Genomic DNA, 48,574 nt, shown 5'->3' with positions numbered 1-48,574 from the left:
CACCGGCCCGGGCCCTCAGGGGCCCGCGGGTCGTGCGCAGCGTGGGTGCGGAGCCCGCCAGGATCACCCCACAGCCGCGCGGGCAGCGGCATTACCGTGCGCATCGGGAAGGGCGGAGCGGGAGTGACATGCGACACACTGGGGTTTGAGCGCGGCGAGGACGGGCATAGCTGGCAGCTTTCCCTCGCATGCCCGCTCGCAGAAACGACCCTTCGTATCAAACGGGGAGTGCACCGTGACCAGTCGGGACAGCCGGACCAGCCGCAGCGCGATCGTGGACCCGCTCGGTCCGCTGCGCGACCCCCAGGAACCGGGGTGCGACGTCTTCCTGACCGGCACGGTCTTCCTCGACATCATTTTCACCGGCCTCGACTCGGCCCCCGTGCGCGGAACGGAGTCCTGGGCGCGCGGCATGGGCTCCAGCCCCGGGGGAGTGGCCAACATGGCCACCGCGCTGGCCCGGCTCGGCCTGCGCACCTCGCTGGCCGCGGCGTTCGGCGATGACCACTACGGCGAGTACTGCTGGGACGCGCTCGAACAGGGCGAGGGCATCGACCTGTCGATGTCGCGGACCATCCCGGGCTGGCACAGCCCGGTCACGGTCTCCATGGCGTACGAGGGCGAGCGCACGATGGTCTCGCACGGCCACGAGGCTCCCCCCGCCTTCGGCGCGGCGACCCCCACGGCCCCGGCGGGCGCCGCCCCCTTCCCACAGTGCCCGCCGCTCACCCGCGCGGCCGTCGCCTCGCTGGGGCCGGGGCGGACGGACGGTTGGATCGCGGAGGCGGCCCGGCGCGGGGCGCGGATCTTCGCGGACGTGGGGTGGGACGAGAGCGGGCGGTGGGACCTGGGGGCACTGGCCGACCTGGAGCACTGTGAGGCATTCCTGCCGAATGCGGGGGAGGCCATGCGCTACGCGCGGACCGACTGCCCGAGAGCGGCGGCGCGGGCGCTCGCGGAGCGGGTGCCGGTCGCGGTGGTGACGATGGGCGCGGAGGGCTCGTACGCGGTGGACGGGCGGACCGGTGAGACGGCGGAGGTCCAGGGCATCGCGGTGGACGCGCTGGACCCGACGGGGGCGGGGGACGTCTTCGTGGCGGGCTTCGTCACCGGGACGCTGGCCGGGTGGCCGCTGGCGGACCGGCTGGCCTTCGCCGGTCTGACGGCTGCCCTGTCGGTCCAGGAGTTCGGCGGCTCCCTGTCGGCTCCCGGGTGGCCGGAGGTGGCCCACTGGTGGCGGACGGCTCCCGAGGCCCTGCGACCGCGCTACGGCTTCCTGGACGCGCTGGTCCCGCCGGGCGCTGCGCCGGCGGCCCGCCGCAGGGCGGTCCCGACGATCGGCTTCCGCCACTCCGCCTAGTGCTGTGACCGGAGGGTTTGCCGGGAGGCCCGTGGCGTCCGGTGCGATGGATCGCGAGGCGGAGGGCTATGACTCGTACGGGACGTATGTGCGTGGTGCGGCAACGCGGCGAGGTGCCGTGCCGGGCGTCGCTGGCCGATGAACCTTCCCGGTCACAGCACTGGCTCCGGCCGGGCACGGTGGTCGTGCCGGGCCGGCGGGCGCCGGCTGGCCGGTCGGGGGCCGGAAAACCCCTCGGGGATGGCGCGGCGCCGACGTACCCTTGGTACTCCGGAGGTCGTCGATCGGCGCGGCCCCTCAGCGGGAGGTATGCGCAGGCCACAGTGCCGGCCCATGACTCAGACACCCACAGCCCAGACACCGGCGCAGGGGCAGGCGCGAGCCCACTTCACCGTTCCGGCCAGGCACCCGATGGTGACGGTGCTCGGCTCGGGTGACGCCCTGTTGCGCGTGATCGAGAGGGCCTTCCCGAAGGCCGACATCCATGTTCGGGGCAATCAGGTCAGTGCGATCGGGGAAGCGGCGGAAGTCGCCCTGATCCAGCGCCTGTTCGACGAGATGATGCTGGTGCTCCGCACCGGGCAGCCGATGACGGAGGACGCAGTGGAACGCTCGATCGCCATGCTCCGGGCGGGTGACAACGGCAACGGGCCGGACGAGACGCCCGCAGAGGTGCTCACCCAGAACATCCTCTCCAGCCGCGGTCGCACCATCCGCCCCAAGACCCTCAACCAGAAGCGGTACGTCGACGCGATCGACAAGAACACGATCGTGTTCGGCATCGGCCCCGCCGGTACCGGCAAGACCTACCTCGCCATGGCCAAGGCGGTCCAGGCCCTGCAGTCCAAGCAGGTCAGCCGGATCATCCTGACCCGCCCCGCCGTCGAGGCCGGAGAGCGGCTCGGCTTCCTGCCCGGCACGCTCTTCGACAAGATCGACCCGTACCTGCGCCCGCTGTACGACGCACTGCACGACATGATCGACCCGGATTCGATCCCGCGGCTCATGGCGGCCGGGACCATCGAGGTGGCCCCCCTGGCGTACATGCGTGGTCGTGCTCAACCCGTCTTCACGAAGGTCCTGACGCCCGACGGCTGGCGTCCCATCGGCGACCTTCAGGTGGGTGACCTGGTTGTCGGATCGAACGGCGAGCCGACCCCGGTTCTCGGCGTCTACCCGCAGGGCGAGAAGGACATCTACCGCGTCACGGCTCAGGACGGCTCCTGGACCCTGTGCTGCGGCGAGCATTTGTGGACGGTCCGTACGGCCTCGGACAAGCGGCGTGACAAGCCGTGGCGGGTCCTGGAGACCAAGGAGATGATCGGCAATCTCCGCGCCGCGCACGCCCGCCGCTACGAGCTGCCGCTGCTCACCGCTCCCGTCGAGTTCCCGGAGCGCGAGGTCCCCATGGACCCGTACGCGCTGGGTCTGCTACTCGGTGATGGTTGCCTGACAGGTTCCACCACACCGTCCTACTCCACGGAGGACGAGGAACTCGTCCAGGCGCTGGAGACGGCACTCGTCGGAGTCTCCGTACGCCACAAGGGCGGTCCCGACTATGTGCTGAACAGGGTGAAGGCGCCGGGGGACCTGGTCACTCTGGAGAATCCCGTCACTCGGGTCATGCGTGAACTCGACCTGCTCGGCAGCCGGTCGCACTCTAAGTTCGTCCCGGACGACTACCTGTTCAACACGGCGGAGATCCGTCTCGCGGTACTCCAGGGCCTGCTGGACTCCGATGGAGGTCCGGTAATCCAGCGGGACCGCACCTGCCGTGTCCAGTACTCCACGACGTCGATCGTCCTGCGCGATGACGTGATCGCGCTCGTCCAGTCCCTCGGCGGTGTGGCCTACACGCGTCGCCGCACGGCGGAAGGCCGTAAGCAGGGCACCGCCCTGGCAGCCCACCGACATGACTCGCACGTCCTCGACATCCGCCTGCCCGAGGCCATCGAGCCGTTCCGCCTCACCCGCAAGCGGGACGCGTACCACGCGGTCGGCGGCGGACGCCCGATGCGGTTCATCGACTCCATCGAGCCCGCGGGTCGGGAGGAGGCGGTGTGCATCCAGGTCGCCGCAGAGGACTCGCTGTACGTCACGCAGGACTACCTGCTGACGCACAACACGCTCAATGACGCCTTCGTCGTCCTCGACGAGGCGCAGAACACGACCGCCGAGCAGATGAAGATGTTCCTGACCCGCCTCGGGTTCGACTCGAAGATCGTCGTCACCGGTGACGTCACGCAGGTCGACCTGCCCGGTGGGGCCAAGAGCGGTCTGCGGCAGGTGCAGGAGATCCTCGAAGGGGTCCCGGACATCCACTTCTCGCGGCTCACGTCCGAGGATGTCATCCGGCACAAGCTGGTCGGCCGTATCGTCGATGCGTACGAGAAGTACGACGACAGCCAGGACGCCCTGCCGTCCCGGAACGGCTACCAGCGGAAGTAGAACCCAGCGCACCATGTCGATCGACGTCAACAACGAGTCCGGAACCGAGGTCGACGAGCGGGCGATCCTCGACATCGCCCGCTACGCGCTCACCCGGATGCGGATCCACCCGCTGTCCGAGCTCTCCGTCATCGTCGTCGACGAGGACGCCATGGAGCAGCTCCACATCCAGTGGATGGACCTGCCGGGTCCCACCGACGTCATGTCCTTCCCGATGGACGAGCTCCGTCCGCCGGCGAAGGACGACGAGGAGCCCCCGCAGGGGCTCCTCGGCGACATCGTGCTCTGCCCCGAGGTGGCCAAGAAGCAGGGCGAGGACGCCCCGACCCAGCACTCCATGGACGAGGAGCTCCAGCTCCTCACCGTCCACGGGGTGCTGCACCTGCTCGGGTACGACCACGAGGAGCCGGACGAGAAGGCCGAGATGTTCGGTCTCCAAGCGGCCATCGTCGACGGGTGGCGCGGTGAGCGCGGCATGACCGGTCCGTCCCCGGCCCCGACCGTCTCGTGACCGCCCCGCAGTTGATCACCGGCGCGGTGCTGCTGGTGGTGGTGGCCTGGTTCGCGGCGTGCGCCGAGTCCGGGATCGCCCGGGTCTCCATCTTCCGCGCCGAGCAGGCCGTACGGGAGGGCCGGCGCGGCAGCGAAAAGCTCGCCCAGGTCGCCGGCGACCCCACCCGCTACCTGAACGTGGCACTCCTGGTCCGGGTCACCTGCGAGATGGCGGCGGGGGTGCTCGTCACGTACGTCTGCCTCGACGAGTTCGGCGAGAACTGGACGGCGCTGCTCGTCGCGATCGCGGTGATGGTGCTCGTGTCCTTCGTCGCCGTCGGCGTGTCCCCCCGCACCATCGGCCGCCAGCACCCCCTCAACACGGCGACGGCGGCCGCGTACGTCCTGGTCCCGCTCGCCCGCGTCATGGGGCCCGTCCCGCAGCTGCTGATCCTCATCGGCAACGCGCTCACGCCCGGAAAGGGCTTCCGTAAGGGGCCGTTCGCCTCCGAGGCCGAGCTGCGCGCGATGGTGGACCTTGCGGAGAAGGAGTCGCTGATCGAGGACGAGGAGCGCCGGATGGTGCACCAGGTCTTCGAGCTGGGAGACACCCTGGTGCGCGAGGTGATGGTGCCGCGCACGGACCTGGTCTGCATAGAGCGGTACAAGACGATCCGTCAGGCGACCACGTTGGCGCTGCGCTCCGGCTTCTCGCGCATCCCGGTGACCGGGGAGAACGAGGACGACATCGTCGGCATCGTCTACCTGAAGGACCTGGTCCGCAAGACGCACATCAGCCGGGAGGCGGAAACCGACCTGGTCACGACGGCGATGCGGCCGGCGGTGTTCGTCCCCGACACCAAGAACGCCGGCGACCTGCTGCGGGAGATGCAGCAGGTGCGCAACCACGTGGCCGTGGTCATCGACGAGTACGGCGGCACGGCGGGCATCGTCACCATCGAGGACATCCTCGAAGAGATCGTCGGCGAGATCACCGACGAGTACGACCGGGAGCTCGCGCCCGTCGAGGACCTGGGGCAGGACCGCTACCGGGTCACGGCGCGCCTCGACATCACCGACCTCGGCGAGCTGTTCAAGGTCGAGGACTTCGACGACGAGGACGTGGAGACGGTCGGCGGGCTGCTGGCCAAGGCGCTCGGACGGGTGCCGATCGCGGGTGCTTCGGCGCTCGTGGAACTGCCGGACGGACGGCCGCTGCGCCTGACGGCCGAGTCCCCGGCCGGACGGCGGAACAAGATCGTGACGGTGCTCGTGGAGCCGGTGGTTCCGGGGTCGGGCGAGGGCGAGGAGGGCGAATGACGCCGACGGAGCTGCGCGCCTTCTGCCTCGGTTTCAACGCCGCGGTGGAGGAGTTCCCCTTCAATGCCGAGACCTCGGTGTTCAAGGTGCTGGGCAAGGTGTTCGCACTCTGCGCACTGGACGGGGAGCCGCTGACCGTGAACCTGAAGTGCGAGCCGGAGCTGGCGGTGCGGCTGCGGGAAGAGCACGAGGCGATCGTGCCGGGCTGGCACATGAACAAGCGGCACTGGAACACGGTGACGGTGGGCGGGCTGCCGGACGCGCTCGTGCGGGAGCTGATCGAGGACTCGTACGACCTGGTGGTCGCGGGCCTGCCGAAGGCGGAACGGCTGCGGCTCGACCGCCCCTGACGGGAGGCCGCACCCCGGCGGGGTCGTCGTGCGGCCCCGTCGCGGCGCTCCCTATGCTTTCGCCCATGACCGACAGCACCGGGATCAACCCCGAAGACAGCAAGATCATCACGCTGGCGCGCAGCGCCCGGGCCCGCAACGGGGTGCCCGAGGGGGCGGCGGTGCGGGACGAGACGGGCCGCACCTACGTCGCCGGGACCGTGGAGCTGGAGTCGCTGAAGCTGAGCGCGTTGCAGACGGCGGTCGCGATGGCGGTGGCGAGCGGGGCCGAATCCCTGGAGGCCGCGGCCGTGGTCAGCTCGGTGGAGGCGGTGGCCGACGCCGACCGGGCCGCCGTCCGCGACCTCGGCGGCCCGGCCACCCCGGTCCTCCTGGCCGCCCCGGACGGCACCCTCAGGTCGACCACCCCGGCAGGCGCCTGACCCGGCCGCGCCGCGAGCCCTCGTACCGGCCCTCACACAAGGGCGGTGTTCCGCGCCGTCGCGGCGGCGCGGGGCAGCCGGCCGTCCGGGGTCCGTGCCTGCGGGAGGCCGGCGACCGCGGCGTCGAACCGGCCGACCCTTCGACGGTGCGGCGCCGCACTCCTACAGCGCCGTCACACCGCTGGTTGAACCGCCGAGCGGCGGCGGATCACCATCGCCATGAGTGCGGCCATCGCGCACAGGGCACCGGACGCGTACCAGACGATGTCGTACGAGCCGAAGGCGTCCCGGGCCATGCCGCCCAGGAAGGCCACCACGGCCGCTCCCACCTGGTGCGAGGCCAGGACCCAGCCGAAGACGATCGCGCTGTCCTCTCCGTAGTGCTCGCGGCACAGGGCGATGGTCGGCGGAACGGTCGCGACCCAGTCCAGCCCGTAGAAGATGATGAAGAAGACCATCGGCGGGTGTACGGACGGCGCCAGCAGCATCGGCAGGAACATCAGCGAGATCCCGCGCAGGGCGTAGTAGACCGCCAGCAGGCGGCGTGCCTCGAAGCGGTCCGTGAACCAGCCGGAGGCGATGGTTCCGACGACGTCGAAGACACCGACCACCGCCAGCAGGCCCGCAGCCGCCGTCACCGGCATGCCGTGGTCGTGGGCCGCCGGTACGAAGTGGGTCCGCACCAGGCCGTTGGTCGAGGCCCCACAGATCGCGAAGGTGCCCGCCAGCAGCCAGAACGGGCCGGTCCGAGCCGCGTTGAGCAGGACCGTCACCGCCCGGCGCGCTGCGCCCGGGACCGGCGCGGGCTTCGGCGTGCGGGTGCCCCCGTACGGCGCGAGTCCCACGTCCGCCGGGTGGTCGCGCAGCAGCAGCCAGACGAACGGGACGACCACCAGGGCCGCCAGCGACACCGTCACCGCCGCCGGCCGCCACCCGTGGTGCTCCACCAGCCAGGACAGTAGCGGTAGGAAGATCAGCTGACCGGAGGCCCCGGCCGCGGTCAGGATGCCGGTGACGAGCCCGCGCCGGGCGGTGAACCAGCGGTTGGTCACCGTCGCCGCGAAGGCCAGCGCCATCGAACCGCTGCCCAGGCCCACCAGTACGCCCCAGAACAGCACCAGCTGCCAGGACGCGGTCATCCAGAGCGTGGCCACCGTGCCGCCGGATATCACCAGCAGGGCGAGGGCGACCACCTTGCGGATGCCGAAGCGGTCCATCAGAGCGGCGGCGAAGGGGGCGGTGAGCCCGTACAGCGCGAGGTTCACCGAGACGGCGAGCCCGATCGTGCCCCGCGACCAGTCGAACTCCTCGTGCAGCGGTTCGATGAGCAGCCCGGGCAGGGAGGCGAAGGCGGCGGCGCCGATGATCGTCACGAAGGCGACGGCCGCGACGAACCAGGCGCGGTGGATGCCTCCGGTCGGAGGAACCGTCGGTGCGGGTGCGGGTGCGGGTGCGGGTGCGGGTGCGGGTGCGGAGGCGGAGGCGGGCGGGGAGGCGGGGGCTGTCTGCGTCACACGGACAGCTTCCGACGTGGCGCCCTGCGAAGACAGTGGCCTGACTGACACCCTTCGATATGATTGGGCCATGGCCGCCCCTCACCGCGTCGTCGTCCTCGCCCTGGCCGGGCTGCTGCCCTTCGAGCTCGGCATCCCGCACCGGATCTTCGGCCGTGCCAAGGGCCCCGCGGGTGAGCCGCTGTACGAGATCCTGACCTGCGGGTTGGCTCCAGGGCCGGTGTACACCGACGCCGACTTCGCGGTCCAGGTCGAGCACGGCCCCGAACTGCTCGCCACGGCCGACACCGTGGTGGTGCCCGCCTCGCACGAGCTGGGCCCGGTGTACGAGGAGGGCCGGCTAGGCGAGGAGCTCGCCGCGGCGCTCGCGCACATCCGGCCCGGGACGCGGCTCGTCTCCATCTGTACGGGCGGGTACGTACTGGCCGCGGCGGGGTTCCTGGACGGCCGGGCGGCCACCACCCACTGGGCCCACGCCGAGCACTTCCAGCAGCTCTTCCCGGCCGTACGGGTGGACGCCGGCGTGCTCTACACCGACGACGGGGACGTGCTGACCTCGGCCGGGGTCGCCGCCGGCATCGACCTGTGCCTGCACATCGTGCGCCGCGACCACGGCGCTGCCGTCGCGAACGACGTGGCCAGGCGTACCGTCGTGCCGCCGCACCGGGACGGCGGGCAGGCCCAGTTCATCGACCGCCCGGTGCCGCAGCCGCAGCTGGCCAGCACCGCGGCGGCGCGCGCGTACGTGTTGGACCGGCTGCACGAGCCGGTGCGACTGGTGGACCTGGCCCGTCAGGAGTCCATGTCGGTACGGACGTTCACGCGCCGGTTCCGGGAGGAGTCCGGGCTCAGCCCCGGCGAGTGGATCGTGGGGCAGCGGGTGGAACGGGCCCGGCGGCTGCTGGAGCGGACGGACCTGCCGATGGAGCAGGTGGCGCGCGAGGCGGGGTTCGGGACGGCGCAGTCGCTGCGCAAGCACGTGCAGGCGGCGCTGGGGGTGAGTCCGACCGCGTACCGGCGCACGTTCCGTGCGACGGGCACGGGGGTCGCCGGGTGATCTGGCGGGGCCCGGGAGGGGGATCGTCATGCCACCTCCTGATGGGCCATCAGTTGATGTCGGACCCGTGCATTGACTTCTCCCGCCGCCCGCTCGTCAATGGCCCCCTGTCGGCGCGAGGGAACCCAGGGGGCGGGCGGTGCGAACACGGGCGGGCAGCAGGAGGTGGTCGGCGGTCTTCGGCGCGGCCGTGCTCGTGGCCGCGGCCGGTGCGGCACTGAGCGCACCTGCCGCCGCGGGAGGGGAGGAGCCCCAGGGGCGGGTGGAGTTCCCGACGTACTGCCTGCCGCCGCAGGAGGCCGGGCTCCCGCCCGCCGACGGGCCGACCACGGCCCGGCTGACCGTGGACGACCCCGCGCCGAAGGTCGGGGACACGGTCACGGTGACCTACCAGGTGACCGGGACCCCGGCGGTGAACCCGATCGGCACCGAACTGCCGGCCGATGTGCTGACCCCGACCGGGCGGATCCTGCTGGGGGGCGCGCAGAGCGGTGAGGTGACCGTCGTGGGGGCGAAGCGGAACGACCCGGTTCAGCCGGGTGCGGGGCTGCCGGCCGTCACCATGACCGGCACCTTCACGGTGACCTCGCCCGGCGAGATCACGCTGGCCCCGGGCAGTTACACCTTGCACACCAGTCACCTGCTGGACCTGGACACCACGTGCAGCGCCACGGGTACGCCGGTGTCCGCACGGCTCACCGCGACCCCCCTGCCCCGGGCCAACCTGCGTTCGGTCTCGCTCGGCGCGGCGTACGGGAAGCCGGGCGCCGAGGTCAGGATCACCGGCGTCGGATTCGCCCCCGGCTCGGCCGTGACGGTGGCCGGCCGGGCGGGCGCCGCCGAAACCACGGACCGGGTGGCGGCCACCGCGGACGAGCGGGGCGCGGTCCTGGCGGAGCTACCGGTCACGGACAGGGCGACGACGGCGGTGGTGGCGTACGAGGGCCGGGCGTGGTCGGCGCAACAGGGCTCGGGCCCGGCTGCCTACACGGTGGTCGATGCGGCGCCCCTGCCGCAGGGAACGCAGAAGGTGACGGCGGTCGTGGAGCAGGGAGCACTGTCGATGACCCAGGCGGGCGAGGCGATCGCGCTCGCCGCCGTCCCGTACGGGGAGGGCGGAGCGGCCTCCGGCCGGATCGGAGCCGTCACGGTCAAGGACGCGCGGGGCGGGCCCGCGGGGTGGACGCTGATCGGCAAGGTCACGGACTTCACAGGCCCGGGCGGAGGTCCCCCCGGCAGTGGCCGGGAGCCGGTCCGCATCCCGGGCGCCTCGCTGAGCTGGACCCCGTCGTGCACGGCCGCCGACGGCAGCCCGAGCCGGTGCACGGCGGGCAGCGCGGGGCCGGTCGGGCCGGAGGGGGCGGTGCTGGCTTCCGTCGCGGACGCGGCGTTGGTCGGCGGAACCTTCACGGTCGATGCGACGGTCACCCTGCGGGTCCCGCCCTACACGCCGCCGGGAGCGTACACGGCGGTCCTGACGCTGACCCTCTCGTGAAGCCGGCCCTCCCGTGAGCCCGCGTCCCCCGCAGACGCCGGTTGCGCCGCGCGGCGCGCGCCGGCGCTCGCCCTGCCGCGGGCTGGTGGTCGGCGGGGTGGTCGGCGTGCTGCTGCTGGGGGGTACCGGGATGGCCGAGGGTGCGGACAACGGGCAGTGGTCCGTCCTCCCCGCCGCCAACGCCCTCGCCCAGCGGCCCTACTTCTACCTCGCCGCCGCCCCCGGCGGGACGGTCGTCGACGCCGTCACCGTCACCAACCGCACCGACCGCCCCCGTACCTTCCGGCTCTATGCCGCCGACGCCTACAACACCCCTCGCGACGGCGGCTTCGCGCTCCGCGGCCCCGACGAGCCGCGTCGCGCCGCCGCCGCGTGGGCGAAGCTCGCTCAGGAGCGGGTCACCGTCCCGGCCGGGGGGTCGGTGAGCATCGGCTTCGCGCTCACCGTGCCCGACCGGGCCGAACCGGGCGACCACCCCGGCGCCATCGTGGCCCTCGACGAAGGGGCCGTCGTCCCCGCCCGGGGGCTCGGCGTCCAGCAGGCCGTCGCCGCCCGGCTGTACCTGCGCGTGGCCGGCCCCACCGCCCCGGCGCTGGCCGTCGAGGACCTCCGGGTCTCCGGGACCGAGATTTCGTACACGCTCCACAACCTCGGCAACGTCACCCTGCACCCCCGCGCCGCCCTCGCCGTCTCCGGCGTCCTCGGCCGCCGCCTGCTCGGCCGCGAGCTCACCGGCCTGCCCGCCGATCTGCTCCCCGGCCAGGAGGCCCGGCTCAGCACCAGGTGGGAGCACCCGCCCGCGGTCGAGTGGGCCGAGGTCGAGGTGCGGGCCGAGGCCGCGGGAGTCACCGCCCGGGCCACCACCGACTACGCCGCTCGGCCCCCGCTGGCGGCCCTGCTCGCGGGTGCCCTCGCCCTCGTCGCGGCAGCCTGGTCGGCGGTGGGAGCCGCATCGGGGAGAATGGCCCGCATGAGCGATCGTTCCCCCGAGTCCACCGCCCCGCACCGTGCGGGCTTCGCCTGCTTCGTCGGCCGCCCCAACGCGGGGAAGTCGACCCTGACCAACGCACTCGTGGGCACCAAGGTCGCGATCACCTCCAACCGGCCGCAGACCACCCGCCACACCGTCCGCGGCATCGTGCACCGCCCCGACGCCCAGCTCGTGCTGGTCGACACACCCGGTCTGCACAAGCCGCGCACCCTGCTCGGCGAGCGGCTGAACGACGTCGTGCGGACCACCTGGGCCGAGGTCGACGTCATCGGCTTCTGCCTGCCGGCCGACCAGAAGCTCGGTCCCGGCGACAAGTTCATCGCCAAGGAGCTCGCGGGGATCAAGAAGACCCCCAAGATCGCCATCGTGACGAAGACCGACCTCGTCGACTCCAAGGCCCTGGCCGAGCAGCTCCTCGCGATCCATCAGCTCGGCGAGGAGCTCGGCATCGAGTGGGCGGAGATCGTCCCCGTCTCGGCGGTCGGCGACACGCAGGTCCAGCTGCTGGCGGACCTGATCGCGCCGCTGCTGCCGGAGAGCCCGCCGCTGTACCCGGAGGGCGACCTCACTGACGAGCCCGAGATGGTGATGGTCGCGGAGCTGATCCGGGAGGCCGCGCTGGAGGGCGTACGGGACGAGCTCCCGCACTCCATCGCCGTGGTCGTCGAGGAGATGATCCCGCGGGAGAACCGCCCGGCGGACCGGCCGCTGCTCGACATCCACGCCAACGTGTACATCGAACGGCCGAGCCAGAAGGGCATCATCATCGGCCCCAAGGGCTCCCGCCTGAAGGAGGTCGGGATGAAGTCGCGCAAGCACATCGAGGCGCTGCTCGGCACCCCGGTCTTCCTCGACCTGCACGTCAAGGTCGCGAAGGACTGGCAGCGCGACCCCAAGCAGCTGCGCAAGCTCGGCTTCTAACGGAGCCTGCGCGCCTTCACCGCGTTGTCCGTACGGGTCCCGGGCCGGCCGTCAGGCAGGCTCTGGACCCGTACGTGCTCTTCCGCGAGCAGGACCTCCCAGGCGCCGTCGGGCAGCTCCAACTGCGCGACGACCTCGTCCGGTGTGGGGAAGTCGACCTCGGGCCGCGTGCCCTCCTGCCACGTGGGCCATCCGGCGTGCCCGGCGATCAGCAGGATCCCGCCGGGGGCCACGGCCGCGGCGGCGCGGCGCAGGATCCGGTCGCGGGGGAAGTCCCCGAACGAATGCAGGAAGCAGGCGGAGACGAGGTCGAACTCCCCGGCGGGGAAGGACTCGGCCAGGTCGTGCCGCTGCCAGTCGACCCGGTCGGCGACGCCGGCCTCGGCGGCGTGTCCGGCGGCCCGCTCCAGGGCCACGGCCGAGATGTCGGTCCCGGTGACCCGCCACCCCCGGTGAGCCAGCCAGACGGCGTCCGCGCCCTCGCCGCAGCCGAGGTCGAGGGCGCGTCCCGGGGAGAGGTCCGCGACCTCCCGGACCAGGACGGCATTGGGTTCCCCGCTCCAGATCCGATCGCTCTCGCGGTAGCGGGAGTCCCAGAACTCCTCGCCCACGAACTCGGACGGGGGCTCGGACGCGGCGGCGTGGTGCGGGGGCTGGTGCTCGTGCGACATGGGGACCTCTTCCGGTACGGGTGCCTGTCCCCCGGATGCTCCGCCCGAGCAGCTCCGGGGGCAAACACCGTTGCCGTTTCGGCAAAGCGGCCGGACCCCGCCGGTGTGTCGGCCGAGCCCGGTCCTCAGGCCGCGGGCTCCGCGATGAGAGCCGTGGCCACGCGGCGGAAACCGAGCCGGGAGTAGATCCGGGCCACGTCGTCGTCATCGGCCGACAGGAAGACCGTACTGGTCCCGCGGGACAGGGCGTCCGCGACCAGGGCCGAGGTGACCCCGAGGCCCAGGCCCTGGCGGCGGGCGGCGGGGAGGGTGCCGACGCCGACCACCTCGGCGGTGTCCCCGACCGGGTTGTACTGGCCCGAGGCGAGGACGACGCCCTCGCACACCGCCGCGGCCAGAGCCGTACGGCCCGACGCGAGCCGCTCGGACACCTGCGCCCGACGGGCTTCGGTCAAGGGATCGGCGATCGCCGTCGCCAGCTCCGCCGGGCCCGCCTCGCCCGTCGCCGTGCCGGGGGTCGCGAAGGCGAGCCCGGCGACCGCCACTGCCGCGCGCAGCAAGGGGTCGTCCGCTCCGAGCAGCCGGACGTCCGGATGGAGGGGTGGCCGTACCGCCGAGGGCTCCAGCACCATCAGCGGGTGCGTGTGGACGTGCAGTCCCGCCGCTTCCACCGTGGCCTGGAGCCAGGGGCTGGTTTCGGCCACCCATTCGAAGGACTGGGGGACGTCCAGTTCCCGCTGGCGGGCCAGGACGCGCTGCACGTCGCCGACGGACGCCGCTCGGGCACCGAGCGCGGGCCGTGCGTAGTACGGCCAGCCCGCTCCCTCCCGGACGAACAGCGTCAGCGGGCCGAAGTCCTCGGCCCGTGCGCCTCCCACCCGTGGGGCGGCGTCGTAATACTGCTCAAGTCGGGTCAGCACAGCAGTTGTCATCCGTCCATCCAAACAAAGCCGCCCCGCTCAGGCACCTTCTTTTAGCAACCGGGAGATCAGCGTCCGTTGTGCCTCCGACAGGTTCGGTTCCTGGCACAGCACCGTCCGACCGTTCACCGTGATCCGGTAGGAGAACCCGTCCCGCACCCGGTCCGGAGCGGGCCCGGGGGGGACGGGCCGCAACGCCAGTTGGGCCAGTGCCTGCCACTCCTGCTCGTCGGGCCGGCCCGAGGTCTCCACCTCGGCCCGGCGCTCGATGCCCGCGAAGCCGCCCGTCCGCACCACCAGAATCCGCATGCCCGGCTTCCTACCCCAGGCCGACCGTCGACCACGCCTTCTGGAGGGCCTGGTGCTCCGCGCCGCCGTCCCCGTACCGGGCCACGGCAGCCGCCGTCGACAGCCGGGCGAAGTCCTGGAAGGTCGCCTCGGTCGTGAGCTCGCCGCCCGTCAGGGTGTCGTACCAGATCTGCCCGGCCCGCTCCCACGCCTTGCCGCCGAGCTCGGTGGCCGCGACGTAGAACGCGTGGTTCGGGATGCCGGAGTTGATGTGCACGCCGCCGTTGTCCCGCTGCGTGTTCACGTAGTCGTCCATCGTCGCCGGTTGCGGGTCCTTGCCGAGCTCGTCGTCGTCGTACGCCGTCCCCGGTGCCTTCATCGAGCGCAGCGCGACCCCGCTGACATTGGGGCCCAGCAGTCCGGCACCGATCAGCCAGTCCGCCTCGCCGGCCGTCTGGTTCAGCGAGTACTGCTTGATCAGCGAGCCGAAGACGTCGGACATCGACTCGTTCAGCGCGCCAGGCTGCCCGTGGTAGGCCAGGTTCGCCGTGTACTGGGTGACCCCGTGGGTCAGCTCGTGCCCGATGACGTCGACCGACACGGTGAAGTCGAGGAACAGGTCCCCGTCCCCGTCGCCGAAGACCATCTGCTGCCCGTCCCAGAAGGCGTTGTTGTAGTCCTGGCCGTAGTGGACGCTCGCGTCCAGGGCCAGCCCGGAATCGTCGATCGAATGCCGACCGAAGCCCTTCAGGAACAGTTCGTACGTGGCACCGAGTCCCGCGTACGCACGGTTGACGGTGGCGTCCTGGGTCGCCGCGCCGCCTTCGTCGCGCACCTTCTTCCCGGGCAGCCGGGTGCGGTGCTCGGCGTCGTAAACGGTTCGGTGGGGTTCGTCGGAGACGGGCGTCCCCAGTGCGGGGGTGATCCCACGGACGGTGGTGACCCGGCGCCGGGTGCGCAGGAAGGCGTCCTGTTCGAGGGTGCGCTGCGCGGCGTCGGCGCGCCGGGTGTCCTCGGACTGGGCGATCTTGTCGAGCAGGTGGGGCGGTACCACCGTGCAGAAGACGGGGTGACGGTGAGCGTGGGAGGCGTCCATCCCGGCAATGTGGCAGCGAGTCATGATGCTGTCACTACCTGCAACCATGATTCATTCAGTTGTCTGAAATTCGTTGCGCCGCGTTGACGGGTGGCCTCGGTCTGTGGAGACGGAAAGAGGCGTAACTCACATTAGGTATAAATCGGGCAGCGCGGTCTTGCATACTGAAACAGGTCCTCGCGTTACGGCGCGGCTCCGCTAGGCTCGGCCCATCATGCGTTTCGGGCTGCTTCTCCTTAGCTGCCGCGGCGAGGGTCTGTAGTCGTAGGCCGACCCCCTCCCCGCGGAGTTTGGTGTTGCGGATTTACGACCGCGTCGGCCGTCCCAGCGAACTACACGCGGACACGCGAGGAGCCCTACGCCATGAGTCAGCACGCTTTTGTCGGTCGCCCCACGCCCATCACGAACGCGACCCACACCCAGCAGCCCTCCGGGATGCCGATCCACAAGTACGGCTTCTACGAGCAGGTGGACATCCCGGACCGCACCTGGCCGAACGCCCGCGTCACCAAGGCTCCCCGCTGGCTGTCCACCGACCTGCGTGACGGCAACCAGTCGCTGATCGACCCGATGACCCCCGCCCGCAAGCGCGAGATGTTCGACCTGCTGGTGCGCATGGGCTACAAGGAGATCGAGGTCGGCTTCCCGTCCTCCGGCGAGACCGACTTCGCCTTCGTACGCTCCATCATCGAAGAGGGCGCGATCCCGGACGACGTCACCATCTCCGTCCTGACCCAGGCCCGCGAGGACCTGATCGAGCGGACCGTCGAGTCGCTGATCGGCGCCAAGCGCGCCACCGTGCACCTGTACAACGCGACCGCCCCGACCTTCCGCCGGGTCGTCTTCCGCGGCTCCAAGGAACAGATCAAGCAGATCGCCGTGGACGGCACCCGCCTGGTGATGGAGTACGCCGAGAAGCTGCTGGGCCCGGAGACCACCTTCGGCTACCAGTACAGCCCCGAGATCTTCACCGACACCGAGCTGGACTTCGCTCTGGAGGTCTGCGAGGCCGTCTGTGACGTTTGGCAGCCGGGCGAGGGCCGCGAGATCATCCTGAACCTGCCCGCCACCGTGGAGCGTTCGACGCCGTCCACGCACGCGGACCGATTCGAGTGGATGGCCCGCAACCTGACCCGCCGCGAGCACATCTGCATCTCCGTTCACCCGCACAATGACCGGGGCACCGCCGTCGCCGCCGCCGAGCTGGCCCTGATGGCCGGCGCCGACCGGATCGAGGGCTGCCTGTTCGGACAGGGCGAGCGCACCGGCAACGTCGACCTGATCACGCTGGGCATGAACCTGTTCTCGCAGGGCATCGACCCGCAGATCGACTTCTCGCAGATCGACGAGATCCGTCGCACCAGCGAGTACTGCAACCAGATGGAGGTCCACCCGCGCCACCCCTACGCGGGCGACCTGGTCTACACCGCCTTCTCCGGCTCCCACCAGGACGCCATCAAGAAGGGCTTCGACGCCATGCAGGCCGACGCGGCCGCCCAGGGCAAGACGGTCGACGACATCGAGTGGGCGGTCCCGTACCTGCCCATCGACCCGAAGGACGTCGGCCGCTCGTACGAGGCGGTCATCCGGGTCAACTCCCAGTCGGGCAAGGGCGGCATCGCGTACGTCCTGAAGAACGACCACAAGCTGGACCTGCCGCGCCGCATGCAGATCGAGTTCTCGCGGATCATCCAGGCCAAGACCGACGCCGAGGGCGGCGAGGTCACGCCGAAGGCGATCTGGGACGTCTTCTCGGACGAGTACCTGCCCAACCCCGAGAACCCGTGGGGCCGCATCCAGCTGCGCTCGGGCTCGACGGCCACCGACAAGGACGGCACCGACACGCTGACCGTCGAGGCGGTCGTGGATGGCGTGGAGACGGTCCTGAACGGAACCGGCAACGGTCCGATCTCGGCCTTCTTCGACGCGCTGGCCGGCATCGGCGTCGACGCCCGCCTGCTGGACTACACCGAGCACACGATGAGCGAGGGCGCCTCCGCCGTGGCCGCCTCGTACATCGAGTGTGCGATCGACGGCCGCGTCCTGTGGGGCATCGGCATCGACGCCAACACCACCCGCGCCTCCCTGAAGGCGGTCATCTCCGCCGTCAACCGCGCGGGCCGCTGACCCGCCGCACCACGCCGCAACCACGCCGCAGCCCCGCCCCTTCGTCCGGAGGGGCGGGGCTGCGGCGCTCGCGCCCTCAGCGGGCCAGGTAGCCGCCGTCCACCGGGAGGACCACGCCCGTCACGAACGAGGCCGCGTCGGAGGCCAGGAAGGCGATCACGCGCGCCACCTCCTCCGGTTCACCGAGCCGGCCCATCGGATGGGCATCGGCGATCTCCGCCAGGTACTCCGTGCCGCCCGGTTCGTCCTTCAGCGCCAGCACCCGCTCCGTTCGGATGGTGCCGGGGGCCACCGCGTTGACCCGGATGCCGTGCGCCGCCCACTCCACCGCGAGGTGCTTGGTCAGCCCCGACGCCACGAACTTCGCCGGCCCGTACGCCGCCTGCCTGGCCTGCCCGGCCACCCCCGAGATCGAGGACACGCAGACCAGCGCCCCACCGGGGTCGGCCTGCCCCGTCATCGCCTCGATTGCGTACTTGCAGGTCAGGAACATCCCCCGACCGTCGATCGCCATGACCCGGTCCCAGTCCTCGGGGCTGGTCTCGCGTACATCCGAAAGGGGGATCACCCCGGCGTTCGCCACGGCGACGTCGATCCGTCCGTACGCTTCCAGCGCGGCCTCGACCATCGCGCGGTTCGCCTCCGGATCGGCGACGTCACCGACCACGACCGTGATGCCGTACCCCTCGGCGGCCAGTTCCGTACGCAATTCCTCGACACCGGGGCCATGGATGTCAGCCGCGGTCACACGGGCGCCGGAACGGGCCAGCAGACGGGCCGTGGCCCGGCCGATTCCACTCGCCGCGCCTGTGACCAGACAGGATTTCTCGTTCACGGGAGCGAGCGTAGGGAAAACGCGACGCCCGCGGGCGCCGCCACGGGGACGGAGACCGGCCAAGTCTGGGCGGCGGGAGAGGTTGTCTTGTCACACGGCTGACGCATCCTCACCGATGTGGCTAACATCACGCCAACCCGGCGATGTTGCCTGGGGTTCCCGCCCGCGCCCGCAAGGCCGGGGGAGTGACGGAGGTGCGACGTGCTGCCAGTTCGGGGTGGGGACGGCCGGAAGCTGACGGTCTGGGGCATCCGTACCACCTGGAGCACCGTGGGCGACGGGGAGTTCTTCTGCCCCGACTGCGGTGGCGACCGCAACTACCGCAGGCGCACCGGGCGCCGCCGGTTCACCGTCCTCGGCGTGCCGCTGCTGCCGCGCGGGCAGGCCGGGCCCGTGATCGAGTGCCAGAGCTGCCGGGAGCGCTTCGACACCGAGGTCCTCGACCACCTGACCACCACGCGCTTCTCGGCGATGCTGCGCGACGCCGTGCACACCGTGACGCTGGCCGTGCTGGCGGCGGGCGGGACCACCGCGCGCGGGGCCCTGGAGGCCGCCGTGTCGGCCGTACGGGCGGCGGGGTTCCAGGACTGCACGGAGGAGCAGCTGGAGGCCCTGGTGGAGGCGCTGGCCACCGACGAGGGCCGGCTCGGGCTGTACGACGTCCCCGAGTGCTGTGGCGCCGCCCTGGCGATCGAACTCCACGAGACCCTGGAACCGTTGGCCCCGCACCTGGCCGGGCCGGGTCGGGAATCGATTCTGCTCCAGGCGGCGCGGATCGCCCTCGCGGACGGCCCGTACACCCCGGCCGAACGCGAGGTACTGGCGACGGTGGGCGCCGCGCTGCGCATCGGCTCAGACGAGGTGACCCGCCTGCTGTCGGCGGTGCGCGCGCCGTAGGAGCCGCCCGGCCGGACGCGCAGGACCCCGCGGGCCTCCGAACGCCCGCGGGCTTCCGTGCTGGCCTGCGGGCCGATCCCGGCCGGTTCTCGCCGCTCTTGTGGTCGCAAAACCGGCAGAAACGACCTCGATCGAGATAACGATCCGGCCTCACGAGGCCGAACGCGCGCCCCGCACACGTGGCGCGCGCCGTGGACCCGCGCCCTCCCGGCTCGACCGGTCCACCCCTCGGACACCCGGAGCCGAGCGGCCTGCTGTGCGCCGCCGAACGCCCGAGGAGCCAGTACGGGCACGTCACGGGCCTCGACTTCGCGCTCGTGCAGCGGCGCTGGCGGTGCGTAGAGGGTTTCGGCCATACCCCCTTGCGGAGGCATCCGCCACCGGAGAAACCTACAGATCCGCCACTCTCACACCTCAACACTTTGTGGAAGTCGACGATATCTGTGAGCACCCCCACAGGCGTTCAATTCCGGTCACACGACGAGACGCCGCCGGTAACACAGCGGGGCTTCGATTCACGTGAACGCACTGACAACCCCGGCGGACCAACGGGACAGCGACCCACTCCGGCCCGGGGATAACCAGATTCCTCTCGATTACCTACCTCTTGAAGGGCAAGGCAGAGATGGCACGTGTCGCCGCCCGGCTTTCCGCGCACGGAGAGCAGAGCACGCACCCGGTCGACGAGGTGCTCCCCCTCCCGAAGCTCGCCCTCTACGGCTTCCAGCACGTATTGGCGTTCTACGCCGGCGCGGTGATCGTGCCGATCATCGTGGGCGGAGCCCTCAAGCTCTCCACGGAACAGCTGGTCTACCTGATCAACGCCGACCTGTTCACCTGCGGCATCGCCTCGATCATCCAGGCGTGGGGCATCGGCCGGATCGGTGCGCGCCTGCCCCTGATCCAGGGCGTCACCTTCACCGCGGTGTCCCCGATGATCGCCATCGGGCTCGGCGCCGGCGGTGGGACGGCGAGCCTGCTCGTCATCTACGGCGCGGTCATCACGGCCGGCATCGCCACCTTCGCCTTCGCCTGGCTGCCCGCCAAGGCCTTCCGCACCGTCATGCGGATCTTCCCCCCGGTGGTCACAGGCACGGTGATCACGGTGCTCGGCATCGTGCTGATCCCCGTCGCCCTGAACGACGCCGCGGGCGGTCTCGGCAGCCCCGACTTCGGAGACCCGAAGAACTTCGCCTACGCCGGCGGCACGATGCTCTTCATCCTCGTCCTGATGAAGCTCGGCCGGCCCTTCGTCTCCAGCATCGCGATCCTGCTCGGTCTGGTCGGCGGCACCGCCGTGGCCTTCCTGCTCGGCGACGCCGCGTTCGGTGGCGTGAGCAGCGCGGACTGGGTCGGCGTCACCACCCCGTTCCACTACGGAGCCCCGAAGTTCGAGTGGTTCCCGATCCTGCTGATGCTCATCGTCATGCTGATCACCATGGTCGAGACGACCGGTGACACGTACGCCGTCGGCGACATCGTCGGCAAGGAGGTCGACAGCGAGACCGTGGCCCGCGCCCTGCGCGCCGACGGCGCCGCGACCGCGCTCGGCGGCGTCCTGAACTCCTTCCCCTACGTGGCCTTCGCCGAGAACGTCGGCCTGGTCCGCATGACCAAGGTCAAGAGCCGGTTCGTGGTGGTCGCCGCCGGCGTCTTCATGATCGTCCTCGGGATGCTCCCGAAGGCCGCCGCGATCGTCGCCGCCGTCCCGCACGGCGTGCTCGGCGGCGCCGCGACCGTGATGTTCGGCATGGTGGCCCTGGCCGGTATCCAGACCCTCGCCAAGGTCGACCTCAAGGAGGAGAAGAACGCTCTGGTCGTGGGGGTCTCACTGGCCTTCGCGCTGCTCCCGGCCACCGTCCCGGTCTTCTTCAAGGACCACATGGACGCGGACCTCTCCTCGCTCCTCAACAGTGGTGTGACGCTCGGCGCCACGGCCGCGATCGTGCTGAACCTGATCTTCAACGGTCTGGGCGACGACGATGCGCACCACGCCCTCCAGGACGCGCTGCCCGCCCCGGCGACAGCCCCGGACGAGGCCGGGCCCGCTGCGGACGACACCGCTGCGGCTGAGGTTGCGGTCGAGCCCGACGCCGCTGCCGAGAAGCCCGCCGCAGACGCCCGGGAGGCCGAAGCGGACGACGAGAAGGCCGAAGCGGCGACGCCCGCCTCCTGATCCTCCCCAGGGGGATGGCCCTCCGTCCGGACCCGGATCCGGGCGGAGGGCCATCACCGTTCCCGCACAGGCGACAATGGGCGCATGAGTCTGTTCCGCGACGACGGCATCGTGCTGCGCACCCAGAAACTGGGCGAGGCGGACCGCATCATCACGTTGCTGACCCGCGGCCACGGACGCGTGCGGGCGGTGGCCCGCGGGGTCCGACGTACGAAGTCCAAGTTCGGCGCCCGGCTGGAACCTTTCTCCCACGCCGACGTGCAGTTCTTCGCCCGGGGCAGCGAGCTGGTGGGCCGCAGCCTCCCGCTCTGCACCCAGACCGAGATCATCGCCCCGTACGGCAACGGCATCGTCATCGACTACGCCCGCTACACCGCCGGCACCGCGATGCTGGAGACCGCCGAACGCTTCACCGAGAACGAGGGCGAGCCCGCCGTACAGCAGTACCTGCTGCTGATCGGCGCCCTGCGCACGCTCGCGCGCGGCGAGCACGAACCCCACCTCATCCTCGATGCCTTCCTGCTGCGCTCACTCGCCGTCAACGGCTACGCGCCCAGCTTCACGGACTGCGCGAAGTGCGGGATCCACGGGCCCAACCGGCATTTTTCCGTCGCGGCGGGCGGGGTCGTCTGCGGGGACTGCCGGGTGGCCGGCAGCGTCGTACCCTCGTCGGAGGCCATCGCCCTGCTCAGCGCACTGCTGACGGGCGACTGGGGGCATGCGGACGCCTGCGAGGCGCGGTACGTGCGGGAGGGCAGTGGTCTGGTCTCCGCGTACTTGCACTGGCATCTGGAGCGCGGGCTACGCTCCCTGCGATACGTCGAGAAATAGGAGCTGGGCACATGGCACGACGCGGGATTCTGGGACGCTCTCGCCGGGAGTACAAGGTTCCCGAGCCGCACCCGTCCGGTGAGCGTCCGCCGAAGATCCCCGCCGAGCTGGTCCCGAACCACGTCGCGGTGGTCATGGACGGCAACGGCCGCTGGGCCAAGGAGCGCGGCCTGCCGCGCACCGAGGGGCACAAGGTCGGTGAGGGCGTCGTGCTCGACGTGCTCAAGGGCTGCCTGGAGATGGGCGTCAAGAACCTCTCCCTGTACGCCTTCTCGACGGAGAACTGGAAGCGCTCGCCCGACGAGGTCCGCTTCCTGATGAACTTCAACCGTGACGTCATCCGGCGCCGCCGCGACGAGATGAACGAGCTGGGCATCCGGATCCGCTGGGTCGGCCGCATGCCGAAGATGTGGAAGTCGGTCGTGCAGGAGCTCCAGGTCGCCCAGGAGCAGACGGTCGACAACGACGCGATGACGTTGTACTTCTGCGTGAACTACGGCGGTCGCGCGGAGATCGCGGACGCGGCGCAGGCGATCGCGCGGGATGTGGCGTCGGGTCGCCTCGATCCGTCGAAGGTCAATGAGAAGACCTTCGCGAAGTACATGTACTACCCGGACATGCCGGACGTGGACCTGTTCCTGCGGCCCAGCGGCGAGCAGCGCACCTCGAACTACCTGCTCTGGCAGAGCGCCTACGCGGAGATGGTGTTCCAGGACGTCCTGTGGCCGGACTTCGACCGCCGCAACCTGTGGCAGGCCTGCCTGGAGTACGCCCAGCGTGACCGCCGCTTCGGCGGCGCCGTCCCGAACCAGGCGGAGCCCGGCGCCTGATCGGCGCCCCGGTACCGGACCGCACTCGGCGGCGCTGCCCGCCGCCGGGTGTGCGGTCGCGGGCCCGAACCGCCCCACCGGTAAGTTCCGTGTCATGGACATGAATGATGGGGGCGCGCCGGTCGCATCGCAGGCGGCGCGCTTTCGCCGGGCTGCTGGAGAAGGCGGGGGAGACCGGGACCGTGGTGGACGGATCCGGGCTCGTGGTGCGTACGGCCGCTGCCGAGACCCGTACCGGCTGGTCCGCGCAGCCGACGTACGCGGAGACGCAGGACGCGTTCGTCATGCTCAGCGACGACAAGGCGTCCGTGTCCATGACAGTGCTGCCCAAGCGGGGGGTCCGGGCCCCCGCCGACGTCGACCGGCTGCGGGCGATCCTGGACGCGAACCTGCGGCGGCTGTAGGCGGCTCTAGGCGGCGGCGCAGTCGGCGCAGGTGCCGAAGATCTCCACCGTGTGGGCGACGTTCACGTAGCCGTGTTCGGCCGCGATGGACTCCGCCCACTTCTCCACCGCCGGGCCCTCCACCTCGACGGCCTTGCCGCACGTGCGGCAGACCAGGTGATGGTGGTGGTCCCCGGTGGAGCAGCGCCGGTAGACCGACTCGCCGTCGCTCGTGCGCAGCACGTCCACCTCGCCGGCGTCGGCGAGCGACTGGAGGGTGCGGTAGACGGTGGTCAGGCCAACGGAGTCACCGCGGTGCTTGAGCATGTCGTGCAGCTCCTGGGCGCTGCGGAACTCGTCCACCTCGTCCAGTGCCGCAGCGACGGCTGCTCGCTGCCGGGTGGATCGTCCTCGTACTGGCGCGGTGTTCATCTCGCCAGGCGCAGTCGCCACCGGTTCCTCCTCGTATCGGCCTCGGCCCATTGTGCCAGGCGGCCGTCCCTCCTAGACCTTCACATCATCGCCCGTACAGACCTCTTCGGCGGCCCGGGCCGCATTCGCCCGGCGCCGGGCCAGCGGCGTGGACAGTGCGGTCATGACCATGAAGACGCCGATGGCGAGCAGCACGATGGTGCCACCGGAGGGGGCGTCGACGTAGTACGTCGCGACCGTGCCGGTGAGCGAGACGAGTACGCCGATCACCATGGCCACCGACAGGGTGGCGGTGAACCCGCGGGTGACGCGTTGTGCGGCCGCGACCGGGATCACCATCATGGCGCTGACCAGCAGTAGGCCGACGATCCGCATGGCCACGGTGACGGTGACGGCGGCCGTGACCGCGATCAGCAGGTTCAGGAAGCGCACCGGCAGGCCGGTGACCCGGGCGAACTCCTCGTCCTGGCAGACGGCGAACAGCTGGCGGCGCAGTCCGAGGGTGACGGCGATCACGAAGGCCGCGAGGATCACCACCGCGGTGACGTCCTCGGCGGAGACGGTGGTGATCGAGCCGAACAGGTAACTGGTCAGATTGGCCGTGGAGCCGCCCGGAGCCAGGTTGATGATCATGACGCCGCCGGCCAGACCGCCGTAGAAGAGCATGGCGAGCGCGATGTCGCCGCTGGTCCTGCCGCGGGAGCGGATCACTTCCATGCCGACCGCGCCGATGACCGCGACCAGGGTCGCCATCCACACCGGGCTCGCGTTGAGCAGGAAACCGAGCGCGACGCCGGTCATGGCCACGTGCCCGATGCCGTCACCCATGACGGCCTGCCGGCGCTGGACGAGGTACGTGCCGATGGCGGGCGCGGTGACGCCGACCAGGACGGCCGCGAGCAGGGCCCGCTGCATGAAGGCGTAGTTCAGGAGGTCCATCAGCTCAGCAGTCCCGTCCGCAGGGGCTCGGCGTCGTGCGCCGCGTGGGGGTGTACGTGGTCGTGGCCGGGCAGGGCGTGCTGGCCCACGGCCTCGGGAGGCGCCCCGTCATGGACGACGCAGCCGTCGCGCAGCACGACGGCGCGGTCGATCAACGGCTCCAGGGGGCCCAGCTCGTGCAGCACGAGCAGGACGGTCGCACCGGCCGCGACCTGCTCGCGCAGGGCGTTCGCGAGGACCTCCTGGTTGGCGAGGTCCACGCCGGCCATCGGCTCGTCCATGATCAGCAGTTCGGGCTCCACGGCGAGCGCCCGGGCGATGAGCACGCGCTGGTGCTGGCCGCCGGAGAGGGCGTTGACCGAGGCGCCGGCGTGCGTGGCCATGTCGACGAGCGCCAGCGCCCGGTCGACGGCCGCCTTGTCGGCCTTGCGCAGGATGCCGAAGCGGGAGCGGGCCAGCCGACCGGAGGAGACGACCTCGCGGACGGTGGCGGGAACGCCGCTGGCAGCGGTGGTGCGCTGCGGGACGTACCCGATGCGCGACCACTGGCCGAAGCGCTTGAACTCCGTACCGAACAGTGCCAGCTCGCCGCCGGACAGCGGGACCTGGCCGACGACGGCGCGCACGGCCGTGGACTTGCCGGAGCCGTTGGCGCCGAGCAGGGCGACGACTTCGCCCCGCCGGACGGTGAGGTCGACCCCGCGCAGCACGGGGCGCGAGCCGAGCGAGGCCGTGGCCCCGCGCAGGGATATGACGGGCTGGTCCGCTGCCTCGGCGGGCTTGGACCCCATGGCACGCGCCTCCGTTACTGCCATCACTTGCTACCGAGTGCCTTCTGCAGGTTCTTCAGGTTGGACCGCATGACCTCGAAGTAGTCAGCGCCCTGGGACTTGTCGGTGATTCCCTCGAGCGGGTCGAGGACGTCGGTCTTCAGGCCCGTGTCGGCGGCGAGCGTCCTGGCCGTCTTGTCGCTGACCAGGCTCTCGAAGAACACCGTCGAGACATTGTCCTTCGTGGCGACGGCCTGGAGTTCCTTCATGCGGGCCGGGCTCGGCTCGGACTCGGGATCGACGCCGGAGATGCCCTCCTGGTCGAGGCCATAGCGCTCGGCGAGGTAGCCGAAGGCGGAGTGGGTGGTGATGAAGGTCTTGGACGCGGTGTTCTTCAGGCCGTCCTTGAACTCCGTGTCGAGCGCGGTCAGTTTGCCGACGAGATCGTCGGTGTTCTTCCTGTAGTCCGCCGCGTGGTCGGGGTCGGCCTTCTCCAGGGCCGTGCCGACGCCCTTGGCGACCTCGGCGTACTTCACCGGGTCGAGCCAGATGTGCGGGTCCTCGCCGGCTTCGCCGTGGTCGTGGCCCTCGCCCCCGGCGTGGCCCTCTTCGCCCTCGTGGGCGGTGTGATCGTGGCCGGAGGACCCGTGGACCTCGAGCTCGGTGAGGGTGGCGGCGTCGACGATGTTCTTCACGCCGGACTGGGCGACGGACTTGTCAACGGCGGGCTGCAGGCCCTTGAGGTAGAGGACCAGGTCGGACTCGCCCAGCTGCCCGGTCTGCTTCGGCGTGATCTCCAGGTCGTGCGGTTCGACGCCCGGCTTGGTCAAGGTGGAGACCTTCACGTGGTCCTGGCCGATCTGTTCGGCGAGGAACTGCAGGGGATAGAACGACGCCGTCACGGCGAGCTTGCCGTCCTTGCCGCCTGCGGCGGCGGAGGTTCCGGAGCAGGCGGTGAGGGCTGTGGTGCCCAGGGCGACGGCTCCGGCGAGGGCGGCGGCGGGTATGAGGCGACGTACGTTCATGACATCCATTTTCATCGAAGATGGAAACGATTGTCAACAAATCTGGTGAGGGGCTGCGGGGAGGGCCGTGGAGGGGGATCCGATTTGAAAGGGGGGGTGCGGGCGCCGGTAACCTGAGGCATTCGCCGTTCGTCCTCGTAATGAAGAGAGCACCGTGGCCGCCGACAAGATCGACACCATCGTCAGCCTGAGCAAGCGCCGTGGCTTCGTTTTCCCCTGCAGTGAGATCTACGGCGGCTCCAGGGCTGCCTGGGATTACGGTCCGCTGGGTGTCGAGCTCAAGGAGAACATCAAGCGCCAGTGGTGGAAGGCGATGGTCACCGGGCGTGAGGACATCGTCGGTATCGACTCGTCCGTGATCCTGGCCCCCGAGGTGTGGGTGGCCTCCGGTCACGTCCAGACCTTCTCCGACCCGCTCACCGAGTGCACCTCCTGCCACAAGCGCCACCGCGCCGACCACCTGGAGGAGGCGTACGAGGCCAAGCACGGCCGTCTGCCCGAGAACGGCCTTGCCGACATCAACTGCCCCAACTGCGGTGTGAAGGGCCAGTTCACCGAGCCCAAGCAGTTCTCCGGCATGCTGGAGACCCACCTCGGTCCGACCCAGGACACCGGCTCCAAGGCGTACCTGCGCCCCGAGACCGCCCAGGGCATCTTCACCAACTTCGCCGTGGTCCAGCAGACCTCGCGCCGGAAGCCGCCCTTCGGCATCGCGCAGATGGGCAAGTCCTTCCGCAACGAGATCACGCCGGGCAACTTCATCTTCCGCACCCGCGAGTTCGAGCAGATGGAGATGGAGTTCTTCGTCAAGCCCGGCGAGGACGAGCAGTGGCAGGAGTACTGGATGCAGGAGCGGTGGAACTGGTACCGCGACCTCGGCATCCGCGAGGAGAACATCCGCTGGTACGAGCACCCGAAGGAGAAGCTGTCCCACTACTCGAAGCGCACCGCCGACATCGAGTACCGCTTCAACTTCGGCGGCAACGAGTTCTCCGAGCTGGAGGGCGTCGCCAACCGCACGGACTTCGACCTCAAGGCCCACTCCGCCGCCTCCGGCCAGGACCTCACCTACTTCGACCAGGAGGCCGGTGAGCGCTACACCCCGTACGTCATCGAGCCGGCGGCCGGTGTTAACCGCGCCATGCTCGCCTTCATGCTCGACGCGTACATCGAGGACGAGGCCCCGAACGCCAAGGGCGTCATGGAGAAGCGCACCGTGATGCGCCTCGACCCGCGCCTGGCCCCGATCAAGGTCGCCGTCCTGCCGCTGTCCCGCAACCAGCAGCTGTCGCCGAAGGCCAAGGGCCTCGCCGCTGACCTGCGCAAGAACTGGAACATCGAGTTCGACGACGCGGGCGCCATCGGCCGCCGCTACCGCCGCCAGGACGAGATCGGTACGCCGTTCTGCGTCACCGTCGACTTCGACACCCTGGACGACAACGCGGTGACCGTGCGCGAGCGCGACACCATGAAGCAGGAGCGTGTCTCCCTGGACCAGATCCAGAGCTACCTCGGCAGCCGCCTGCTCGGCTGCTAGGTCCCGCTGGAACGACCGGTGGCCCGGTGCGCATCACGTGCACCGGGCCACCGTCGTCTTCCGCTCGGGCTCACGCGCCCTGGACCTGCGCCCGGGCCTCGACCTCGGCGGCGGATGCCGCGGCGCGGCGCTCCCCCTCGGCCTTCGAGCGCTTGCCGTAGAGCGTGGTCCAGACGGCCAGCGCGCCGAGTACCCCGTAGATCATGATCGGGCTGATGGCCACCATCGTGTCGGTGGGCAGGGCGTACGCCAGGGCGATCCGCGTCCCGGCCTCCGCGAGGTACGCCACGCCCCACACCGTGGTCATCACGGTCATCGTGCGGCGGAAGCCCTCGAACTGCCACAGGCCGTTCCACCACGTGGTGCTCGCGGGGGTGCCGTCGGTGGCGAACTTGCGGCCGAAGTAGAACATCAGCGGTCGCGGCGCGAGCAGCGTGACCAGGCAGAGCAGGCCGAACAGTCCGGTCACCCCGGAGTCCTTGACCAGCAGCGCCCGGGCGGAGTGCGCACCGACCAGCGAGACCACCGCCGTGATCACCAGGAACACCAGGGTGACGATGGCGAATTCGTCGAGCTTGCGGCGCCAGGCCAGGCTGATCGCACTGTCGAGCACGGGCCACGCACTGCTGACCAGCAGCGCGCCGAACTCGCTCCAGCCGTGGTCGTGGAGCTGGTTGTAGGTGATGATCGGCGCCACCACGTTGAGGCCGATGGTCATGATCCAGCCAAGCGCTGCGGCGCTGCCGGAGCGGGCGGGCGGCGCCGGACGATCGTCCTGGGCTACCGAAGTGGACATGCTTCCCCCTGAGAAGTGCCTGATGAGAGTGGTCGGGGGGAACGTAGGACAGGTGTGCGGTCCGGCAACAGGACCCCCCGCCCAAAATGATCACCAAGTTTGACCGGAATCACCCACTCCGGCTCCTGGGTGGTCGGTTCAGGCGCGCAGGCCCCGGATCACGAGGGCGGTGACCGCCTCGAACTCCGTGATGATCGTGGGCGAGAGCCAATCGGCCGCGTACTGCGGATCGTGGAAACGGCCGGTGGCGTCGAACACCGCCCGGGCGGCGGCCGGTACATCGGGCGCCGTCAGCGAACCGGCCTCGACGCCCTCGGAGATGATCAGGGCCAACTGGTCGATCAGCTGGCTCAAGTGGTGGTCCACCACACCACTGTTCTCGGCGAGCAGCACCGTGTACGTCGCAAACAGCTCGGGGTCGTCGCCCGCCTTGTGGCGCTTGGCCTCGAAGAGCGCCTCCAGCCACGTTTCCAGCTTGGACGGAGCGGTCTCGGCGGGGGCCGAGGCGATCTTCTCCAGCTGGACCACGCTCTTGGCGAGCCAGCGGTCCGTAACGGCCTCGCGCAACGCCGCCTTCGACGGGAAGTGGCGGTACACACTGCCGTGGCTGACGCCCAGGGCGCGGGCCACGTCCACCACGGTCGCCTTGGAGGGGCCGTAGCGGCGCAGCACCTCCTCGGTGGTTTCGAGGATGCGTTCGGGTGTCAGTGGCTCGGCAGCAGCGGGGGGCATGAGTACGACCGTACCGCCCGCTCAGTGCTCGCTGTCGAGGTGGGCCATCTGTGCCGCCGGGTACCGCTCGCCGGTCGCGGCCCCCGCCGGGACCGCTTCCTCGATGGCCGCCAGGTCCGCAGGGGCCAGCTCCACTTCCATGGCACCGAGTGCCTCGGAGAGCCGGTCCCGTCGGCGGGCGCCCACCAGCGGGACGATGTCCTCGCCGCGCGAGAGAACCCAGGCGATGGCGGTCTGGGCCACGCTGATCCCCTTGCCCTCCGCGACCTTGCGCAGGGCATCGACCAGGTCGAGGTTGCGCTGCAGGTTCTCGCCCTGGAAACGGGGACTCATCCCGCGGAAGTCGCCCGGTGCCAGCTGCCGGTCGCGGTCGAAGTGTCCGCTGATCAGGCCGCGGCTCAGCACCCCGTACGCCGTGATGCCTATGCCCAGTTCGCGGGCGGTCGGCAGGATCTCCTCCTCGATGCCGCGGGAGAAGAGCGAGTACTCGATCTGGAGGTCCGAGATCGGGGCCACGGCTGCGGCGCGCCGCAGGGTGTCCGCGCCGACCTCGGAGAGGCCGATGTGTCGTACGTGCCCGGCCTCGACGGCCTCCGCGATGGCGCCGACGGTCTCCTCGATCGGGACGGCCGGGTCCACGCGCGCGATCCGGTAGACGTCGATGTGGTCCCGGCCGAGGCGCTGGAGCGAGTAGGCCAGGAAGTTCTTGACGGCCTCGGGACGGCCGTCGTAGCCGGTGAACCCGCCCTCGACCGTGCGCAGGGCACCGAACTTCACACTGGTCAGCGCCTGCTCACGGGCCGCGGCGGGCGCGGTGCGCAGGGCTTCGTTGATGAGCAGTTCGTTGTGCCCCATGCCGTAGAAGTCGCCGGTGTCGAGCAGTGTCACCCCGGCGTCCAGCGCGGCGTGGACGGTCGCGATCGACTCGGCCCGGTCCGCCTCCCCGTACAGGGCGGACATGCCCATGCAGCCGAGTCCCAGCGGGAAGACGGAGGGGCCGGTCGCGCCGAGGGCGCGGGTGGGGGTCGTCCGGGAGTTCTCGTTCGTCGTCATGGAACAAGAGTGGCATGACGGATGACAGATTTCAATATCTGTCATCCGTCAGGGCGGCTAGGCCGCCATCCGCAGGACCAGCGCCGCCGCCGCGACCAGGGTCAAGACCGCCGCCGGGGCCAGTTCGAAATCCCTGACGCGCAGGTGGCTGATGATCGCGCCGATGAAGTAGAGGGTCACGCCGGCGGCTGCGGCCACGCCCAGCGGAGTCACCCACAGGCCTGCGACCAGGCCGATCGCGCCGGCCGCCTTGAGGATGGCCAGTCGTGGCAGCCAGCTGTCCGGGACCTGGACCTTCCGCATGCTCGCCACGATCGTCTCGTTGCGCTGGAGGGTGAACGTGGCGGACGCCGCCAGGACGAGTGCGAGCAGGCCGGCGACGGCGGCGTACGCAATGAACATGATGAGTCCAATGATTGATGGTGTTGGATCATTGAATAGTATCAACGATCGAATCCATACAACCATTCCTCGATTGTTACGATGTCCGATATGACGGCAGCTCAGGAATCCCCGCACCCACCGCAGCGGCTGGGCCTGCTGCTGGCCTGGCACGGCTCGATCACCGAGACGCGCATGAGGAAGGCGCTCAGCGCGGCCGGGCTCACCCCGCGGCACGCGATGACGCTGATGCACCTGGAGGGCGGCCCCATCGGCCAGCGGGCGCTCGCCGAGCGGCTGGAGGTGGACCCGAGCGTGCTGGTCGGGATCCTCAACGACCTGGAGGGCGAGGGCCTGGCCGTGCGCCGCAGGGACCCGGCCGACCGCCGCCGCCACAACGTGGCCATCACGGAGGCCGGATCGGCCGCCCTCGCCAAGACGAACGCGGCGCTCGACGAGGTCGAACTCGCCATGTTCGCCGGACTCTCCCTGCAGGACCGGGACGCACTGCGCGGCCTGCTGGCCCGGATCGACTCGAACGCCGATGACTTCAACTGCAGCGAGTAGCCAAGGCACTTCCCGGCGCGCCGCCCCGCCGGCACCGGCCGCGCCCCCCCGCCAGCGCCGTCCCGGCCGCGCGGCTGCGGCCGCCGGATCGTCAGCCGCGCGGCGGGGCTCCGGCCCGCGACGTCTCCGCGGCCGCCTGCTCCAGCGTGCGGGCGGTCCGCGCCGCCGTCTCCCTGGCCCACCGGCCACTGGTCACGCCGCCCACGAGGAGCGCGAGCAGCCCGCAGGCCGTGATGATCCACCAGGCCGGCCGGGCCGCCTCAGCGAAATCCGCACCGCCCGCCGTGCCCGCCGCCAGGACCGTGCCGATCATGGCCACGCCCAGCGTGCCGCCGGTCTGCCTGCTGGTGGAGGCGACCGCGGCCGCGACCCCCGCCTGGGCCCGGGGCATCCCGGAGACCGCCGTGTTGGTGATGGGCGCGTTCACCATGCCGAACCTCAGCCCGACAGCACGTATCCGGTGAACAGGAAGAACCGCGGGTCGATCAACGGCTCGGCCCGCCGCGGCTCGTACACCAGCAGTCCGATCAGCAAGGCCACGGCCAGGAAGGTGCAGCGGAGGATCGTCGGGGAGCCCCAGCCTGCGGTCGGCGTCTCGATGATCCCGTACGTCAGGGATCCCAGCAGGGTGATGACCAGCAGCTGGCCCACCGGATCCGGGCGGCGCGGGTGCTCGGCCCGCGACTCCGGGACGTAGCGCACGGTCAACGTGACGGCCAACAGCCCGACCGGGAGGCTGGCCCAGAAGATCGAGCGCCAACCGACCGAGTCCAGGAGCAGCCCGCCGATCAGCGGGCCCGCGGCCATGGAGACCCCGACCACCGCGCCCCAGACCCCGATGGCACGAGCCCAGGCTCGACTCCGACACGGTTCCGATAGTACGTCTAACTAAAGAAATGTGCGGTGCGATGCGCCTGGGCGACAATGGGGGGATGACCACGCTCCCTCCGCCGCTCGCGATCGGCCCGCACACCGTGCAGCCCCCGGTGGTGCTCGCGCCCATGGCCGGTATCACCAATGCCCCGTTCCGCACCCTCTGCCGGGAGTTCAGCGGTGGCAAGGGGCTGTTCGTGAGCGAGATGATCACGACCCGCGCCCTGGTCAAGCGCAACGAGAAGACCATGCAGCTGATCCACTTCGACGAGACCGAGAAGCCCCGCTCGATCCAGCTGTACGGAGTGGACCCGACGACGGTCGGCAAGGCGGTCCGCATGATCGTCGAAGAGGACCGCGCCGACCACATCGACCTCAACTTCGGCTGCCCGGTCCCCAAGGTGACCCGCAAGGGCGGTGGCTCGGCCCTCCCCTACAAGCGGAACCTGCTGCGCGCGATCCTGCGCGAGGCCGTGGCAGGCGCCGGCGACCTGCCGGTCACCATGAAGATGCGCAAGGGCATCAACGACGACCACCTCACCTACCTGGACGCCGGCCGGATCGCCGTCGAGGAGGGCGTCACCGCGATCGCCCTGCACGGGCGCACCACCGCCCAGCACTACGGCGGCACCGCCGACTGGGACGCGATCGCGCGGCTCAAGGAGCACGTGCCGGAGATCCCCGTTCTCGGCAACGGCGACATCTGGTGCGCCGAGGACGCGCTGCGCATGGTCCGCGAGACCGGTTGCGACGGGGTGGTCGTGGGTCGCGGTTGTCTGGGCCGCCCGTGGCTGTTCAACGACCTGGTGGCAGCCTTCGAGGGGCGTCCCGAGGACTTCCACAAGCCCACGCTGCGCGAGGTCGCGGCCACCATGCACCGGCACGCCGAGCTGTTGGGGGAGTGGATCGGCGACGAGGCGCGCGGGGTGATCGACTTCCGTAAGCACGTGGCCTGGTACCTCAAGGGCTTCGCGGTGGGTTCCGAGATGCGGAAGAAGCTGGCCGTCACCTCGTCGCTGGCCGAGCTGGACGCTCATCTGAGCGAGCTCGACCTGGACCAGTCGTGGCCCGAGAGCGCGGACGGCCCGCGCGGCCGGACGTCCGGAAACAACCGGGTTGTCCTGCCGGACGGCTGGTTGAAGGATCCGTACGACTGTGCCGGCGTGAGCGAGGATGCCGAACTGGACACGTCCGGAGGCTGAGAAACAGCTGACAAACTATGCCGTCGGCGGCGTGACATACGCCACGCATGGGTGGGGTTGCGCTCACATGAGCGCGAAAATCCCGGGTAAGACTTCCAAAGGGTGGCACTGGGTGCCACCCTTTGTTTGTTCAAGACTTGAACGCAAATGTATCGATGATCGCTCATCCGAGCACGGTCAAGCCTCAGGAGCCACTTCAGCCTTCGGGAGATGAACGCGCCGGGCGTGTTCTGGCTACTCATTGGTTACTTTCGATCTGCTGGCGCACGGGTGGTTACGGCCGCATGACGACCAAGTGGACGTACCCAGAAGCCTTCGATCTGGGTATGTTCCTGGCCGTCAGGGCAGCCACCGAGTCCTCGAGGAGTCGAGACCCGTGTCGGAAAACAAAGATCAGAAGTTCGTCTACGACTTCACCGAGGGAAACCGCGACCTCAAGGACCTTCTCGGCGGCAAGGGGGCCAACCTCGCCGAGATGACCAACCTGGGTCTGCCGGTCCCTCCCGGCTTCACCATCACCACCGAGGCCTGCAAGGTCTACCTCGACAGCGGTGAGGCTCCGGCCGCGCTGCGCGACGAGGTGAGTGCCCACCTGGCCGCCCTCGAGGCGAAGATGGGCAAGAAGCTCGGACAGTCGGACGACCCGCTGCTGGTCTCCGTGCGTTCCGGGGCCAAGTTCTCCATGCCCGGCATGATGGACACGGTCCTCAACATCGGCCTCTCCGACGAGTCCGTCACCGGCCTCGCCTCCCAGGCCGGCAACGAGCGCTTCGCGTGGGACTCGTACCGCCGTCTCATCCAGATGTTCGGCAAGACCGTCCTCGGCGTCGACGGCGAGCTCTTCGAGGAAGCCCTCGACGAGGCCAAGGCCGCCAAGAAGGTCACCGTCGACACCGACCTCGACGCCGCGGACCTGAAGAAGCTGGTCACCCGCTTCAAGAAGATCGTCGCCAAGCAGGCCGGCCGCGAGTTCCCGCAGGACGCCCGCGAGCAGCTCGACCTCGCCGTCGAGGCGGTCTTCAACTCCTGGAACACCGACCGCGCCAAGCTCTACCGCCGTCAGGAGCGCATCCCCGGCGACCTGGGCACCGCGGTCAACATCTGCTCCATGGTCTTCGGCAACCTCGGCCCCGACTCCGGCACCGGCGTCGCGTTCACCCGCGACCCCGCCAGCGGCCACCAGGGCGTCTACGGCGACTACCTGCAGAACGCCCAGGGCGAGGACGTCGTCGCGGGCATCCGCAACACCGTCCCGCTGGCGGACCTGGAGGCGATCGACAAGCCCTCGTACGACCAGCTCATGACGATCATGACGACGCTGGAGAACCACTACAAGGATCTCTGCGACATCGAGTTCACCATCGAGCGCGGACAGCTGTGGATGCTGCAGACCCGCGTCGGCAAGCGCACCGCCGGCGCTGCCTTCCGGATCGCCACCCAGCTCGTCGACCAGGGCCTGATCGACGAGGCCGAGGCCCTCCAGCGGGTCAACGGCGCCCAGCTCGCCCAGCTGATGTTCCCCCGCTTCGACGAGGACGCCAAGACCGAGCTGCTCGGTCGCGGCATCGCCGCCTCCCCGGGCGCCGCGGTCGGCAAGGCCGTCTTCGACTCCTACACGGCGGTCAAGTGGTCCCGCTCCGGCGAGAAGGTCATCCTGATCCGCCGCGAGACCAACCCGGACGACTTGGACGGCATGATCGCCGCCGAGGGCATCCTGACCTCGCGCGGCGGCAAGACCTCGCACGCGGCCGTCGTGGCGCGCGGCATGGGCAAGACCTGCGTGTGCGGCGCCGAGGACCTCGAAGTCGACACCAAGCGCCGTCGAATGACGGTCGGCGGCACGATCATCGAGGAAGGCGACGTCGTCTCCATCGACGGCTCCACCGGCAAGGTCTACCTCGGTGAAGTACCCGTCGTACCGTCCCCGGTCGTCGAGTACTTCGAGGGCCGCATGCACGCCGGCGCCGACGACGCCGACGAACTCGTCGCCGCCGTCCACCGGATCATGGCCTACGCGGACCGCGTCCGCCGGCTCCGCGTCCGCGCCAACGCCGACAACGCCGAGGACGCGCTGCGCGCCCGTCGCTTCGGCGCCCAGGGCATCGGCCTGTGCCGCACCGAGCACATGTTCCTCGGTGAGCGGCGCGAGATGGTCGAGCGCCTGATCCTCGCCGACACGGACAGCGAGCGCGAAGAGGCACTGGGTGCCCTGCTGCCGCTGCAGAAGAAGGACTTCATCGAGCTGTTCGAGGCGATGGACGGCCTGCCCGTCACGGTCCGGCTCCTCGACCCGCCGCTGCACGAGTTCCTGCCCGACATCACCGAGCTGTCGGTGCGCGTCGCCCTCGCCGAGTCCCGCAAGGACGCCAACGAGAACGACCTGCGCCTGCTCCAGGCCGTGCACAAGCTGCACGAGCAGAACCCGATGCTGGGTCTGCGTGGGGTCCGCCTCGGCCTGGTCATCCCCGGTCTGTTCGCCATGCAGGTCCGGGCGATCGCCGAGGCCGCGGCCGAGCGCAAGAACGCCAAGGGCGACCCCCGCGCCGAGATCATGATCCCGCTCGTGGGCACCGTCCAGGAGCTTGAGATCGTCCGCGAGGAGGCCGACCAGGTCATCGCCGAGGTCGAGGCCGCCACCGGCACCAGCCTCAAGCTGACCATCGGCACGATGATCGAGCTGCCGCGAGCCGCCCTGACGGCCGGGCAGATCGCCGAGGCCGCCCAGTTCTTCTCCTTCGGTACGAACGACCTGACCCAGACGGTGTGGGGCTTCTCCCGCGACGACGTCGAGGCCAGCTTCTTCACCGCGTACCTGGAGAAGGGCATCTTCGGGGTCTCGCCGTTCGAGACCATCGACAAGGACGGCGTCGGCTCGCTGGTCCGCAGCGCGGTCCAGGCCGGTCGGGCCACCCGCCCCGACCTCAAGCTCGGCGTCTGCGGCGAGCACGGTGGCGACCCCGAGTCCGTCCACTTCTTCCACGAGGTGGGCCTCGACTACGTCTCCTGCTCGCCCTTCCGGATTCCGGTGGCGCGCCTGGAGGCCGGCCGCGCCGCCGCCGAGGCGAAGGGCAGCGACAGCCGCTGACCCCCGCACGGCCCTGACAGGGCCCGCTCACTGCGCGTCCGCCCCCGGGTTCCCTGACCCCCGAGGGCGGACGCGCCCATTTTTTTCGTTGTTCAACAAATCCTTACGTCAGCAGGCGGTGGACGGATCCCCACCCGTCCACCGCCTGCTGTCAATCTGCCGGGCACGTCGGCGCTTCCCGGTGCGACCGACCGCCAGGCCCCGCAAAGCCCCCCACGGCCTTCACGGAGCGTTTCGGTCGCACCGGAGTGTGCCCGGCGGAGTACAGGATTTCGGTTGTCACGCCCCTGCCGAAAGGGGTTTCAACTGTGGCCGAAAGGGCGTGGTGACGTCGTGTGACGGCATGCATACTCATGGGGCGGGGGGATTGCGGTTGCACAGGTGGGGGTTCGGTGCTGCGTATCCATTTCACTGGAGTGGACCTGGCACGCGTACGGATGGCAGGGCGTCCCGATGCGTTGTGGGAAACGATTCTGAGTTTTCACCGCTTAAGAGACCGGCGTGATGCCCGGTTCTTCGGTGAATGGCGTACGGAAACCCGGAGCAGGTTGAATAGTGAAACACGTTTGCTCGGGGCGCTCATACCGAGTCGCGGCTATTTCCCTGATTTCCTGACCCCCACGGAGGGGCAGTACGGGTGGGACGTGGGCCTGGACGCCCTGCGCGGGATCCATCCCGAGCGGATGCGGCGCGAGCTCACGCTGGTCGGCGCGGGCACGGGCGTGGGAGCTGCCTTCGGCATGCCCTCGGCCGTGAGCGGAGGCGTGGACACGCCGGTACCGCGGCGGCTGCGGGACTTCATGGACGGCGGTACCAAGCACCTCCCGCGTCTGCTGGGCGAGTTGCGCGGCTACCACCGGGCGGCCGTGGAGCCGTACTGGACGCACATCCAGGCCCAGATCGAGGCCGAGCGGGCCGCCCGCGGACGCGCCCTGCTGGACGGCGGAGCCGACGAGCTGCTGGCCTCACTTCCGCCGATGCTGCGCTGGCGGGCGCCGGTGCTGGAGTGCGACTACCCGGTGGACCGCGACGTCCGGTTGCGGGGGCGCGGGCTGCTGCTCCAGCCCTCGTTCTTCTGCCGGCGCACCGCAGTGACCCTGCACGACCCGGAGCTGCCCCCGGTGCTGGTCTACCCGGCCGCCGCGCAGCTGGCCTCGGCGCCCACCGGCGGCGAATCGATTCGGCCCCTGGAGGAGCAGCGCCAGCGCACACTGGGCAAGCTCGTCGGGCACACCCGCTCGGTGGTCCTGCGGGCGATCGGTGACGGCGCCACCACCAGCGAACTCGCCCGCCGGGCCGGAGTCTCGCTGGCCTCCGCGAGCCAGCACGCATGCGTGATGCGCGAGGCCGGCCTGGTCACCACCCTGCGCCGGGGCAATGCCGTGCTGCACACCGTGACCCCGCTGGGGGCCGCGCTCCTCAAGGGCGGCGCGGTGGCCTCGTAGACGCGCGGGAGCCCCGGAACCGGGAAACCGGTCCGGGGCCCTGCGCCGCCCCGGTCAGACCCGGAACGGCCCGGTCACCTCGTAGGTGATGCCGCCCGAGGAGCTGCCGCTCGTGCCGCGCTGGCTCGAGAAGTAGAGCCGGGTGCCGTCGGGGGAGAAGGCCGGTCCGGTGATCTCCGAGGAGGACTGGCCGGTGATCCGCAGGAAGGGGGCGACCACGTCGTCCGGTGTGATCAGGCAGATCTCCATGTTGCCGCCGTCCTCGGCCACGTACAGGTCGCCGTACGAGGACCCGGTCACGTTGTCCACGCCCGTCAGCGGGGCCGCGCCGCCGGGCACGAGCGAGTCGTCGTAGGCCAGCTCGTACGTACTGCTCGCCAGGTTGAGCTGCCAGACCCGGTTGTCGCCCTTGGTGGTGAACCACACCGTGTCGCCGGCGTAGTGGCAGCCCTCGCCGCCGTTGAAGTGCTTGGCGCCGGAGACCTGGGTGCGGGTCGTGGTCGGCGCGCCGTCCGGGTCGGGCACGTTGGCCCAGCTGAAGGAGCCGGAGGTGCCGGAGCCGGCCACCAGCACCTGGAGGGTGCCGGAGGACAGGTTGCCCCAGGTCGTGGGCAGGAACCGGTAGAAGCAGCCGTTGGTCTCGTCCTCGGTCAAGTAGATCGCCTGGCGGACCGGGTCGGCAGCCGCGGCCTCGTGCTTGAACCGGCCCAGCGCCGGCCGCTGCAGGGCAGCGTTCACCCCGTACGGGTCGGTCTCGTAGACGAGACCGAGGCTCACTTCCTCGCAGGACAGCCAGGTGTTCCACGGGGTCTTGCCGCCCGCGCAGTTCTGCCGGGTGTTGGAGAGGATCCGGTACGCGCCGGTGATCACCCCGGAGGAGTTCAGTTTCACGGCGCTCGCACCGCCGGACGGGTTGATCTCGGAGTTGGACACGTAGATCCAGCCGGTGCCGTCCGCGAAGCAGGCGCCGCCGTCGGGGGCGCTGTGCCACGTGTAGCCGGTCGAGCCGACGGTCTGGCCGGACCGGGCGATCACCCTGCTGCTGAATCCGGTGGGCAGCTGGATGCCGTTCGCGTCCGCCGCACCGAGGGCCCCGTAGGGTCCGGCGCCGGGCTGGGCGGGCGCCGCGTAGGCGGCTCCCCGGATCAACGTGCCGCCGAAGGCGGCGGCCGAGGAGCCGATCACGGCGCCGCGCAGGAAGGTACGACGTTCCACGGTCACTCCTGTGGGAGGAGAGGGCTCCGCATCCGGTCGGGTGCGGAGTCGCACGCGCCGAGGAACCTACGAGTGCCGAGTTGACGCGACCTCAACTCCTCGTGACGCGGGAGCGACCGGCGCGCGTTGAATCCGCTTGGCGGGGCCGGCCGGACGGGACAGGAAGGGTTTTTCACGGCGTGGGCACGCCCTTTTCCACGGAGGACCGGCGATGCGGGCGCCCGGGCGTGGGACAGGTGCATATGCGAGCCTTCCGCGGGCGGCCCGCAGGCGCCGAATTCCCGGGCCGGTGCGTACGCAGTGCGAAATCGGCGGACGACATCCTGCGCTCGCACACGGCCGCGTCGGCGCGGGCAGCGCCGAACCGTCCCCCGCAGCGCCCGCTCGGCGGCCGGCACTCGCCCGTCGGCCGCCGCCGCCGGACCGCCCGACCCCACGCGTCCCGCGCCCCCACTCGTAGCCCACCGTGACCGAGCGGGCCGTCCGGCAGGCCCGTCGGCCGGGCTCCGGGCAGCAGGGGAGGTACGGCGGGACCTTCAGCCCCTGGAACGGACCGTCAGCGAAGGGGGACCATGGAGTCATGGCCCCCTTCGCCGAGGACAACGACCTCTCCGGCCGTTCCGACATCTCCGGGCGCTCCGACCTCGCCGTCGTTCTGCGCCGCTTCTACGAGGCGGCCTTCGCCGACCGGCAGATCGGACCGTTCTTCACCGAGATCGCCGGCACGGACATCGAGGTCCACCTGCCCCGGATCACCGATTTCTGGGAGCGGGCCCTCTTCCGCACCGCCGGCTACCGACGTGACGCCTTCGCCCCGCACGCCGCCCTCCATGCGGCGCGGCCCATGACCGCCGAGGACTTCGGGCGCTGGGTGCAGCTGTGGCACGCCACCATCGACGGCCTGCACCGGGGGCCCCACGCCGAGCGCGCCAAGGCGCAGGGCGAACGGATCGCGTCGGCCCTGCACCGGCGGCTGGCCGGCCCGGACGCGCCGACGGAGGGCGAGCGCGGCCCGGGGTTCGTCCCGCTGGCCGCGCTGACCCTCCGATCGCCTTCCTGACCTGCGCTGACCGGGCTCGGCGAAAGGGTGTCGTCGCACCGCACCGGGCACATCTCGAAAAGTTTTCCCGGGAGCGATGAGTTCTTCCGGCGCCCCCGGTCTACCTCTCGAAAGCACTCCGCACGAGAGAAGAGGGACCGCGATGCCCACCATGATCTTCGTCAACCTGCCGGTCAAGGACATCGAGGCCGCCAAGGCGTTCTGGGGCAAGCTCGGCTACTCCTTCAACCCCCAGTTCAGCGACGACAGGACCGGCTGCCTCGTCATCAGCGACACGATCTACGCGATGCTCATGACCGAAGACCGCTTCAAGGACTTCGCCACCAAGGAGGTGGCGGACGCCAGCAGGACCACCGAGGTCATGCTCGCCCTGAGCGCGGAGAGCCGGGAACAGGTCGACGAGGTGGTCGGTGCCGCCCTCGCGGCGGGCGGCACCGAGCCGCGCCCGGCCCAAGACCTCGGCTTCATGTACGGCCGCGCCTTCGAGGACCTGGAGGGCCACGTCTGGGAGTACGTCTGGATGGACCCGGCGGCCGTCCAGGGCTGAAGCCCTGCTACGCCGGCACGCCCGAGGTCGCGGCGGTCCGCACCGGATAGGTCCGGACCGCCACCTCCTCGTCGTCCAGGCAGTGCCCCGAAGCCAGGTCGAAGCGCTGCTTCAGCAGCGGTGAGGCCACGAACGGCCTGCCGTCCACACACCCGACCAGCCCCCGCGAGAGCACGGCCGCCCCGGTGAACGGGTCCTGGTTGTCGATGGCGTACATCCCTCCGGAACGGCCGATGAACACCGCGGCCTGGCTCCCGTCGGGCAGCAGGACCGCGACCCCGCGCCCGGGGGTCAGCGCGGACAGATCGCACACCGTCAGCCAGCCTTCGGCCACTTGTAGTTCCACGGTCATCGGGTGCCTCCCATGGCCTCCAGCGGCCGGCGGTCGAGAATGGTCAGGTCGGGCTTGACCTGGTCGCGTTCGGGGACGAACTTCACGGTCGGGTCGGGCGCGCCGGGAGCGTTGACGAAGGACACGAACCGGCGCAGCCGCTCCGGGTCCTGGAGCGTCTCGGCCCATTCGTCGCGGTAGTGCGCCACGTGGTCGGCCATCAGTGACTCCAGCTCCGCGCACAGCCCCAGCGAGTCGTGCACGACCACGTCCCGCAGGTGGTCCAGGCCGCCCTCCAGCCGGTCCAGCCAGGTGGAGGTGCGCTCCAGCCGGTCGGCGGTGCGGATGTAGAACATCAGGAACCGGTCGATGAGCCGGACCAGTTCCGCATCGGACAGGTCCTGGGCCAGCAGGTCCGCGTGGCGCGGGGTGGCACCGCCGTTCCCGCCGACGTAGAGGTTCCAGCCGTTCGCCGTGGCGATCACCCCGAAGTCTTTACTCTGCGCCTCCGCACACTCGCGGGCGCAGCCGGACACCGCCGACTTGAGCTTGTGCGGGGCGCGCAGGCCCCGGTAGCGCAGCTCCAGGTCGATGGCCATCCGCACGCTGTCCTGGACCCCGTAGCGGCACCAGGTCTGGCCCACGCAGGACTTCACCGTGCGCAGCGCCTTCCCGTACGCGTGGCCGGACTCGAATCCGGCGTCCACGAGCCGGGCCCAGATCCGCGGGAGCTGGTCCACGCTGGCTCCGAAGAGGTCGATGCGCTGACCGCCGGTGATCTTCGTGTAGAGGCCGAAGTCGCGGGCCACCTCACCGATCACGATGAGCTTGTCCGGGGTGATCTCACCACCGGGGATGCGCGGGACGACGGAGTACGAGCCGTTGCGCTGGAGGTTCGCCAGGAAGTGGTCGTTGGTGTCCTGGAGGGCTGCCTGCTCCCCGTCCAGCACGTAACCGCTGGCACCGAGGGTGGGGGCGAGCGAGGCGATGATCGAGCCCACGGTGGGCTTGCAGATCTCGCAGCCGTCGCCGCCGCGGGCCGCCTCCCGGCCGTGACCGTCGAGGAGCTGCTCGTACGAGGTCAGCTGCCGGGTGCGGACGATCTCGTACAGCTCGGCGCGGGTGAAGGGGAAGCAGCCGCACAGGCCCTTGTCGGTGGCCGCGGGCAGCAGCTGGCCGATCACCTTGAGGCAGCTGCCGCAGCCGGTTCCCGCCTTGGTGCACTGCTTGACCTCGGGGAGGGTCGCACAGGCGGTGATCGCCTTCTTGGTGACGTTGTGGCAGGAGCAGATGACCGCGGAGTCGGGGAGCGCCGACGGGCCGAGCGCCACGGGCGCGCCGAGGCCGGCGGGCAGGACCAGCTGGTCGGGGCTGACGGGCGGGACGCTGCCGGTGAGCGGGCGCAGCAGGCCGTACGAGTCCGCGTCGCCGACCAGGACCCCGCCGAGCAGGACCCCGTCGGGGGAGACGACCAACTTCTTGTAGACGCCGGAGCGGGAGTCGGAATAGACGACGTCCAGGCTGCCCTGGGTGGCCCCGTGGGCGTCGCCGAAGGAGGCCACGTCGACGCCGAGCAGCTTGAGCTTGGTGGAGAGGTCGGCTCCGGTGAACTCCTTGTCGCGTCCCAGGAGGTCGTCGGCGGCGGTCTCGGCCATCTCGTAGCCGGGGGCCACCAGGCCGTAGACGCGCCCGTCGGTGGCCAGCGCGCACTCCCCGATGGCGTAGACGCGCGGGTCCGACGTGCGGCAGCGGGCGTCGACGCCGATGCCGCCGCGTTCGCCGACCACCAGCCCGCAGTCACGGGCGAGCTGGTCGCGGGGCCGAACCCCGGCGGAGAAGACGACGAGGTCGGTGTCGACGGTCGAACCGTCCGAGAGCCGCATGCCGCTCACCCGGCCGTCCGCCCCCGTGACGACTTCCTGGGTGCCGACGCCGGTGTGAACGGTCAGCCCCATGGACTCGATGGTGCGCAGCAGGGCCGCGCCGCCGCCGTCGTCGACCTGGACCGGCATCAGGCGCGGGGCGAACTCCACGATGCGGGTGGCGAGGCCCAGGCCCTGGAGGGCACCTGCGGCTTCGAGCCCGAGGAGCCCGCCGCCGACGACGGCGCCCGTGGTGCGGGTCTTGGCGTACTCCTCGATCGCGAGCAGGTCCTCGATGGTGCGGTAGACGAAGCAGCCGGGGGCGTCCTTGCCGGGGACGGGCGGCACGAAGGGGTAGCTGCCGGTCGCCAGGACGAGCACGTCGTACGGGAACACCCGACCGGAGCGGGAGGTGACGGTGCGGGCGTCGCGGTCGACGGTCTCGGCGGGGTCGTCGAGGTGGAGCTCGATCCCGTGCTGCTCCATGAAGCCCGCGGGGGTGAGGGAGAGGTCCTCGGCGGTGCTGCCGGAGAAGTACGAGGTGAGGTGCACGCGGTCGTAGGCGGGCCGGGGCTCCTCGCAGAGCACGGTGATCCGGTGCGTGGCGGTGGCCCCGCGCTCGGCGAGCGCTTCGAGGTAGCGCTGGCCGACCATGCCGTGGCCGATGAGCACGATGGCGGGGGTGGGCGTGGGTGCGGCCATGATCAGGAGCCTCCGTCGTCGGTGAGCAGGTGGAACAAGTCGGTGAGGGCTTCCCCGTCCTCCCAGCTGCGGGCGAGGGCACCCACGCTGGACAGTTCGCCGAGGAGGACGCCGCCGACGAGGCGATCGCCGCGGACGACGACCTTCCGGTAGGTCCGGCGGGTGGCGTCGGCGAGGTGGACCACGTCGTCACCGGGGAGCGGGGTGGTCTCGCCGAAGGCGGCGAGATCGAGCGGGCCGTGGCCCTTGGCGGGGGTGAGGGTGAGGCGGGTGAGGGCGCGGGTTCCGGTGTATCCGGGAGCGGAGGCCCAGCCGCCGCCGGTGGTCCCGGTGGCGGTTTCGGTGGCGGCCCCGGCAGTGGTGCCGGTGATGGTTTCGGCGGCCCCGGCGGTGGTCCCGGTCAGGTGAGCGGCGAGGGCGTCGGCCTGCTCCAGTGCAGGGCCCGCGAGGCCGTACACGCGGCCCGCGTGCTCGGCGCAGTCACCGATGGCGTGGATGTGGGGGTCGCTGGTCCGGAGCAGGTCGTCCACGACGATTCCGGTCCGCACGTCGAGTCCGGCGGCGAGCGCGAGCCCCGTGCGGGGCCGGACGCCACAGGCGAGCACGACGACGTCGGCGTCGAGCCGGTAGCCGTCGGCGAGCTCCACCCCGGTGACCCGGCGGTTCTGCTGGGCGGGCGTCGGCGGTGCAGTGGCGATGGTGCCGCCGGGAGCTGCTCCCGACCCCGGACGCGAGCCCGTGCCGGAGCCGTCCGAGCCGGGGGCGGGGGCGGCGGACGTCGTCAGTCCGCGGACTCGGCACTCCGTGTGGATCTCGATGCCGAGGGCGGTCAGGTGGGCGTGGAGCAGCGCCGAGGCGCCGGCGTCCAACTGGCGTTCCATCAGGCGTTCGCCCTGCTGGGCCAGCACCACCTGGGCGCCGCGTTCGGCCAGGGCGCGGGCCGCTGACACGCCGAGGAGGCCGCCGCCGATCACCACCGCGCGCACGTCCGCCCGTACGGTCACGGCCGCCGACAGCGCCAGGCAGTCGTCCATCGTGCGGAACGCGTGCACCCCGTCCGGGAGTTCCCGCCCCTCCGGTTCGAACAGCCCCCGCAGCGGCGGGAGGACGGCGTTGGAGCCCGTGGCCAGGACCAGCGTGTCGTACCGGTGCGCACTGCCGTCGTCGCAGTGGACCGTCCGGTCGGCCCGGTCGATCCGGACCGCCCGCACGCCCCGGCGCAGTACCGGACCCGGAGCCGGGAGCGCGGTCACCTCCGGTGCGTACCGGCCCGCCAGGACCTCCGCCAGCAGGACCCGGTTGTACGGGACGTGCGGTTCCTCGCCGAGTACGGTCACCTCTGCACCGGAGGCTGCACCTGCACCTGGACCCGCGGCTAGCCGCGCGGCGAACCGCAGGCCCGCGAAGCCACCGCCGATCACCACCACACGCCGCTGCTGCTGCTTCGAGGTCATGGCACGAGCGTGCGCGTCCGCTGTTTCCCCGCCGCATCGCCACTGTTACCCGGACGGAACGCGCACCTCAGCGCCCGGGTTAGGGGCCGGTGAGGCGCCCCGCAAGGCCGTCTTGAGGATCACTTCGGGCCGCTGAACGGCCCTGGAGCTGCCCTCGCCTCCGACCTGCTCCAGCCCTTCCGTCCGTTTCCGAGAGGCCGCCGCACCATGCGCCGTCCCTGCACGTCGCCCTGTCCGTAACCGTCGGGGCGGCGGCCTCCACAGCCCCGGCCGCCGCCCCCGCAGCCGCCCGCGCGGCGGCTCGCAGCCGGGATGGGGCTGGCCAGTGTGGTGGCCGCTACCGCGCTGACGGCGATGGTGAAATCGGCCGCTCCGGTGGCCCCGGACCGGGTGCCGGCCGGGCAAAGCTCAATCTTTGCGCAAGTTTCCGGTGATTGATGGCCGGTGCAATCATCGGCTCCGTAGGGTCGTGGCCGTGCCTGACATATCAACGACCATGATCATCGTGCTGTGCGTGGCCGCCGCAGCAGCCGGCTGGATCGACGCGGTGGTGGGCGGCGGCGGGCTGCTGCTCCTGCCCGCCCTGCTCCTCGGCCTGCCGAACGCCCACCCCGCCACCGTCCTCGGCACCAACAAGGCGGTGGCCATCGTCGGCACCGCGGGCGCGGCGGTGACGTACGTGCGCAAGGCCCCGGTGGACGTGAAGCTCGCCGTCCGGATCGGTCTGGCCGCGCTCGTCGGGTCCATGGGCGGTGCTGCGCTGGCCGGCGGGATCAGCAAGGACGCCCTCCGACCGCTGATCATGGTGGTGCTCGTGATCGTGGCGGGCGTCGTGATCTTCAAGCCGGGCTTCGGGGTCGCCCCGTCGACCTCGCCCGTCAGTCGGCAGCGGGTGCTGCTCGCCATCGGACTCGCCGGCCTCGGCATCGGCTTCTACGACGGCCTCATCGGGCCCGGCACCGGCACCTTCCTGGTGCTCGCCCTTACCGCGCTGCTCCACCTCGACCTGGTCGCCGCGTCCGCCAATGCCAAGATCGTCAACTGCTGCACGAACGCCGGCGCGCTCGCGATGTTCGCGTACCAGGGCATGGTGCTGTGGCAGTTGGCGGCGCTCCTCGCCGCCTTCAACCTGGCCGGTGGCATGATCGGGGCCCGGATGGCACTGAAGAAGGGCAGCGCGTTCGTACGGGGCGTGCTGCTGACGGTGGTCGGCGCACTGGTGATCAAGCTCGGCCTCGAACAGTGGGGCTGACCCGTCCCGCTAGTAGGTGCCGGTGAGGTGGGCGAAGACGACCACGTTGCCCTGGTAGCCGGTGCGCGGCGAGAAGCCCCCGCCGCAGGTGATCACCCGGAGCTCGGCACGCGGCGAGGGCCCGTACACCCGGGTGTCCGGGAAGTGGTCGGCCGCGTAGACCTCGACTGCGTGGACGGTGAACACGGCCGTGCTCCCGTCCGCGCGCCGCACCTCGATCACGGCTCCGCGGTGCAGGGCGCCCAGGTGGTAGAAGACGGCCGGTCCCGTGGCGTGGTCGACGTGGCCGACGACGACGGCCGTGCCGAGGGCGCCGGGGGTGGTGCCGTCGCGGTACCAGCCGGCCAGATTGCGGCTGCCGGGCGGCGGGACTTCGAGGCTGCCGTCGCGTCCGAGGCCCAGCCCGGTCAGCGGCGCGTCCACCCGGATGGATGGAATCCGGATCCGGGTCGGCGGCGATCCGGTCAGCGGGTCGATGCTGCCGGGATACTGCGCCTGCACGCTCAGCGCCTCGGCGGGGGAGGGGAGCGGGGGTCCCACGGGCTTGCTGGAGCCGCTGCCGACGAGCCAGATGCCCACGCAGGCGGCGAGCGCGACGAGCCCGCCGCGGCCGGCCTGACCTCTGCCCATGGGTGCCCCCTGGCGCGATCGGTGTGGCTCTCCGTATTCCGTGATCGGTGATCGTGTTCCGTGTGACGGGGCCGTCGCCCGACCCCGCGAACGGGGGGACCTCGCAGGGGTCGGGCGACGGGGGACGGTACCGGTCGGACCGGGGCCGAAGCCGCGGTGGGCGTCCGTCAGCTCCGCGTGCCGCTCGCCCGGCGACGCAGGAGCCAGGTACCGCCGACGGCGGCCGCGGCCAGCACGACCGCTCCCGCCGTGATCTTGGCGGGGTCGACGGTGGTGGTCGTCCCACCACCCACCCCGGTGCGGACGTGGCCTTGCGGGCCGCGTTCGGTGACGATCAGGTCGCCGGTGGCGAACTTGCCGTCGGCGCAGGTCGCGCCGATGTTGTAGGTGCCCGGGCGGATGTCGCGGGCGATCTGGAACTGCCCGGTCACCACTTCTTTGTGGGTGCCCGGGACCAGCTTGAAGCGGCCGCCGCCGACCGTGGTGGCGTCACCGTCAGCGTGGCCGCCCCGGCCGCAGGCCGTGGTGTTCACCGTGACGTTGGCTCCGGGGGCCGCCGATGTGGGCCGTACCTCCAGCGTGGCGAAGTCGCCGGGCGCGAAGCCCGCCGTGCCGAGTTCCGCGGCGGCGACCGCACCGGCGACCGGGCCGGTGAGCGCGGTGGCGGTCAGCGCGGTGGCGGTGAGCGCGTGGGCGGTGCGTCGGCGCATGGGGGCTCCTGGAAACACGGGGGTCGTGTTCCCGAGGTAACCCGGGGCATCGGTGATCCGCCTCCTGATGTGGTGTCAGGTCGACCGGCTTGCCTGGTGTCGTCGCAGGTCACAGCCACTCATTGGGCTGTTCGAGTGCAGTCCCCGTCCGGGTGACGGAGCCCGGGGCCGGCCCCGGGCAGGTCGGGGCAGGGGCAGCGTCCGCAGTGCCCTGACCCGGTCCTGGACCCGGCCCCGTCGACCGCCCCACCGGCAGTAGCTCGGCCGCGGTGCACAGCTCCGTCAGCGGCTGCGGCTGCGACTGCGGCGGAAGGTTGGGCAACAGCGGTGCACGCGGAGGAGGGGTGCAGGCACACTCGGGACCCGAGTCCCGGACCATGAGCTGTCCGCGCAACCGAGGGAGGGCCCCGTGACATCAGCCGAGCGGCCACAACAGCCACAAGATCCGCAGCAGCCACAACATCCGCAGCATGCTCAGGATCCGGTACTCACCGTGCTGACCACGGTGGACTCGGCGGAGGCAGCCGCAGCCCTGGCCCGTGGCGCGGTG

At 70.9% G+C, this 48,574-nt stretch carries 44 protein-coding genes and 2 pseudogenes (1 of these 46 cut by a window edge); 25 read left to right on the top strand and 21 right to left on the bottom strand.

Features of this window, described 5'->3' with window-relative positions:
- Positions 1-235: 235 nt before the first annotated feature.
- The 6 genes from ABZZ20_RS10545 (at position 236) to ABZZ20_RS10520 (ending at position 6,392) form a co-directional block, all read left to right on the top strand.
- Positions 236-1,360 (top strand): PfkB family carbohydrate kinase, encoded by a 1,125-nt coding sequence (locus tag ABZZ20_RS10545; RefSeq protein WP_356868884.1) that lies wholly within the window; start codon positions 236-238, stop codon positions 1,358-1,360.
- A gap of 333 nt (positions 1,361-1,693) precedes the next feature.
- Positions 1,694-3,808, top strand: a complete 2,115-nt coding sequence (locus ABZZ20_RS10540; RefSeq protein WP_356868882.1) for a PhoH family protein — start codon at positions 1,694-1,696, stop codon at positions 3,806-3,808.
- A gap of 13 nt (positions 3,809-3,821) precedes the next feature.
- Positions 3,822-4,319 carry an rRNA maturation RNase YbeY gene (gene ybeY, locus ABZZ20_RS10535; RefSeq protein WP_030862467.1) on the top strand — a complete coding sequence of 166 codons (498 nt, stop codon included), beginning with the start codon at positions 3,822-3,824 and terminating at the stop codon, positions 4,317-4,319.
- Positions 4,316-5,620 carry a hemolysin family protein gene (locus tag ABZZ20_RS10530; protein ID WP_356868880.1) on the top strand — a complete coding sequence of 435 codons (1,305 nt, stop codon included), beginning with the start codon at positions 4,316-4,318 and terminating at the stop codon, positions 5,618-5,620. Before ybeY ends, ABZZ20_RS10530 begins: the two co-directional genes overlap by 4 nt.
- On the top strand, positions 5,617-5,970 hold the full coding sequence (locus ABZZ20_RS10525; RefSeq protein ID WP_356868878.1) for an MmcQ/YjbR family DNA-binding protein: 354 nt from the start codon (positions 5,617-5,619) through the stop codon (positions 5,968-5,970). Before ABZZ20_RS10530 ends, ABZZ20_RS10525 begins: the two co-directional genes overlap by 4 nt.
- Positions 5,971-6,035: 65 nt before the next feature.
- Positions 6,036-6,392, top strand: a complete 357-nt coding sequence (locus ABZZ20_RS10520) for a cytidine deaminase (protein WP_356868876.1) — start codon at positions 6,036-6,038, stop codon at positions 6,390-6,392.
- A 173-nt stretch (positions 6,393-6,565) separates the two neighbouring features.
- Here ABZZ20_RS10520 and ABZZ20_RS10515 read toward each other — a convergent pair whose 3' ends face one another.
- The gene (locus ABZZ20_RS10515) at positions 6,566-7,801 is read right to left on the bottom strand and encodes an MFS transporter (protein ID WP_356869139.1); all 1,236 of its coding nucleotides are present in this window, start codon (positions 7,799-7,801) and stop codon (positions 6,566-6,568) included.
- Positions 7,802-7,976: 175 nt separating this feature from the next.
- Here ABZZ20_RS10515 and ABZZ20_RS10510 point away from each other — a divergent pair, with 175 nt between their 5' ends.
- The 4 genes and pseudogenes from ABZZ20_RS10510 (at position 7,977) to era (ending at position 12,370) form a co-directional block, all read left to right on the top strand.
- Positions 7,977-8,963 (top strand): helix-turn-helix domain-containing protein, encoded by a 987-nt coding sequence (locus tag ABZZ20_RS10510; protein ID WP_356868874.1) that lies wholly within the window; start codon positions 7,977-7,979, stop codon positions 8,961-8,963.
- Between the two features lie 139 nt (positions 8,964-9,102).
- A complete protein-coding gene (locus ABZZ20_RS10505; protein ID WP_356868872.1) occupies positions 9,103-10,458 on the top strand; it encodes a beta-xylosidase in 1,356 nt (451 codons plus the stop codon).
- Positions 10,459-10,588: 130 nt separating this feature from the next.
- Positions 10,589-10,933: pseudogene (locus tag ABZZ20_RS10500) on the top strand (DUF916 domain-containing protein); the annotation flags it as partial.
- A 495-nt stretch (positions 10,934-11,428) separates the two neighbouring features.
- Positions 11,429-12,370, top strand: coding sequence for a GTPase Era (gene era / locus ABZZ20_RS10495; RefSeq protein WP_356869137.1), 942 nt, complete (start codon positions 11,429-11,431; stop codon positions 12,368-12,370).
- Here the strand turns inward: era and ABZZ20_RS10490 are convergent.
- The 4 genes from ABZZ20_RS10490 to ABZZ20_RS10475 form a co-directional block, all read right to left on the bottom strand.
- The gene (locus ABZZ20_RS10490) at positions 12,367-13,041 is read right to left on the bottom strand and encodes a class I SAM-dependent methyltransferase (RefSeq protein WP_356868870.1); all 675 of its coding nucleotides are present in this window, start codon (positions 13,039-13,041) and stop codon (positions 12,367-12,369) included. The two genes, era and ABZZ20_RS10490, sit on opposite strands and share 4 nt — an antisense overlap.
- Before the next feature lie 125 nt (positions 13,042-13,166).
- On the bottom strand, positions 13,167-13,973 hold the full coding sequence (locus ABZZ20_RS10485; RefSeq protein ID WP_356868868.1) for a GNAT family N-acetyltransferase: 807 nt from the start codon (positions 13,971-13,973) through the stop codon (positions 13,167-13,169).
- A 27-nt stretch (positions 13,974-14,000) separates the two neighbouring features.
- The gene (locus ABZZ20_RS10480) at positions 14,001-14,270 is read right to left on the bottom strand and encodes a protealysin inhibitor emfourin (protein ID WP_356868866.1); all 270 of its coding nucleotides are present in this window, start codon (positions 14,268-14,270) and stop codon (positions 14,001-14,003) included.
- Between the two features lie 10 nt (positions 14,271-14,280).
- Positions 14,281-15,345, bottom strand: a complete 1,065-nt coding sequence (locus ABZZ20_RS10475; protein WP_356868864.1) for a M4 family metallopeptidase — start codon at positions 15,343-15,345, stop codon at positions 14,281-14,283.
- A gap of 363 nt (positions 15,346-15,708) precedes the next feature.
- Here ABZZ20_RS10475 and leuA point away from each other — a divergent pair, with 363 nt between their 5' ends.
- The gene (gene leuA / locus ABZZ20_RS10470) at positions 15,709-17,472 is read left to right on the top strand and encodes a 2-isopropylmalate synthase (protein ID WP_356868862.1); all 1,764 of its coding nucleotides are present in this window, start codon (positions 15,709-15,711) and stop codon (positions 17,470-17,472) included.
- Between the two features lie 76 nt (positions 17,473-17,548).
- Here the strand turns inward: leuA and ABZZ20_RS10465 are convergent, their stop codons facing one another.
- Positions 17,549-18,307, bottom strand: a complete 759-nt coding sequence (locus tag ABZZ20_RS10465; protein ID WP_356868860.1) for an SDR family NAD(P)-dependent oxidoreductase — start codon at positions 18,305-18,307, stop codon at positions 17,549-17,551.
- Positions 18,308-18,508: 201 nt separating this feature from the next.
- Between ABZZ20_RS10465 and ABZZ20_RS10460 the strand changes: the two genes are divergently transcribed.
- From ABZZ20_RS10460 to ABZZ20_RS10440, 5 genes are all read left to right on the top strand, one after another.
- Positions 18,509-19,204, top strand: coding sequence for a TerB family tellurite resistance protein (locus tag ABZZ20_RS10460; protein ID WP_356868858.1), 696 nt, complete (start codon positions 18,509-18,511; stop codon positions 19,202-19,204).
- Between the two features lie 625 nt (positions 19,205-19,829).
- Positions 19,830-21,380, top strand: coding sequence for a nucleobase:cation symporter-2 family protein (locus ABZZ20_RS10455; RefSeq protein ID WP_356868856.1), 1,551 nt, complete (start codon positions 19,830-19,832; stop codon positions 21,378-21,380).
- An 84-nt stretch (positions 21,381-21,464) separates the two neighbouring features.
- Complete coding sequence (gene recO / locus ABZZ20_RS10450; protein WP_356868854.1) at positions 21,465-22,211, top strand: DNA repair protein RecO; 747 nt, start codon at positions 21,465-21,467, stop codon at positions 22,209-22,211.
- Positions 22,212-22,222: 11 nt separating this feature from the next.
- Entirely contained in the window at positions 22,223-23,041 is an 819-nt protein-coding gene (locus tag ABZZ20_RS10445) for an isoprenyl transferase (RefSeq protein ID WP_356868852.1), read from the top strand.
- 182 nt (positions 23,042-23,223) lie between these two features.
- Positions 23,224-23,445, top strand: a complete 222-nt coding sequence (locus tag ABZZ20_RS10440; RefSeq protein ID WP_356868850.1) for a hypothetical protein — start codon at positions 23,224-23,226, stop codon at positions 23,443-23,445.
- 6 nt (positions 23,446-23,451) lie between these two features.
- Here the strand turns inward: ABZZ20_RS10440 and ABZZ20_RS10435 are convergent, their stop codons facing one another.
- From ABZZ20_RS10435 to ABZZ20_RS10420, 4 genes are read right to left on the bottom strand one after another with little or no spacing between them, the layout of a single operon-like run.
- Positions 23,452-23,877: a transcriptional repressor gene (locus ABZZ20_RS10435; protein WP_356868848.1), complete on the bottom strand. Its 426-nt coding sequence runs from the start codon at positions 23,875-23,877 to the stop codon at positions 23,452-23,454.
- Positions 23,878-23,928: 51 nt separating this feature from the next.
- Positions 23,929-24,795, bottom strand: coding sequence for a metal ABC transporter permease (locus ABZZ20_RS10430; RefSeq protein WP_356868846.1), 867 nt, complete (start codon positions 24,793-24,795; stop codon positions 23,929-23,931).
- Positions 24,795-25,586 (bottom strand): metal ABC transporter ATP-binding protein, encoded by a 792-nt coding sequence (locus ABZZ20_RS10425; RefSeq protein WP_356868844.1) that lies wholly within the window; start codon positions 25,584-25,586, stop codon positions 24,795-24,797. The genes ABZZ20_RS10430 and ABZZ20_RS10425 overlap by 1 nt, the downstream gene beginning before the upstream one ends.
- 23 nt (positions 25,587-25,609) lie before the next feature.
- Positions 25,610-26,590: a metal ABC transporter substrate-binding protein gene (locus tag ABZZ20_RS10420; RefSeq protein ID WP_356868842.1), complete on the bottom strand. Its 981-nt coding sequence runs from the start codon at positions 26,588-26,590 to the stop codon at positions 25,610-25,612.
- A gap of 154 nt (positions 26,591-26,744) precedes the next feature.
- Between ABZZ20_RS10420 and ABZZ20_RS10415 the strand changes: the two genes are divergently transcribed.
- Entirely contained in the window at positions 26,745-28,127 is a 1,383-nt protein-coding gene (locus ABZZ20_RS10415; protein WP_356868840.1) for a glycine--tRNA ligase, read from the top strand.
- Positions 28,128-28,197: 70 nt separating this feature from the next.
- Here the strand turns inward: ABZZ20_RS10415 and ABZZ20_RS10410 are convergent, their stop codons facing one another.
- The 4 genes from ABZZ20_RS10410 to ABZZ20_RS10395 form a co-directional block, all read right to left on the bottom strand.
- On the bottom strand, positions 28,198-28,923 hold the full coding sequence (locus tag ABZZ20_RS10410) for a VC0807 family protein (RefSeq protein ID WP_356868838.1): 726 nt from the start codon (positions 28,921-28,923) through the stop codon (positions 28,198-28,200).
- Positions 28,924-29,061: 138 nt separating this feature from the next.
- Complete coding sequence (locus tag ABZZ20_RS10405) at positions 29,062-29,655, bottom strand: TetR family transcriptional regulator (RefSeq protein WP_356868836.1); 594 nt, start codon at positions 29,653-29,655, stop codon at positions 29,062-29,064.
- Positions 29,656-29,676: 21 nt separating this feature from the next.
- Positions 29,677-30,708 carry an aldo/keto reductase gene (locus ABZZ20_RS10400; RefSeq protein WP_356868834.1) on the bottom strand — a complete coding sequence of 344 codons (1,032 nt, stop codon included), beginning with the start codon at positions 30,706-30,708 and terminating at the stop codon, positions 29,677-29,679.
- Positions 30,709-30,765: 57 nt separating this feature from the next.
- Positions 30,766-31,110: a DoxX family protein gene (locus ABZZ20_RS10395; RefSeq protein WP_356868832.1), complete on the bottom strand. Its 345-nt coding sequence runs from the start codon at positions 31,108-31,110 to the stop codon at positions 30,766-30,768.
- Positions 31,111-31,200: 90 nt separating this feature from the next.
- On the opposite strand from ABZZ20_RS10395, the gene ABZZ20_RS10390 reads away from it, so the two are divergent.
- A complete protein-coding gene (locus tag ABZZ20_RS10390; RefSeq protein WP_356868830.1) occupies positions 31,201-31,656 on the top strand; it encodes a MarR family winged helix-turn-helix transcriptional regulator in 456 nt (151 codons plus the stop codon).
- Between the two features lie 91 nt (positions 31,657-31,747).
- On the opposite strand, the pseudogene ABZZ20_RS10385 reads toward ABZZ20_RS10390, so the two are convergent.
- A pseudogene (locus ABZZ20_RS10385) lies at positions 31,748-32,505 on the bottom strand (MFS transporter); the annotation flags it as partial.
- Between the two features lie 83 nt (positions 32,506-32,588).
- On the opposite strand from ABZZ20_RS10385, the gene dusB reads away from it, so the two are divergent.
- The 3 genes from dusB to ABZZ20_RS10370 all read left to right on the top strand — a co-directional run bounded on the left by dusB (position 32,589) and on the right by ABZZ20_RS10370 (position 38,261).
- Complete coding sequence (gene dusB / locus ABZZ20_RS10380; RefSeq protein ID WP_356868828.1) at positions 32,589-33,731, top strand: tRNA dihydrouridine synthase DusB; 1,143 nt, start codon at positions 32,589-32,591, stop codon at positions 33,729-33,731.
- Between the two features lie 376 nt (positions 33,732-34,107).
- A complete protein-coding gene (ppdK, locus tag ABZZ20_RS10375) occupies positions 34,108-36,816 on the top strand; it encodes a pyruvate, phosphate dikinase (RefSeq protein WP_356868826.1) in 2,709 nt (902 codons plus the stop codon).
- A 392-nt stretch (positions 36,817-37,208) separates the two neighbouring features.
- Positions 37,209-38,261, top strand: coding sequence for a helix-turn-helix domain-containing protein (locus tag ABZZ20_RS10370; RefSeq protein ID WP_356868824.1), 1,053 nt, complete (start codon positions 37,209-37,211; stop codon positions 38,259-38,261).
- A 54-nt stretch (positions 38,262-38,315) separates the two neighbouring features.
- On the opposite strand, the gene ABZZ20_RS10365 is transcribed toward ABZZ20_RS10370, so the two are convergent.
- Positions 38,316-39,476: an alkaline phosphatase PhoX gene (locus tag ABZZ20_RS10365; protein WP_356868822.1), complete on the bottom strand. Its 1,161-nt coding sequence runs from the start codon at positions 39,474-39,476 to the stop codon at positions 38,316-38,318.
- A 580-nt stretch (positions 39,477-40,056) separates the two neighbouring features.
- Here ABZZ20_RS10365 and ABZZ20_RS10360 point away from each other — a divergent pair.
- Both ABZZ20_RS10360 and ABZZ20_RS10355 read left to right on the top strand, forming a co-directional pair.
- Positions 40,057-40,536, top strand: a complete 480-nt coding sequence (locus tag ABZZ20_RS10360) for a group III truncated hemoglobin (protein ID WP_356868820.1) — start codon at positions 40,057-40,059, stop codon at positions 40,534-40,536.
- Between the two features lie 142 nt (positions 40,537-40,678).
- Positions 40,679-41,083 (top strand): VOC family protein, encoded by a 405-nt coding sequence (locus ABZZ20_RS10355; RefSeq protein WP_356868818.1) that lies wholly within the window; start codon positions 40,679-40,681, stop codon positions 41,081-41,083.
- A 7-nt stretch (positions 41,084-41,090) separates the two neighbouring features.
- On the opposite strand, the gene nirD is transcribed toward ABZZ20_RS10355, so the two are convergent.
- From nirD to ABZZ20_RS10340, 3 genes are read right to left on the bottom strand one after another with little or no spacing between them, the layout of a single operon-like run.
- Positions 41,091-41,435: a nitrite reductase small subunit NirD gene (gene nirD, locus ABZZ20_RS10350; protein WP_356868816.1), complete on the bottom strand. Its 345-nt coding sequence runs from the start codon at positions 41,433-41,435 to the stop codon at positions 41,091-41,093.
- Positions 41,432-43,978 (bottom strand): nitrite reductase large subunit NirB, encoded by a 2,547-nt coding sequence (gene nirB, locus ABZZ20_RS10345; protein ID WP_356868814.1) that lies wholly within the window; start codon positions 43,976-43,978, stop codon positions 41,432-41,434. The genes nirD and nirB overlap by 4 nt, the downstream gene beginning before the upstream one ends.
- A gap of 2 nt (positions 43,979-43,980) precedes the next feature.
- Positions 43,981-45,432 (bottom strand): FAD-dependent oxidoreductase, encoded by a 1,452-nt coding sequence (locus ABZZ20_RS10340; protein ID WP_356868812.1) that lies wholly within the window; start codon positions 45,430-45,432, stop codon positions 43,981-43,983.
- A gap of 475 nt (positions 45,433-45,907) precedes the next feature.
- Here ABZZ20_RS10340 and ABZZ20_RS10335 point away from each other — a divergent pair, with 475 nt between their 5' ends.
- The gene (locus ABZZ20_RS10335; protein WP_356868810.1) at positions 45,908-46,684 is read left to right on the top strand and encodes a TSUP family transporter; all 777 of its coding nucleotides are present in this window, start codon (positions 45,908-45,910) and stop codon (positions 46,682-46,684) included.
- Between the two features lie 9 nt (positions 46,685-46,693).
- Here ABZZ20_RS10335 and ABZZ20_RS10330 read toward each other — a convergent pair whose 3' ends face one another.
- Both ABZZ20_RS10330 and ABZZ20_RS10325 read right to left on the bottom strand, forming a co-directional pair.
- Positions 46,694-47,314 carry a class F sortase gene (locus ABZZ20_RS10330; RefSeq protein ID WP_356868808.1) on the bottom strand — a complete coding sequence of 207 codons (621 nt, stop codon included), beginning with the start codon at positions 47,312-47,314 and terminating at the stop codon, positions 46,694-46,696.
- Between the two features lie 167 nt (positions 47,315-47,481).
- Positions 47,482-48,024: a hypothetical protein gene (locus ABZZ20_RS10325; protein WP_356868806.1), complete on the bottom strand. Its 543-nt coding sequence runs from the start codon at positions 48,022-48,024 to the stop codon at positions 47,482-47,484.
- A 493-nt stretch (positions 48,025-48,517) separates the two neighbouring features.
- Between ABZZ20_RS10325 and cutA the strand changes: the two genes are divergently transcribed.
- Positions 48,518-48,574: the start of a divalent-cation tolerance protein CutA gene (cutA, locus tag ABZZ20_RS10320; protein WP_356869135.1), read on the top strand. The gene runs 249 nt beyond the window's last position; 57 of the gene's 306 nt are visible here — the first part of the coding sequence; it begins with the start codon at positions 48,518-48,520; its stop codon lies beyond the right edge, outside the window.

The organism is Streptomyces sp. NPDC006430 (assembly GCF_040612395.1).
GTDB lineage: Bacteria > Actinomycetota > Actinomycetes > Streptomycetales > Streptomycetaceae > Streptomyces.
This window is presented reverse-complemented; position numbering and strand designations above follow the sequence as displayed.

Bases quoted from the DNA above. Each gene is read 5' to 3' on its own strand.
- ABZZ20_RS10340 (WP_356868812.1), bottom strand. From the start codon at position 45,432: ATGACCTCGAAGCAGCAGCAGCGGCGTGTGGTGGTGATCGGCGGTGGC.
- ABZZ20_RS10410 (WP_356868838.1), bottom strand. From the start codon at position 28,923: ATGTCCACTTCGGTAGCCCAGGACGATCGTCCGGCGCCGCCCGCCCGC.
- ABZZ20_RS10390 (WP_356868830.1), top strand. From the start codon at position 31,201: ATGACGGCAGCTCAGGAATCCCCGCACCCACCGCAGCGGCTGGGCCTG.
- recO (WP_356868854.1), top strand. From the start codon at position 21,465: ATGAGTCTGTTCCGCGACGACGGCATCGTGCTGCGCACCCAGAAACTG.
- ABZZ20_RS10510 (WP_356868874.1), top strand. From the start codon at position 7,977: ATGGCCGCCCCTCACCGCGTCGTCGTCCTCGCCCTGGCCGGGCTGCTG.
- ABZZ20_RS10485 (WP_356868868.1), bottom strand. From the start codon at position 13,973: ATGACAACTGCTGTGCTGACCCGACTTGAGCAGTATTACGACGCCGCC.
- ABZZ20_RS10525 (WP_356868878.1), top strand. From the start codon at position 5,617: ATGACGCCGACGGAGCTGCGCGCCTTCTGCCTCGGTTTCAACGCCGCG.
- ABZZ20_RS10400 (WP_356868834.1), bottom strand. From the start codon at position 30,708: ATGACGACGAACGAGAACTCCCGGACGACCCCCACCCGCGCCCTCGGC.
- era (WP_356869137.1), top strand. From the start codon at position 11,429: ATGAGCGATCGTTCCCCCGAGTCCACCGCCCCGCACCGTGCGGGCTTC.
- leuA (WP_356868862.1), top strand. From the start codon at position 15,709: ATGAGTCAGCACGCTTTTGTCGGTCGCCCCACGCCCATCACGAACGCG.
- nirB (WP_356868814.1), bottom strand. From the start codon at position 43,978: ATGGCCGCACCCACGCCCACCCCCGCCATCGTGCTCATCGGCCACGGC.
- ABZZ20_RS10445 (WP_356868852.1), top strand. From the start codon at position 22,223: ATGGCACGACGCGGGATTCTGGGACGCTCTCGCCGGGAGTACAAGGTT.
- ABZZ20_RS10395 (WP_356868832.1), bottom strand. From the start codon at position 31,110: ATGTTCATTGCGTACGCCGCCGTCGCCGGCCTGCTCGCACTCGTCCTG.
- ABZZ20_RS10490 (WP_356868870.1), bottom strand. From the start codon at position 13,041: ATGTCGCACGAGCACCAGCCCCCGCACCACGCCGCCGCGTCCGAGCCC.
- ABZZ20_RS10355 (WP_356868818.1), top strand. From the start codon at position 40,679: ATGCCCACCATGATCTTCGTCAACCTGCCGGTCAAGGACATCGAGGCC.
- ABZZ20_RS10420 (WP_356868842.1), bottom strand. From the start codon at position 26,590: ATGAACGTACGTCGCCTCATACCCGCCGCCGCCCTCGCCGGAGCCGTC.
- ybeY (WP_030862467.1), top strand. From the start codon at position 3,822: ATGTCGATCGACGTCAACAACGAGTCCGGAACCGAGGTCGACGAGCGG.
- dusB (WP_356868828.1), top strand. From the start codon at position 32,589: ATGACCACGCTCCCTCCGCCGCTCGCGATCGGCCCGCACACCGTGCAG.
- ABZZ20_RS10330 (WP_356868808.1), bottom strand. From the start codon at position 47,314: ATGGGCAGAGGTCAGGCCGGCCGCGGCGGGCTCGTCGCGCTCGCCGCC.
- ABZZ20_RS10520 (WP_356868876.1), top strand. From the start codon at position 6,036: ATGACCGACAGCACCGGGATCAACCCCGAAGACAGCAAGATCATCACG.
- ABZZ20_RS10425 (WP_356868844.1), bottom strand. From the start codon at position 25,586: ATGGGGTCCAAGCCCGCCGAGGCAGCGGACCAGCCCGTCATATCCCTG.
- ABZZ20_RS10455 (WP_356868856.1), top strand. From the start codon at position 19,830: ATGGCACGTGTCGCCGCCCGGCTTTCCGCGCACGGAGAGCAGAGCACG.
- ABZZ20_RS10475 (WP_356868864.1), bottom strand. From the start codon at position 15,345: ATGGACGCCTCCCACGCTCACCGTCACCCCGTCTTCTGCACGGTGGTA.
- ABZZ20_RS10360 (WP_356868820.1), top strand. From the start codon at position 40,057: ATGGCCCCCTTCGCCGAGGACAACGACCTCTCCGGCCGTTCCGACATC.
- ABZZ20_RS10480 (WP_356868866.1), bottom strand. From the start codon at position 14,270: ATGCGGATTCTGGTGGTGCGGACGGGCGGCTTCGCGGGCATCGAGCGC.
- ABZZ20_RS10405 (WP_356868836.1), bottom strand. From the start codon at position 29,655: ATGCCCCCCGCTGCTGCCGAGCCACTGACACCCGAACGCATCCTCGAA.
- nirD (WP_356868816.1), bottom strand. From the start codon at position 41,435: ATGACCGTGGAACTACAAGTGGCCGAAGGCTGGCTGACGGTGTGCGAT.
- ABZZ20_RS10430 (WP_356868846.1), bottom strand. From the start codon at position 24,795: ATGGACCTCCTGAACTACGCCTTCATGCAGCGGGCCCTGCTCGCGGCC.
- ABZZ20_RS10540 (WP_356868882.1), top strand. From the start codon at position 1,694: ATGACTCAGACACCCACAGCCCAGACACCGGCGCAGGGGCAGGCGCGA.
- ABZZ20_RS10325 (WP_356868806.1), bottom strand. From the start codon at position 48,024: ATGCGCCGACGCACCGCCCACGCGCTCACCGCCACCGCGCTGACCGCC.